Origin of the sequence: Guptibacillus hwajinpoensis (genome assembly GCF_005144865.1) — a bacterium.
GTDB lineage: Bacteria > Bacillota > Bacilli > Bacillales > Guptibacillaceae > Guptibacillus > Guptibacillus hwajinpoensis_A.
Genome location: NZ_SWFM01000010.1, coordinates 1 through 56,050, shown reverse-complemented (window position 1 = coordinate 56,050; position 56,050 = coordinate 1). Strand labels below are relative to the sequence as shown.

At 41.9% G+C, this 56,050-nt stretch carries 71 protein-coding genes, 2 rRNA genes and 2 other annotated features (1 of these 75 cut by a window edge); all 73 genes read right to left on the bottom strand.

What is annotated here, in order from left to right; translation table 11 throughout:
* A protein-coding gene (locus FBF83_RS19640) for a P-loop NTPase (protein ID WP_136948795.1) crosses the window boundary here: on the bottom strand, positions 1-564 show its 5' portion. It extends 468 nt beyond the left edge of the window; the window shows 564 of its 1,032 coding nt (coding positions 1-564); it begins with the start codon at positions 562-564; its stop codon lies off the left edge, out of view.
* Positions 565-678: 114 nt separating this feature from the next.
* A complete protein-coding gene (cwlD, locus tag FBF83_RS19635; protein ID WP_136948794.1) occupies positions 679-1,392 on the bottom strand; it encodes an N-acetylmuramoyl-L-alanine amidase CwlD in 714 nt (237 codons plus the stop codon).
* 78 nt (positions 1,393-1,470) lie between these two features.
* Positions 1,471-1,908: a DUF2521 family protein gene (locus tag FBF83_RS19630; RefSeq protein WP_169525646.1), complete on the bottom strand. Its 438-nt coding sequence runs from the start codon at positions 1,906-1,908 to the stop codon at positions 1,471-1,473.
* A 152-nt stretch (positions 1,909-2,060) separates the two neighbouring features.
* On the bottom strand, positions 2,061-2,453 hold the full coding sequence (gene rpsI, locus FBF83_RS19625) for a 30S ribosomal protein S9 (RefSeq protein WP_048313356.1): 393 nt from the start codon (positions 2,451-2,453) through the stop codon (positions 2,061-2,063).
* A 19-nt stretch (positions 2,454-2,472) separates the two neighbouring features.
* Entirely contained in the window at positions 2,473-2,910 is a 438-nt protein-coding gene (gene rplM / locus FBF83_RS19620; protein WP_048313355.1) for a 50S ribosomal protein L13, read from the bottom strand.
* A 170-nt stretch (positions 2,911-3,080) separates the two neighbouring features.
* On the bottom strand, positions 3,081-3,821 hold the full coding sequence (truA, locus tag FBF83_RS19615; protein ID WP_136948792.1) for a tRNA pseudouridine(38-40) synthase TruA: 741 nt from the start codon (positions 3,819-3,821) through the stop codon (positions 3,081-3,083).
* Positions 3,822-3,831: 10 nt separating this feature from the next.
* Positions 3,832-4,629, bottom strand: a complete 798-nt coding sequence (locus FBF83_RS19610) for an energy-coupling factor transporter transmembrane component T family protein (protein WP_136948791.1) — start codon at positions 4,627-4,629, stop codon at positions 3,832-3,834.
* The gene (locus tag FBF83_RS19605) at positions 4,626-5,495 is read right to left on the bottom strand and encodes an energy-coupling factor ABC transporter ATP-binding protein (RefSeq protein ID WP_136948790.1); all 870 of its coding nucleotides are present in this window, start codon (positions 5,493-5,495) and stop codon (positions 4,626-4,628) included. Before FBF83_RS19605 ends, FBF83_RS19610 begins: the two co-directional genes overlap by 4 nt.
* Positions 5,471-6,310 (bottom strand): energy-coupling factor ABC transporter ATP-binding protein, encoded by an 840-nt coding sequence (locus FBF83_RS19600; protein ID WP_136948789.1) that lies wholly within the window; start codon positions 6,308-6,310, stop codon positions 5,471-5,473. The genes FBF83_RS19605 and FBF83_RS19600 overlap by 25 nt, the downstream gene beginning before the upstream one ends.
* A gap of 318 nt (positions 6,311-6,628) precedes the next feature.
* Complete coding sequence (gene rplQ / locus FBF83_RS19595; protein WP_048313350.1) at positions 6,629-6,991, bottom strand: 50S ribosomal protein L17; 363 nt, start codon at positions 6,989-6,991, stop codon at positions 6,629-6,631.
* A gap of 46 nt (positions 6,992-7,037) precedes the next feature.
* Complete coding sequence (locus tag FBF83_RS19590) at positions 7,038-7,982, bottom strand: DNA-directed RNA polymerase subunit alpha (protein ID WP_048313349.1); 945 nt, start codon at positions 7,980-7,982, stop codon at positions 7,038-7,040.
* 244 nt (positions 7,983-8,226) lie between these two features.
* The gene (rpsK, locus tag FBF83_RS19585; protein ID WP_048313348.1) at positions 8,227-8,622 is read right to left on the bottom strand and encodes a 30S ribosomal protein S11; all 396 of its coding nucleotides are present in this window, start codon (positions 8,620-8,622) and stop codon (positions 8,227-8,229) included.
* A 16-nt stretch (positions 8,623-8,638) separates the two neighbouring features.
* Positions 8,639-9,004, bottom strand: a complete 366-nt coding sequence (gene rpsM, locus FBF83_RS19580) for a 30S ribosomal protein S13 (RefSeq protein WP_048313347.1) — start codon at positions 9,002-9,004, stop codon at positions 8,639-8,641.
* A 21-nt stretch (positions 9,005-9,025) separates the two neighbouring features.
* Entirely contained in the window at positions 9,026-9,139 is a 114-nt protein-coding gene (gene rpmJ, locus FBF83_RS19575) for a 50S ribosomal protein L36 (RefSeq protein ID WP_003720928.1), read from the bottom strand.
* A 35-nt stretch (positions 9,140-9,174) separates the two neighbouring features.
* On the bottom strand, positions 9,175-9,393 hold the full coding sequence (gene infA, locus FBF83_RS19570) for a translation initiation factor IF-1 (protein ID WP_048313346.1): 219 nt from the start codon (positions 9,391-9,393) through the stop codon (positions 9,175-9,177).
* Complete coding sequence (locus FBF83_RS19565) at positions 9,386-9,706, bottom strand: KOW domain-containing RNA-binding protein (RefSeq protein WP_136948788.1); 321 nt, start codon at positions 9,704-9,706, stop codon at positions 9,386-9,388. Before FBF83_RS19565 ends, infA begins: the two co-directional genes overlap by 8 nt.
* 16 nt (positions 9,707-9,722) lie before the next feature.
* On the bottom strand, positions 9,723-10,469 hold the full coding sequence (gene map / locus FBF83_RS19560; RefSeq protein WP_136948787.1) for a type I methionyl aminopeptidase: 747 nt from the start codon (positions 10,467-10,469) through the stop codon (positions 9,723-9,725).
* A complete protein-coding gene (locus FBF83_RS19555) occupies positions 10,469-11,119 on the bottom strand; it encodes an adenylate kinase (protein WP_136948786.1) in 651 nt (216 codons plus the stop codon). Before FBF83_RS19555 ends, map begins: the two co-directional genes overlap by 1 nt.
* A 66-nt stretch (positions 11,120-11,185) precedes the next feature.
* The gene (gene secY / locus FBF83_RS19550; protein WP_136948785.1) at positions 11,186-12,481 is read right to left on the bottom strand and encodes a preprotein translocase subunit SecY; all 1,296 of its coding nucleotides are present in this window, start codon (positions 12,479-12,481) and stop codon (positions 11,186-11,188) included.
* On the bottom strand, positions 12,481-12,921 hold the full coding sequence (gene rplO / locus FBF83_RS19545; protein ID WP_048313341.1) for a 50S ribosomal protein L15: 441 nt from the start codon (positions 12,919-12,921) through the stop codon (positions 12,481-12,483). The genes secY and rplO overlap by 1 nt, the downstream gene beginning before the upstream one ends.
* A gap of 29 nt (positions 12,922-12,950) precedes the next feature.
* Complete coding sequence (gene rpmD / locus FBF83_RS19540) at positions 12,951-13,139, bottom strand: 50S ribosomal protein L30 (protein WP_048313340.1); 189 nt, start codon at positions 13,137-13,139, stop codon at positions 12,951-12,953.
* A 14-nt stretch (positions 13,140-13,153) separates the two neighbouring features.
* Positions 13,154-13,654 (bottom strand): 30S ribosomal protein S5, encoded by a 501-nt coding sequence (gene rpsE / locus FBF83_RS19535; RefSeq protein ID WP_048313339.1) that lies wholly within the window; start codon positions 13,652-13,654, stop codon positions 13,154-13,156.
* 18 nt (positions 13,655-13,672) lie between these two features.
* A complete protein-coding gene (gene rplR / locus FBF83_RS19530) occupies positions 13,673-14,035 on the bottom strand; it encodes a 50S ribosomal protein L18 (protein WP_136948784.1) in 363 nt (120 codons plus the stop codon).
* Between the two features lie 31 nt (positions 14,036-14,066).
* Complete coding sequence (gene rplF, locus FBF83_RS19525; RefSeq protein WP_136948783.1) at positions 14,067-14,603, bottom strand: 50S ribosomal protein L6; 537 nt, start codon at positions 14,601-14,603, stop codon at positions 14,067-14,069.
* A gap of 27 nt (positions 14,604-14,630) precedes the next feature.
* Positions 14,631-15,029 (bottom strand): 30S ribosomal protein S8, encoded by a 399-nt coding sequence (gene rpsH, locus FBF83_RS19520; RefSeq protein WP_136948782.1) that lies wholly within the window; start codon positions 15,027-15,029, stop codon positions 14,631-14,633.
* A 29-nt stretch (positions 15,030-15,058) separates the two neighbouring features.
* Positions 15,059-15,244 carry a type Z 30S ribosomal protein S14 gene (locus FBF83_RS19515; protein WP_048313335.1) on the bottom strand — a complete coding sequence of 62 codons (186 nt, stop codon included), beginning with the start codon at positions 15,242-15,244 and terminating at the stop codon, positions 15,059-15,061.
* A gap of 16 nt (positions 15,245-15,260) precedes the next feature.
* Entirely contained in the window at positions 15,261-15,800 is a 540-nt protein-coding gene (gene rplE / locus FBF83_RS19510) for a 50S ribosomal protein L5 (RefSeq protein ID WP_048313334.1), read from the bottom strand.
* Between the two features lie 25 nt (positions 15,801-15,825).
* Complete coding sequence (gene rplX, locus FBF83_RS19505; protein WP_048313333.1) at positions 15,826-16,137, bottom strand: 50S ribosomal protein L24; 312 nt, start codon at positions 16,135-16,137, stop codon at positions 15,826-15,828.
* A gap of 41 nt (positions 16,138-16,178) precedes the next feature.
* A complete protein-coding gene (gene rplN / locus FBF83_RS19500; RefSeq protein WP_048313332.1) occupies positions 16,179-16,547 on the bottom strand; it encodes a 50S ribosomal protein L14 in 369 nt (122 codons plus the stop codon).
* A gap of 45 nt (positions 16,548-16,592) precedes the next feature.
* Positions 16,593-16,856: a 30S ribosomal protein S17 gene (gene rpsQ / locus FBF83_RS19495; RefSeq protein WP_048313331.1), complete on the bottom strand. Its 264-nt coding sequence runs from the start codon at positions 16,854-16,856 to the stop codon at positions 16,593-16,595.
* A gap of 21 nt (positions 16,857-16,877) precedes the next feature.
* Positions 16,878-17,081, bottom strand: a complete 204-nt coding sequence (gene rpmC, locus FBF83_RS19490) for a 50S ribosomal protein L29 (RefSeq protein ID WP_048313330.1) — start codon at positions 17,079-17,081, stop codon at positions 16,878-16,880.
* On the bottom strand, positions 17,071-17,505 hold the full coding sequence (gene rplP / locus FBF83_RS19485) for a 50S ribosomal protein L16 (RefSeq protein WP_048313329.1): 435 nt from the start codon (positions 17,503-17,505) through the stop codon (positions 17,071-17,073). The genes rpmC and rplP overlap by 11 nt, the downstream gene beginning before the upstream one ends.
* Positions 17,506-17,508: 3 nt before the next feature.
* Complete coding sequence (gene rpsC, locus FBF83_RS19480; RefSeq protein ID WP_048313328.1) at positions 17,509-18,168, bottom strand: 30S ribosomal protein S3; 660 nt, start codon at positions 18,166-18,168, stop codon at positions 17,509-17,511.
* A gap of 3 nt (positions 18,169-18,171) precedes the next feature.
* Positions 18,172-18,513, bottom strand: coding sequence for a 50S ribosomal protein L22 (gene rplV, locus FBF83_RS19475; RefSeq protein WP_136948781.1), 342 nt, complete (start codon positions 18,511-18,513; stop codon positions 18,172-18,174).
* A 20-nt stretch (positions 18,514-18,533) separates the two neighbouring features.
* A complete protein-coding gene (gene rpsS, locus FBF83_RS19470) occupies positions 18,534-18,812 on the bottom strand; it encodes a 30S ribosomal protein S19 (RefSeq protein ID WP_048313326.1) in 279 nt (92 codons plus the stop codon).
* A gap of 58 nt (positions 18,813-18,870) precedes the next feature.
* Entirely contained in the window at positions 18,871-19,701 is an 831-nt protein-coding gene (rplB, locus tag FBF83_RS19465) for a 50S ribosomal protein L2 (protein ID WP_136948780.1), read from the bottom strand.
* 28 nt (positions 19,702-19,729) lie between these two features.
* Positions 19,730-20,017: a 50S ribosomal protein L23 gene (rplW, locus tag FBF83_RS19460; protein WP_098445976.1), complete on the bottom strand. Its 288-nt coding sequence runs from the start codon at positions 20,015-20,017 to the stop codon at positions 19,730-19,732.
* The gene (gene rplD / locus FBF83_RS19455; RefSeq protein WP_048313323.1) at positions 20,017-20,640 is read right to left on the bottom strand and encodes a 50S ribosomal protein L4; all 624 of its coding nucleotides are present in this window, start codon (positions 20,638-20,640) and stop codon (positions 20,017-20,019) included. The genes rplW and rplD overlap by 1 nt, the downstream gene beginning before the upstream one ends.
* 17 nt (positions 20,641-20,657) lie before the next feature.
* Positions 20,658-21,293: a 50S ribosomal protein L3 gene (gene rplC / locus FBF83_RS19450; RefSeq protein ID WP_048313322.1), complete on the bottom strand. Its 636-nt coding sequence runs from the start codon at positions 21,291-21,293 to the stop codon at positions 20,658-20,660.
* Positions 21,294-21,339: 46 nt separating this feature from the next.
* Positions 21,340-21,648 (bottom strand): 30S ribosomal protein S10, encoded by a 309-nt coding sequence (gene rpsJ, locus FBF83_RS19445; RefSeq protein ID WP_048313321.1) that lies wholly within the window; start codon positions 21,646-21,648, stop codon positions 21,340-21,342.
* A gap of 375 nt (positions 21,649-22,023) precedes the next feature.
* Positions 22,024-23,214, bottom strand: a complete 1,191-nt coding sequence (tuf, locus tag FBF83_RS19440) for an elongation factor Tu (RefSeq protein ID WP_136948779.1) — start codon at positions 23,212-23,214, stop codon at positions 22,024-22,026.
* A 106-nt stretch (positions 23,215-23,320) separates the two neighbouring features.
* A complete protein-coding gene (gene fusA / locus FBF83_RS19435; RefSeq protein WP_136948778.1) occupies positions 23,321-25,399 on the bottom strand; it encodes an elongation factor G in 2,079 nt (692 codons plus the stop codon).
* A 46-nt stretch (positions 25,400-25,445) separates the two neighbouring features.
* The gene (rpsG, locus tag FBF83_RS19430) at positions 25,446-25,916 is read right to left on the bottom strand and encodes a 30S ribosomal protein S7 (protein ID WP_136948777.1); all 471 of its coding nucleotides are present in this window, start codon (positions 25,914-25,916) and stop codon (positions 25,446-25,448) included.
* A 40-nt stretch (positions 25,917-25,956) separates the two neighbouring features.
* Complete coding sequence (gene rpsL, locus FBF83_RS19425; RefSeq protein WP_048313317.1) at positions 25,957-26,379, bottom strand: 30S ribosomal protein S12; 423 nt, start codon at positions 26,377-26,379, stop codon at positions 25,957-25,959.
* A 113-nt stretch (positions 26,380-26,492) separates the two neighbouring features.
* Positions 26,493-26,741, bottom strand: a complete 249-nt coding sequence (locus tag FBF83_RS19420; RefSeq protein WP_048313316.1) for a 50S ribosomal protein L7ae-like protein — start codon at positions 26,739-26,741, stop codon at positions 26,493-26,495.
* Between the two features lie 85 nt (positions 26,742-26,826).
* Positions 26,827-30,447, bottom strand: coding sequence for a DNA-directed RNA polymerase subunit beta' (rpoC, locus tag FBF83_RS19415; RefSeq protein WP_136948776.1), 3,621 nt, complete (start codon positions 30,445-30,447; stop codon positions 26,827-26,829).
* A 35-nt stretch (positions 30,448-30,482) separates the two neighbouring features.
* Positions 30,483-34,025 (bottom strand): DNA-directed RNA polymerase subunit beta, encoded by a 3,543-nt coding sequence (rpoB, locus tag FBF83_RS19410; protein WP_136948775.1) that lies wholly within the window; start codon positions 34,023-34,025, stop codon positions 30,483-30,485.
* Between the two features lie 258 nt (positions 34,026-34,283).
* Complete coding sequence (locus tag FBF83_RS19405) at positions 34,284-34,883, bottom strand: class I SAM-dependent methyltransferase (RefSeq protein ID WP_136948774.1); 600 nt, start codon at positions 34,881-34,883, stop codon at positions 34,284-34,286.
* 128 nt (positions 34,884-35,011) lie between these two features.
* Positions 35,012-35,374 carry a 50S ribosomal protein L7/L12 gene (gene rplL, locus FBF83_RS19400; RefSeq protein ID WP_136948773.1) on the bottom strand — a complete coding sequence of 121 codons (363 nt, stop codon included), beginning with the start codon at positions 35,372-35,374 and terminating at the stop codon, positions 35,012-35,014.
* A 54-nt stretch (positions 35,375-35,428) separates the two neighbouring features.
* Positions 35,429-35,929: a 50S ribosomal protein L10 gene (rplJ, locus tag FBF83_RS19395; RefSeq protein WP_048313311.1), complete on the bottom strand. Its 501-nt coding sequence runs from the start codon at positions 35,927-35,929 to the stop codon at positions 35,429-35,431.
* A gap of 44 nt (positions 35,930-35,973) precedes the next feature.
* Positions 35,974-36,109: a sequence feature (ribosomal protein L10 leader region), on the bottom strand.
* A 58-nt stretch (positions 36,110-36,167) separates the two neighbouring features.
* Positions 36,168-36,860 carry a 50S ribosomal protein L1 gene (gene rplA, locus FBF83_RS19390; RefSeq protein WP_136948772.1) on the bottom strand — a complete coding sequence of 231 codons (693 nt, stop codon included), beginning with the start codon at positions 36,858-36,860 and terminating at the stop codon, positions 36,168-36,170.
* A 139-nt stretch (positions 36,861-36,999) separates the two neighbouring features.
* Complete coding sequence (gene rplK / locus FBF83_RS19385) at positions 37,000-37,425, bottom strand: 50S ribosomal protein L11 (protein ID WP_048313309.1); 426 nt, start codon at positions 37,423-37,425, stop codon at positions 37,000-37,002.
* A 147-nt stretch (positions 37,426-37,572) separates the two neighbouring features.
* Entirely contained in the window at positions 37,573-38,106 is a 534-nt protein-coding gene (gene nusG, locus FBF83_RS19380; protein ID WP_048313308.1) for a transcription termination/antitermination protein NusG, read from the bottom strand.
* A 79-nt stretch (positions 38,107-38,185) separates the two neighbouring features.
* Positions 38,186-38,380 carry a preprotein translocase subunit SecE gene (gene secE, locus FBF83_RS19375; RefSeq protein WP_136948771.1) on the bottom strand — a complete coding sequence of 65 codons (195 nt, stop codon included), beginning with the start codon at positions 38,378-38,380 and terminating at the stop codon, positions 38,186-38,188.
* A gap of 94 nt (positions 38,381-38,474) precedes the next feature.
* Positions 38,475-38,624 carry a 50S ribosomal protein L33 gene (gene rpmG / locus FBF83_RS19370; RefSeq protein ID WP_098445960.1) on the bottom strand — a complete coding sequence of 50 codons (150 nt, stop codon included), beginning with the start codon at positions 38,622-38,624 and terminating at the stop codon, positions 38,475-38,477.
* A 256-nt stretch (positions 38,625-38,880) separates the two neighbouring features.
* On the bottom strand, positions 38,881-39,531 hold the full coding sequence (sigH, locus tag FBF83_RS19365; RefSeq protein WP_136948800.1) for an RNA polymerase sporulation sigma factor SigH: 651 nt from the start codon (positions 39,529-39,531) through the stop codon (positions 38,881-38,883).
* A 115-nt stretch (positions 39,532-39,646) separates the two neighbouring features.
* Positions 39,647-40,156, bottom strand: coding sequence for an NYN domain-containing protein (locus FBF83_RS19360; RefSeq protein ID WP_136948770.1), 510 nt, complete (start codon positions 40,154-40,156; stop codon positions 39,647-39,649).
* 3 nt (positions 40,157-40,159) lie between these two features.
* Complete coding sequence (gene rlmB, locus FBF83_RS19355) at positions 40,160-40,906, bottom strand: 23S rRNA (guanosine(2251)-2'-O)-methyltransferase RlmB (protein ID WP_136948769.1); 747 nt, start codon at positions 40,904-40,906, stop codon at positions 40,160-40,162.
* Positions 40,899-41,318 carry a Mini-ribonuclease 3 gene (locus FBF83_RS19350; RefSeq protein WP_136948768.1) on the bottom strand — a complete coding sequence of 140 codons (420 nt, stop codon included), beginning with the start codon at positions 41,316-41,318 and terminating at the stop codon, positions 40,899-40,901. The genes rlmB and FBF83_RS19350 overlap by 8 nt, the downstream gene beginning before the upstream one ends.
* Positions 41,319-41,321: 3 nt before the next feature.
* Positions 41,322-42,722 (bottom strand): cysteine--tRNA ligase, encoded by a 1,401-nt coding sequence (gene cysS / locus FBF83_RS19345; protein ID WP_136948767.1) that lies wholly within the window; start codon positions 42,720-42,722, stop codon positions 41,322-41,324.
* A complete protein-coding gene (cysE, locus tag FBF83_RS19340; RefSeq protein WP_136948766.1) occupies positions 42,712-43,368 on the bottom strand; it encodes a serine O-acetyltransferase in 657 nt (218 codons plus the stop codon). The genes cysS and cysE overlap by 11 nt, the downstream gene beginning before the upstream one ends.
* A 140-nt stretch (positions 43,369-43,508) precedes the next feature.
* Positions 43,509-43,735, bottom strand: a binding site (T-box leader).
* A gap of 12 nt (positions 43,736-43,747) precedes the next feature.
* Entirely contained in the window at positions 43,748-45,217 is a 1,470-nt protein-coding gene (gene gltX, locus FBF83_RS19335; protein WP_136948765.1) for a glutamate--tRNA ligase, read from the bottom strand.
* Between the two features lie 68 nt (positions 45,218-45,285).
* Positions 45,286-45,759: a 2-C-methyl-D-erythritol 2,4-cyclodiphosphate synthase gene (ispF, locus tag FBF83_RS19330; RefSeq protein WP_136948764.1), complete on the bottom strand. Its 474-nt coding sequence runs from the start codon at positions 45,757-45,759 to the stop codon at positions 45,286-45,288.
* Positions 45,759-46,451, bottom strand: a complete 693-nt coding sequence (ispD, locus tag FBF83_RS19325; RefSeq protein ID WP_136948763.1) for a 2-C-methyl-D-erythritol 4-phosphate cytidylyltransferase — start codon at positions 46,449-46,451, stop codon at positions 45,759-45,761. The genes ispF and ispD overlap by 1 nt, the downstream gene beginning before the upstream one ends.
* Positions 46,452-46,476: 25 nt before the next feature.
* The gene (locus tag FBF83_RS19320) at positions 46,477-47,574 is read right to left on the bottom strand and encodes a PIN/TRAM domain-containing protein (RefSeq protein WP_136948762.1); all 1,098 of its coding nucleotides are present in this window, start codon (positions 47,572-47,574) and stop codon (positions 46,477-46,479) included.
* Between the two features lie 160 nt (positions 47,575-47,734).
* Positions 47,735-48,796, bottom strand: a complete 1,062-nt coding sequence (gene disA / locus FBF83_RS19315) for a DNA integrity scanning diadenylate cyclase DisA (RefSeq protein WP_136948761.1) — start codon at positions 48,794-48,796, stop codon at positions 47,735-47,737.
* Complete coding sequence (radA, locus tag FBF83_RS19310; RefSeq protein WP_048313292.1) at positions 48,797-50,173, bottom strand: DNA repair protein RadA; 1,377 nt, start codon at positions 50,171-50,173, stop codon at positions 48,797-48,799.
* Between the two features lie 218 nt (positions 50,174-50,391).
* Positions 50,392-52,833 carry an ATP-dependent protease ATP-binding subunit ClpC gene (gene clpC, locus FBF83_RS19305; protein ID WP_136948760.1) on the bottom strand — a complete coding sequence of 814 codons (2,442 nt, stop codon included), beginning with the start codon at positions 52,831-52,833 and terminating at the stop codon, positions 50,392-50,394.
* Complete coding sequence (locus tag FBF83_RS19300; RefSeq protein WP_136948759.1) at positions 52,830-53,927, bottom strand: protein arginine kinase; 1,098 nt, start codon at positions 53,925-53,927, stop codon at positions 52,830-52,832. The genes clpC and FBF83_RS19300 overlap by 4 nt, the downstream gene beginning before the upstream one ends.
* A complete protein-coding gene (locus tag FBF83_RS19295) occupies positions 53,927-54,463 on the bottom strand; it encodes a UvrB/UvrC motif-containing protein (protein WP_136948758.1) in 537 nt (178 codons plus the stop codon). Before FBF83_RS19295 ends, FBF83_RS19300 begins: the two co-directional genes overlap by 1 nt.
* Before the next feature lie 36 nt (positions 54,464-54,499).
* Complete coding sequence (locus FBF83_RS19290; protein ID WP_136948757.1) at positions 54,500-54,961, bottom strand: CtsR family transcriptional regulator; 462 nt, start codon at positions 54,959-54,961, stop codon at positions 54,500-54,502.
* 792 nt (positions 54,962-55,753) lie between these two features.
* Positions 55,754-55,870 (bottom strand): 5S ribosomal RNA (gene rrf, locus FBF83_RS19285).
* A 56-nt stretch (positions 55,871-55,926) separates the two neighbouring features.
* Positions 55,927-56,050: ribosomal RNA gene (locus FBF83_RS19280) — 23S ribosomal RNA — on the bottom strand; the annotation flags it as partial.

The window sequence follows — 56,050 nt, the reverse complement described above, 5'->3', positions numbered from 1 at the left end:
ACCACGCCAGATTACTGGAGCGTTATCTTCTACAAAAAATGCCATAGACATAACTTTTACATCAAAACGTTCAACAGGATAGATTTTACCATCTACCACTTTCGGTCTACTTTCAATCCCCATCATATCTGGAACACTAAATCCATAAATGTCAGCATCAATTATGCCAACTTTTTTACCTAATCGAGCAAGCGAAGTTGCTAAGTTTACTGTTACAGTAGATTTTCCTACTCCACCTTTACCACTCGCAACGGCAATAAACTGCGTCTTGCTCTCTGGTGATAACAATGGCGGTAGATTAGGATTCGCTGAAGTCCCTTGGGGAAGCTCTTCATCAGCAAGCTGTTCAAACCGTAGCCCTACTGATTCCGCTCCAGCACCCTTCAAGATATTTACGATTTCCTGTTGTACTTTCATCTGCTCAGCAGATTCTGTTTGTGCAAGGGCAGCTTTTACACTAACATAGCCTTCCTTTGTCTTCACATCACGAATGGTGATACTTTTATGTATAATAGGATCTTGCACTTTTTGTAATAATTCAACGACCTGATCTTTCGTTAACATGGAGGCACCACCTTCTCTGAATTCGATTACATTGTTAGTATAACACATCATTCAGATAACTTTGACTCTCCTGTTTATTGGATGTTTTATTGATTAGTAAGCTAAAACCAGTGCCTATTCTTCAGGCACTGGTTCGTTAGTGGAATAGCGAATAATTCCCTGGTATATGGAAGCGGCTATTTTATTCTGATATGCTTCTGTATTTAATAACTCACGCTCCGTGGGATTTGAGAGAAACCCTACTTCTACAAGCGCCCCCGGAATTTCCGCTTGCTTCAATAAATAGACACTATCCAAATTCTTTGCAAGACGATTAGTATTCTCAAGGTTTCGTTTGATCTCAGATTGTATGAACCGCGATAATGCTTGGCTCTGTTCATTTGTTGGATTATAAAACGTTTGGGCACCGCTCCACTTTGATGAAGGTATGGCATTCAAGTGAATGCTGATAAACAAATCATTACTTGAATCATTAACAAGTCTAACACGTTCTCTTAGATCTTCGGATTTACGATTGCTAAGACCCTTCGTATTTTCTGATGCTAAGTCAGTATCAGTCTCACGAGTCATGATAACAAGTGCCCCTGCTTCTTGAAGGTAATCACGCAATTTAAGTGATACCTTTAAAGCAATATCCTTCTCTACTACATTGTTACCTACTGCACCTCCATCCGGACCACCATGACCTGGATCAATCACAATAATTTGCCCGGATAAGGGAAGATGCCAGGCATCCCAGGAAGAATCAATGGCAAATTTGTAATTAATAATAAATAACAGCACAAGTACTCCAGACGCAACGCCCAATCGCTTTGACCACTTTTTCATAGCAACACCGCCCTCTATTCTGTGTCCTATAGTATCTATATGGGACAAGTGAGGGAAATAGTCTTGGAACCTGATCGTTTATTGAAGACGAAGACGACGTCTCATGATTCCTTTTTCACACCCTGCTTTCCACCAGTTCGAAACAAACACATCACAAGTTAGGTGAAGGGATTCTTCATACCCAACAGAAGTCTTCCAGAAGAGCCAATAATCGAACAAAGCATCAATAAGGGCTTTTTCAAGTTTAAAACAACGTCGGTGCACCGCTTCCATTGATTCTCCATTGCATGAGAATTTACTATACTCTGCTCCTAATAAATAGGCTTCGATTGCAATGTCCATACAAACATTCTCAACATCGCCTTTATACAGAATCGCATCAGAGAAGAAAGGAGAAAACATTTCTGTAATATTATCTGATAAATCTTTAAGTGATATTTCAATTAGTATTCTCCGCTCGAATTCAAGGCGCTTATGACGCTGGCGTTCTTTAAAGACAGTAATAACGTTGTCCATGTCACCCATCCTCTCGACTTATTATGCTTTAGTCTCTTTCGAGCGTCATAGAGTATGCGGTAATTGAACTGGTAATTCATTCAGTTCAATCCATGAATAGACAACAAAAAAACCCCCGGCTATTGAAAGCCAGAGGTTTTGAAATAATAAAATTAACGCTTCGAGAACTGAGGTGCACGACGTGCTGCTTTAAGACCGTATTTCTTACGTTCTTTCATACGAGCATCACGAGTTAGGAAGCCAGCGCTCTTAAGTGTAGCGCGTGATTCCGGGTCAGCTTGAAGTAGTGCACGAGCGATACCGTGACGGATTGCGCCCGCTTGTCCAGTGAATCCACCACCGTTAACATTTACGAAGATATCGTAAGTGCCTTCAGTACCAGTTTCAACTAGTGGTTGCTTAGAGATAAGCTTTAGTGTTTCAAGATCGAAATAGTCATCGATTTCACGGTTGTTAATAACCATACGTCCGTTACCAGGAAGTAAACGTACGCGTGCTACAGAGTTTTTACGTCGGCCAGTGCCGTTGTATTGTACTTGTGCCAAGTTGATTCCCTCCTTTTAATTAACCTCTTAGTTCGTATTTTTCAGGCTGTTGAGCCTGGTGATTGTGCTCGCTACCAGCGAATACATGAAGCTTCTTAATCATTTGGCGACCAAGGCTGTTCTTTGGAAGCATACCTTTGATTGCAAGTTCAAGCATTTGCTCAGAACGGTTAGTACGCATTTCTAGAGCGTTTCTTGATTTCAAACCACCTGGGTGTCCACTATGACGGTAGTACATCTTGTCATTAAGTTTGTTACCAGTTAGTTCAATTTTCTCAGCGTTAAGGATGATCACATGATCACCAGTGTCAACGTGAGGTGTGAAAGTTACTTTATTTTTACCGCGTAGGATCGCTGCTACTTCACTTGCAAGACGGCCAAGTGTTTGACCTTCAGCGTCAACGATATACCATTTACGTTCTACTTCGTGGCCTTTAGCCATAAATGTTGTACGCATGAGTTTCCCTCCTAAAATCAATCCAATTTATTTTAAAACTAGCACAGAATATTCATTGTCAGTTGTCAGTCAGATTTCTAAATCCGGGGCAAGTGGATGTAGAAATACCAAAGAATATCTTATAATACGTGGGCGGAAATGTCAAGTGTTTGATAACTTTCTATTCCTTTTTAAGAATAAGAGACTTCCCATAAATAGAGTCCGTGGGGAGGCGCAGTCTTTCCAGCCCTACTACGATCTTGAGCTTCCAGGATAGAAGGCAATTCATCCGCTTGACGATCTCCTCTACCAACCTCTAGGAACGTCCCCATCAAAATGCGAACCATATTATATAGAAATCCACTACCTTCAAATGTGAAAATGAGTTCATCATTTTCTTTTTCAATATCAATCCGGTAGATCGTGCGAACTTTATCTTTCACATCTGTTTTGGCAGAGCAAAATGATGTGAAATCATGCTCTCCAATAAGGTGTGCTGCAGCCCTTCTCATATCGCCTATATTCAATTCACGAGCCTCATGAACTGCATAGTTTCTTCGAAAGACATCAGAGGCGTCACGGTTATTCACACGGTAGTGATACGTTTTTCGAACAACATGATACCTGGCGTGGAAATCTTCAGGTACAGCTTCCGCTCGTAATACGCGCACATCGGCTGGTAACTGCGCATTTAATGCTCTCACCCATTTATCCAACGGGATAGAAAGCGGCGTGTCAAAATGTATGACCTGTCCTAAAGCGTGCACACGAGCATCAGTCCTACCTGAGCCAGTCACATGAATCAATTTACCTTTGTGCATCTGTTTCAACGCACGCTGTAGCTCTTCTTGAACTGTACGGCCATTAGGCTGTACTTGATAGCCATTGAACGCAGTACCATCATACGATATCGTCATTTTAATCCTTTGCATGATGTCCCCCTTAACTTCTCAACAGAAGTAAACCAACACTTAGCATTAGAAGGATAATAAATAATGTTGTATCCTTTCCGGACCATTTCAGTAGTCGGATGCTCGTTCTGCCTTCTCCACCACGATATCCCCTAGCTTCCATTGCCATCGCTAGATCTTCTGCACGTTTAAATGCACTTACAAAGAGTGGAACGAGAAGAGGCACGATGCTTTTTAGACGCTCTTTGATTGGCCCACTAGAGAACTGCGCTCCCCGTGCAGACTGTGCTTTCATGATTTTCTCGGTTTCCTCGAGAAGCGTAGGAATAAACCGTAGTGCAATAGACATCATCAATGCAAATTCATGAACGGGAAGGCCGATTTTCTTCATGGGTCCAAGTAAGCTTTCGATTCCAACCGTAATATCAATTGGTGTAGTCGTTAAAGTCAATAGAGAAGTAATCATAATTAAGAATAGAAGACGTAATGATATAAATACCCCTTGCTTTACACCGCCTTCATATACTTCAAGAAACCCAAAATCGAACAGTAACGGACCTTCTTTCGTTAAAAATACATGTAGTAGGAATGTGAGTATAATAACGAGAAGAATAGGCTTTAACCCGTTGTAAATGTATCGTAACGGTAGTCTAGATACAAACACAGCAATTAAAGTAAACGCTCCGAGTAACGCATACGTTAACCAATTGTTAGCTAGAAATACAATAATAACGAATAGAAAAGCAGTTAAAAGCTTCGCTCTTGGGTCAAGTTTATGAATAAATGACTGCCCAGGAACGTACTGCCCAATAATAATGTTTTGCATCAGGATTTCTCCTCCTTTTGCAAAATGGTTAACGCTGCATCTACAGCTGCATCCAATGAAAACACACTGTGAGGTAGCTTTCGATCGAAACGCTCTTCGAGACGATGGATGAATTGCACTGTTTCAGGGACATCCAAACTTAATGCCTTCAAAGCATCTGAATCAGCAAAAATATGTTCTGCATTTCCCTGCAGAGCAATTCCGCCCTTTTCCATAATCACGATATTATCAGAATAATGCGCTGCATCCTCCATACTGTGGGTAACCAATATTGTAGTTAGCCCCTCTTCTTGATGCAGGCGATAAAATAGCCCCATAATCTCTCGCCTTCCACGTGGATCAAGTCCAGCAGTCGGTTCATCGAGAATTAGGATTGATGGCTTCATTGCAAGAACACCAGCAATAGCTACACGCCTCATCTGACCACCACTTAAATCAAAAGGCGATCGTTCAAGATAGGACTCATCCAATCCTACCTGATGAATGAGCTTTGCAGCGCGCTGCTTCGCTTCTTCTAGAGGAACGCCGAAGTTAAGAGGACCAAATATAATGTCCTTCTCAATTGTTTCCTCAAACAATTGATGTTCAGGATATTGGAACACTATGCCTACATGCTTCCTTAAAGCCTTTAATCTCTTCTCCTTCTCACCCGCTCGAATAAGAAAATCACCAATTTGAATACTTCCTGCAGACGGTTTAAGAAGTCCATTTAGATGCTGAATCAAAGTAGACTTCCCAGAGCCTGTATGTCCTATAATGGTTTGAAATGTTCCAGATGGAATGGAAAGATTAATGTTTTTAAGTGCATTTCGTTCAAATGGTGTTCCTCGATTATATGAATGCTCTAACTCTTTGACTGTAATGTCCATAGCTCGTTTACCAGCTCCTCCTGTGATAAAGTAAGCTTCGAGAAATCATACCCTTTTTCACGAAGAGCTCGTTGCACCTGCAATGGAAACGGCAGATCAAGTCCAATCTTCTCAAGCATGTCACCTTTTTCGAAAACATCTACAGGAACACCCTCATCAATTACTTCGCCAGCGTTCATGACTATCATTCGATCAGCACGTGCCGCCTCTTCAAGATCATGAGTAATCGATATTACTGTCATACCTTCTTCTTCTTTTAACTCACGCATCGTTTGTAAAACTTCTTTACGTCCTGCAGGATCAAGCATGGACGTAGCCTCGTCTAGGATAACGATGGAAGGTCTTAACGCAATAATTCCTGCTATAGCTACGCGCTGCTTCTGACCACCAGATAAGCGATGTGGTTCTTGATCAAGGAAGTCTTCCATCCTTACTTTTTTAACACTCTCAGCGATACGCTTCAGCATCTTCTCACGTGGCATTCCACTGTTCTCAAGACCAAAAGCTACATCATCCTGAACAGACGTTCCAACAAATTGGTTGTCGGGATTCTGAAAGACAATTCCTACTCTTCTTCTAATTTCCCAGATACTTTCCTCGTCTCTACTATTAAACCCCTCAACAAGAACATCACCCTTCTCAGGTAGAAGCAGTCCATTAAGAAGTCTTGCAAGCGTAGATTTACCAGAACCATTATGTCCTACAATCGCAAGCCATTCACCTTTCTGAACAGATAGGCCAACATCTTTTAAGACGTAAGGATGCTCTTCCTGATATCGAAATGATACATTTTGAACGGAGATCAGTTCTTCCATACTCTTTCCTCCTGCCTCTGCTAGTTTCATACTGTATCTGCAGTACTAGTATGCTGGTGCGAAAAAATGGCGGGGCAGTACATGCCGCCACTTTTTCCTATCAGCATACGCTTAAATTTTGACCGCTGCTGTATGGGAAATCCATCACTTAGTTTATTTCGCAAAAAAAGCCTGGCATCTGCCAGGCTTTCAGTAATGGCAAGCAGCATGCTATCACTTGGAACATGCGCTTTATTTCACAAAAAAACGCACGAAAAAAGGGCATAGAATCAGTATCCAATATCGAGATCCTGTCCCGCCCTTTTAATCAAGTGCGTCTTATACTAGCTCGATGATAACCATTTCAGCACCATCACCGCGGCGTGGTCCAAGTTTACGGATACGAGAGTAACCGCCTTGACGCTCAGCATAACGAGGAGCGATATCGCTGAATAGCTTTTGAACTGCATCTTGACCGCTTTCTGCATCCGCTACTTCGTTACGGATGAAAGAAGCTGCTTGACGACGTGCGTGAAGATCTCCGCGTTTACCAAGCGTAATCATTTTATCGATGAAAGAACGAAGCTCTTTCGCCTTTGATTCTGTCGTTTCAATACGTTCATTGATGATCAAATCTGTAACAAGGTCACGGAATAGCGCTTTACGCGTATCGCTTGTACGACCTAACTTTTGGTATGCCATGAAGTATTCCCTCCTTTGTTGTTTATAAAATCAACAACTACTATATCTATTCTTCGTTACGAAGCCCAAGTCCAAGCTCTTCAAGCTTTTCTTGTACTTCTTCAAGTGACTTACGTCCAAGATTACGAACTTTCATCATGTCTTCCTCAGACTTGTGAGTTAGCTCTTGAACTGTATTAATTCCAGCACGTTTCAGGCAATTATATGAACGAACTGAGAGATCGAGCTCTTCAATTGTCATCTCAAGCACTTTCTCTTTTTGGTCCTCTTCTTTTTCGACCATGATTTCAGCATTTTGAGCCTGATCTGTTAAGCCAACAAAAATGTTTAAATGTTCATTTAAAATCTTTGCGCCTAACGATACCGCTTCTTCAGGTCGAATGCTGCCATCTGTCCAAACGTCAAGGGTTAGTTTATCATAGTTTGTTACCTGGCCAACGCGTGTGTTTTCAACTTGGTAGTTAACACGGGAAACAGGAGTAAAGATTGAGTCAACCGGAATTACACCGATTGGCTGTTCATCATTCTTGTTTCCTTCCGCTTGTACATAACCTCTTCCACGAATTGCAGTAACTCGCATTTGGAATCGTGCACTTGCAGATAGGGTAGCAATATGAAGGTCAGGGTTTAAGATCTCCACGTCGCTGTCATGAGTAATATCACCAGCTGTTACTGTTCCAGGTCCCTGAACATCTACTACTAGTGTCTTCTCTTCCTCAGAGTAAACTTTCATAGCTAACTTCTTAAGATTGAGAATAATAGTTGTTACATCCTCGTGTACACCTTCAACTGTAGAGAACTCATGGAGAACTCCTTCAATTTGGACAGATGTAACAGCAGCACCAGGTAGTGAAGATAACAGTATACGACGTAGGGAGTTACCCAAAGTAGTTCCATAACCACGCTCTAGTGGTTCGACAACAAACTTTCCGTATTTAGCATCCTCGTTGATAGCTACCGCTTCAATTTTTGGCTTTTCGATTTCGATCATCCAACAAACCCTCCTTCAAAACGTCGAACTTCGGTTAGACATGAAGTCTAACCGAATAATCCCTTTAGGTGGTCTAAATACCAACAACCTAATTATGATTCGTCAACCGTCAACAATTTATACATTATCATTATTGACATGTTCATCAATTGTATACCGATAGATTGAATCTTTCCATAAGAGATTGTTCAAAACCAGGCATTCACCCGAAGGGAACATCTACGTTTTTGAACTCTCTACTAAATTAGACTCTACGACGTTTTGGCGGACGGCAGCCGTTATGAGGTACTGGAGTTACATCACGGATCGCAGTAACCTCTAGACCTACAGCTTGAAGTGCACGAATAGCAGCTTCACGACCAGCTCCAGGGCCTTTAACAGAAACTTCTACAGTTTTCATGCCATGCTCCTGTGCAGTTTTACCTGCAGTTTCGGCAGCCATTTGAGCAGCGAATGGAGTCGACTTACGAGAACCTTTAAAGCCCATGTTTCCGGAAGTTGCCCAAGAAATCGCATTTCCGTGAGTATCAGTAATCGTAATGATTGTATTGTTAAAAGTGGAACGGATATGAGCTACTCCACTCTCAACATTCTTTTTCACGCGCTTTTTGCGCGTATTTGCTTTACGTTGCTTAGCCATTTGTTAATTACCTCCCTTACTTCTTCTTGTTAGCTACTGTACGGCGAGGGCCTTTACGAGTACGAGAGTTGTTCTTCGTATGTTGACCTCGGACAGGAAGACCACGACGGTGGCGGATACCACGATAAGAACCGATTTCGATTAGACGCTTAATGTTAAGTGAGATTTCACGACGAAGATCACCCTCAACTTTAATTTTGTCTACTACTTCACGGATTTTTCCGAGCTCTTCTTCAGTTAAGTCGCGCACGCGAGTGTCTTCAGAAACACCAGCGTCAACTAGAACTTGTTTCGCAGTTGTTTTACCGATTCCATAAACGTAAGTTAACGCGATTACGATGCGCTTTTCGCGTGGAACATCAATACCAGCAATACGTGCCATTACGTTGCACCTCCTTATATATTAGCCTTGTTTTTGCTTATGCTTTGGATTTTCACAGATAACCATGACTTTACCTTTACGGCGGATAACTTTACATTTTTCACACATTGGTTTTACTGATGGTCTTACTTTCATTGTTTTAACCCTCCTTGTATACGGAGATTAACTGCTTATTTATATCGATACGTGATTCGACCACGTGATAAGTCATATGGAGAAAGCTCAACGGTTACTTTGTCACCTGGTAGAATACGAATGTAATGCATGCGTATCTTTCCGGATACGTGAGCAAGAATCTTATGACCGTTTTCGAGTTCTACTCGAAACATTGCATTCGGCAGAGGTTCGATAACCTTGCCTTCCATTTCAATCACTTCTTCTTTAGCCATCTACTTGCTCTCCCTCCTTTAAATCAATGACATATTCATTCACATATTTTGAGATCGCGAAACGCAGCTTGCCATTTGTGACACGGCCGGTTTCCTCAAGACTTCGCTTTACCTCAGGGGATACATAATCTATCAGCTCAAGGTGCGCGAGGTTCTTCCGCTTTGGTCGATCAAACTTACGCTTGTCACCATCTGCTAAGAAAACATAACGTTTATCAACGATTCCTACAATCACGCTATATTGTTCAGCGTCTCTTCCCCGTCTATTCCGAACGATCTGACCGATCTCGGGAACGGTATCCGACTCTTTCACGAACCATCACCTTCACTTAGGCCTTTGTTAGAATTTCATATCCTTCTTCCGTAACAGCAAATGTGTGCTCAAAGTGAGCGCAGTTTTTGCCGTCAGTTGTTACTACAGTCCAATTATCCGAAAGTGTTCGAACATAGCGAGAGCCCAGATTCACCATCGGCTCTACTGCAAGGACCATCCCCTGCTTTAGCCTCGGCCCTTTTCCTGGAGGACCATAATGGGGAATTTGAGGATCTTCATGAAGGTCTTGACCTACACCATGACCAACATATTCTCGTACAATCGAAAAACCTTCAGCTTCGGCATATGCTTGAATTGCATGAGAGATATCTGAAAGCCTCTTACCAGCTTTCGCTTCATCCAATCCTTTATATAACGATTCCTCGGTAACTTTTAACAACCGTTCGTCTTCTTCTGAGATAGTGCCAACAGGATAGGTCCAGGCAGAATCGCCATGATAACCTTTATACTTAGCACCAATATCGATGCTAATTATATCTCCCTCCGCCAACACGCGATCTCCTGGAATACCATGTACAAGCTCTTCATTAACTGAAGCGCATATACTTCCAGTAAATCCATTGTAACCCTTAAAGGAAGGAATTGCACCAAGCTGACGAATAAACCGATCGGCAATCGTATCCAGCTCTTTTGTCGTAATTCCAGGCTTGATGTGCTTCTGTAGCTCTTGATGAGTTAATGCGACAATCTTGCCTGCCTCTCGCATGATATCAAGTTCGCGAGGTGTCTTGCAAATAATCATTACGACAACCCTTTGAGGAGTTGATCTACATCTTCAAACACCTCATTGATGTCTTTATTGCCATCAATTGTTTTAAGATAGCCTTTGCCTTCATAAAAGGTCAACAATGGTTGCTGTTGTTGCTTGTTGACTTCGAGGCGAGTGCGTACAGTTTCTTCTTTATCATCATCTCGTTGATAAAGTTCTCCACCGCACTTATCACAAACTCCTTCTTCCTTAGGAGGATTGAAGATTACGTGATAGGTTGCTCCACAGTTACGGCAAACACGACGTCCAGTCAAACGCTGCATGAGTTGATCTTCCTCAACTGCAATATTAATTACATAGTCGAGTTTTTTCTCCAAGTCGGATAAGATCTCTTCTAGCGCATCAGCTTGTGCGACGGTTCTTGGGAAACCATCTAAGAGAAAACCTTTTTCGCAATCATCTTTTCCTAAACGCTCTCGTACTATACCGATTGTTACTTCGTCAGGTACGAGATTTCCGGAATCCATGAACTCTTTTGCTTTAAGACCAAGAGGCGTTCCTTCTTTAATCGCTGCTCGGAACATATCTCCAGTAGAGATATGAGGGATGCCATACTTTTCGACAATCTTTTCTGCCTGGGTTCCTTTTCCGACACCCGGAAGCCCCATTAATACTAGATTCATCTAATCCCTCCGCACGTCACCCAATCGAGGATGAAGGAGGGGAAGAAAGTTCTTCCCGATTTATCCTCAAGATTTAATAAAGCCTTTATAATGACGTTTAATTAATTGACTTTCAATTTGCTTCATCGTATCAAGCGCTACCCCAACAACGATCAGCAAGCTTGTTCCGCCGATTTGCAGCGTTTGCGGCAGTCCTGCTACGGTTGTGAAAAATACCGGAATAATCGATATAACAGCAAGGAAAAGTGCTCCTACAAATGTTAAGCGGTAGAGAATGCGAGTAATGTACGTTTCCGTTGCATTACCCGGACGAATACCAGGAATGTATCCACCCTGCTTTTTAAGATTCTCAGCCATCTTCTCCGGATTAACCTGGACAAACGTATAGAAATACGTAAATCCAATGATGAGTAACGCATACACGACCATACCAATAGGTTGTGTATAATCAAATACCCTTACGATCCACTCCGTTACCGTATTATCTCCGAACAACCTGGCGATTGTTGGTGGAGTAATAATCAGTGATATTGCAAAGATAACTGGAATAACACCTGCTGCATTGACCTTAATTGGTAAGTGTGTGGATTGTCCACCAACTTGTCTGCGGTTTACAGTACGCTTGGCATATTGAATTGGGATTTTTCTAAGACCTTGTTGAACAAAGATAACAGCTACAACAATTGCGAGTGCTGCAAGTGCTAGAATCACAAGTGTAACAATGTTAAGGAACAACTCATCTTGAGAACCTTCAAACATCTGTGCATAGAGCTGATTAAGCCCTGGTGGAATTGCAGCAACAATACCAGCAAAGATGATGATTGAAATTCCATTTCCTACGCCTTTTGCTGTGATCTGTTCGCCTAACCACATCAAAAAAGCCGTTCCGGCTGTTAAAACAAGAGAAATATTAAGATACGTTAGTACGCCTGGATTACTAATCAACTGTCCACCAACAATATTGTTGAACCCGATTGAAAGACCAATACCTTGGACAAGTCCAAGTACGATCGTTCCATAACGAGTAACCTGCGTTAGCTTCTTGCGTCCGGCTTCCCCTTGTTTAGACCATTCGGTAAACTTAGGAACAACGTCCATTTGCAATAGCTGTACAATAATAGAAGCAGTGATGTAAGGCATAATTCCCATGGCAAAGATGGAGAAGTTTTGCAACGCTCCACCGCCAAAGGTGTTGAGTACTCCGAAGAGACTCATTTGATCTTGAAATTGTAGTACGTCTCTGTTCACACCTGGAACCGGTATGAATGTTCCGATTCGGAACACGACAAGCATGAGTAGGGTAAATATTACTTTATTTCTAATATCACCTACGCGCATAATGTTGGAGATTGCCTGGAACATTAGATCACCTCAGTGTTTCCGCCTGCCGCTTCAATAGCCTCTTTTGCAGAAGCAGAGAACTTGTGGGCTTTGACGGTAAGCTTTTTCTCAAGCTTACCACTACCTAGAATCTTAATTCCAGCTTTTTCTTTGCTTACTACGCCAGTTTCCAAAAGAAGCTCTGGAGAAACTTCAGTTCCATCTTCGAAACGGTTAAGCGAATCAAGATTAACAATCGCGAACTCTTTACGGTTCATGTTTGTAAATCCACGCTTAGGTAGACGTTTGAAGATTGGAAGTTGTCCTCCTTCGAAACCGACGCGTACTCCGCCGCCAGAACGAGCTTTTTGACCTTTTTGACCGCGACCAGATGTCTTACCGTTACCAGTAGCAATACCGCGACCAAGTCTGTTGCGCTCTTTACGAGAACCTTCAGATGGTTTTAGTTCGTGTAGTTTCATTGTGGGCACCTCCTCAATGTATAGATTTTTTACGCATCAATTTCGTTAACAGTTACAAGGTGAGATACCTTGTTGATCATACCGCGAATCGCAGGATTGTCGTTATGAACAACCGTGTGATGCATCTTGTTTAGTCCAAGTGTTTTTACCGTCACGCGTTGGTCTTGAGGGCGACCAATCACACTACGTGTGAGGGTGATTTCTAATTGCTTAGCCATCTATTTTCCCTCCCTTAACCTAGTAGCTCTTCTACAGATTTTCCACGAAGCTTTGCAACGTCTTCCGCACGCTTAAGGTTCTCAAGGCCATTAAGAGTTGCACGCACCATGTTAATCGGATTGTTAGATCCAAGAGACTTAGATAGAATGTCACCTACACCAGCAAGTTCTAGTACCGCACGAACAGGTCCACCAGCAATAACTCCTGTACCTTCAGAAGCAGGCTTCAATAGTACGTTACCAGCTCCGAAATGACCTGTAATTTGGTGAGGGATTGTTGTTCCTACAACAGGAACAGTAATTAAGTTCTTCTTCGCATCTTCGATAGCTTTACGAATTGCTTCAGGAACTTCCTGCGCTTTACCAGTTCCGAATCCAACGTGACCGTTTTTGTCTCCGACAACTACGATTGCTGCAAAGCGGAAACGACGTCCACCTTTAACAACTTTCGCTACGCGGTTAACGGTAACAACGCGTTCTTCAAGTTCTAGTTTGTTAGCATCAATGCTACGCATGGGTCAACCTCCTTTTTATTAAAATTTCAGTCCTGCTTCACGCGCTGCGTCTGCAAGAGCTTGCACACGTCCGTGATAAAGATATCCTCCGCGGTCGAAAACCACTACAGAATAACCTGCTTCAACAGCACGCTTTGCGATTGTTTCTCCGACTTTCACAGCAGCTTCTGTGTTACCGCCGTGCTCAACGTTAATTCCTTGTTCCATGCTAGAAGCTGATACGATAGTAACACCTTTAGTGTCATCGATAAGCTGTGCATAGATGTTCTTGTTAGAACGGAATACGTTTAGACGCGGACGTTCAGTAGTACCGGTAACTGTGCGGCGAACGCGAGCGTGTCTTTTTTGACGCGCTTTGTTTTTATCGGCTTTAGTGATCATTAAACGTCACTCCTTTCCGCTAGGTTTTTACCTATTTGCCTGTTTTACCTTCTTTACGACGTACATATTCGCCTTCGTAGCGAATTCCTTTACCTTTGTAAGGTTCTGGAGTACGGACAGCGCGGATGTTTGCTGCAACAGCTCCAACGCGTTCTTTGTCAATTCCTTTTACAACCACTTTTGTGTTTGCAGGAACTTCAATATCAATACCTTGTTCAGGTACCATCTCAACTGGGTGAGAGTACCCTACGTTAAGAATAAGTTTTTCACCAGATTTGCTTGCACGATAACCAACCCCGATGATTTCAAGACCTTTTTCAAAGCCTTTAGTCACACCTTCAACCATGTTAGCGATCAGGCTGCGAGTTGTACCGTGAAGTGCACGGTGCTCTTTATGATCAGAAGGACGAGCTACTGTTAGCACGTTCTCTTCAATGTTTACTTTGATATCAGGGCTGAATGAACGAGAAAGTTCCCCTTTAGGTCCTTTAACCGTTACAACGTCTCCTTTGATATCGATTGTTACACCACTTGGGATTTCAATCGGTTTAAGTCCGACACGTGACATAATTACACCTCCATTCTGCTTTAAGAATTACCAAACGTACGCTAGAACTTCTCCGCCTACTTGCTGTTGACGAGCTTCTTTGTCCGTCATAATTCCTTTAGAAGTAGAAACAAGAGCGATTCCTAGACCGCCAAGTACACGTGGTACTTCGTCTGCTTTAGCGTATACGCGAAGACCAGGTTTACTGATTCGCTTTAATCCAGTGATAACGCGCTCGTTATTTGAACCGTACTTTAAGAAGATACGGATGATTCCTTGTTTGCTGTCTTCGATCATTTCAACATCACGTACAAAACCTTCACGTTTGAGGATTTCAGCGATGCTTTTTTTCGAATTAGATGCAGGAAACTCAAGCTTTTCGTGACGAACAGTGTTCGCATTACGAATTCTTGTAAGCATATCTGCGATTGGATCAGTCATGACCATTAGTAATTACCTCCTTCCCTATTTCGGGTTTACCAGCTAGCCTTTTTAACGCCTGGGATTTGACCTTTGTGTGCAAGCTCCCGGAAACAAATACGGCAAAGTTTAAATTTGCGAATAACTGAGTGTGGACGTCCGCAACGCTCACAACGAGTATACTCTTGTACTTTAAACTTAGCTTGACGCTTTTGTTTCGCGATCATAGATTTTTTCGCCACAATTTTCCCTCCTTACTTACTTTTGAAATGGCATACCTAGGTTAGTCAACATTTCACGGCTTTCTTCGTCCGTATTTGCTGTCGTTACGATAACGATGTCCATTCCGCGTACTTTGTTAACTTTATCGTAATCAATTTCAGGGAAAATCAACTGTTCTTTAACACCAAGTGTGTAGTTACCACGACCATCGAATGATTTCTTAGAAATACCTCTGAAGTCACGTACACGTGGTAGTGAAACAGAAATAAGCTTGTCTAAGAATTCGAACATACGAGTTCCGCGCAATGTAACTTTTGCACCGATTGGCATATCTTCACGAAGCTTAAAGCCAGCGATTGACTTTTTCGCACGTGTGATTATTGGTTTTTGACCTGAGATTAACTGAAGCTCCTCAACTGCTGTATCTAGAGCTTTAGGATTCTGAACAGCGTCACCAACACCCATGTTGATTACAATCTTTTCAAGCTTTGGAACTTCCATAACAGAGGAATAATTAAATTTCTCCATTAGTGCAGGTTTAGTTTCATTTTGATACTTTTCTTGGAAACGATTCATCGGATTGACCTCCTTTCGCTACGAACTACTTATCGAGTACTTCACCGGATTTTTTTGAGATACGAACTTTCTTACCGTTGTCTACTTTGTATCCAACGCGAGTAGGTTCACCAGACTTCGGATCTAGCGCCATTACGTTAGAAACGTGGATCGCTGCTTCCTGCTCGATAATTCCACCTTGAGGATTAGCCTGTGATGGTTTCGAGTGTTTCTTAACAAGGTTGACACCTTCAACGATAACTCTATCTTTTTTCGGGTAAGCTTCAAGGATCACACCTTGTTTACCTTTGTCCTTACCAGAAATAACTTTTACTTTATCTCCCTTTTTTACGTGCATAAGGTCGCGCACCTCCTTACAAGGCATCTATTTTCAAATGATTAAAGAACTTCTGGAGCAAGAGAAACGATTTTCATGAACTGGCTGTCGCGTAATTCACGAGCAACTGGTCCGAAAATACGTGTTCCGCGCGGTCCTTTGTCATCACGGATAACAACCGCTGCGTTTTCGTCAAATTTGATGTATGAACCATCTTGACGACGAACGCCACTTTTACTGCGTACAATAACAGCTCTAACGACTTCACCTTTCTTAACAACGCCGCCAGGTGTTGCTTGTTTCACAGAACAAACAATTACATCACCGATATTAGCAGTTTTACGACCCGAGCCGCCAAGTACTTTGATACAAAGTAATTCACGTGCACCAGAGTTGTCTGCTGTTTTCAAACGAGATTCCTGTTGAATCATCTAGAAAGACCTCCCTTCGGACATTAGTAAATGATCCGAGTTCATTTAGATAATAACTGCTTCTACAACTACTTCTACAAGACGGAAACGTTTGTCTTTAGATACAGGACGAGTTTCCATGATTGTTACAACGTCGTTGATTTTTGCAGTGTTGTTTTCATCATGCGCTTTGAACTTCTTAGAGTACTTAACGCGTTTACCGTATAACGGGTGCATCTTATAAGTCTCAACCATAACAGTAATTGTCTTATCCATTTTGTCAGAGACTACACGCCCAGTGTATTCTTTGCGATTATTGCGTTCGCTCATTTTCGCAAACCTCCCCTCATATTAACCGTTTGTGATTCCTAACTCTCTTTCACGCAAAACAGTGTTTGCGCGAGCGATTGATTTACGGACTTCACGAATGCGGGCTGGGTTTTCCAGTTGACCTGTAGCAAGTTGAAAGCGAAGATTGAAAAGTTCTTCTTTAAAAGATTTCGCTTTCTGCTCAATTTCGGCAGTGGTCAAGTTACGAATTTCCTCAGCTTTCATTTGTGTCACCACCCACTTCTTCGCGTTTTACGAACTTAGTTTTAATAGGTAATTTGTGAGAAGCAAGGCGAAGAGCTTCGCGCGCAACTTCCTCAGAAACACCTGCAATTTCGAAACAGATTTTCCCTGGCTTTACTACAGCTACCCAACCTTCAGGAGCACCTTTACCGGAACCCATTCGTACTTCAAGTGGTTTAGCAGTGTAAGGCTTTGATGGGAAAATTTTAATCCAGACTTTACCGCCACGTTTCATGTAACGAGTCATAGCAATACGAGCTGCCTCGATTTGACGGTTTGTGATCCAACTAGCTTCAAGAGCTTGTAGACCGTATTCACCGAATGCTACTTCAGTGCCACCTTTAGCACGTCCGCGCATTTTTCCGCGATGTTCTCTACGGTATTTAACACGTTTAGGTAACAACATGATTTATTTTCCCCCTTCCTCTTTTTGCGTTCCTTTCGTTGGAAGGACTTCACCACGATAGATCCAAATCTTCACACCAAGCTTACCGTAAGTAGTATCTGCTTCTGCAGTACCATAATCGATGTCAGCACGAAGTGTATGAAGAGGTACAGTACCTTCACTGTATGATTCAGAACGAGCAATATCAGCACCGTTTAGACGGCCAGATACTTGCGTTTTAATTCCTTTTGCGCCTGATCTCATCGCACGCTGAATAGTTTGCTTCATAGCGCGACGGAAAGAAACGCGGTTTTCAAGTTGGCGAGCGATGTTATCTGCAACTAGTGTTGCATCAACGTCAGCTTGCTTAATTTCAAAGATGTTAACGTGAACTTTCTTGCCTGTTAGTTCCGCGAGAGACTTACGAAGAGACTCAACTTCAGAACCACCTTTACCGATCACCATACCAGGCTTAGCAGTTTTCACTGTTACATTCACTCGGTTTGCTGCACGTTCGATTTCAACAGCTGATACAGATGCATCCTTCAAACGTTTTTCAATATATTCACGAATTTTGATATCTTCGTGTAATAGGTTAGCGTAATCTTTGTCTGCGTACCATTTAGACTCCCAATCACGAATAACGCCAATTCGAAGTCCTACCGGATTAATTTTCTGACCCACTCGTTATCCCTCCTTCTTTTCTGATACCACGACTGTGATATGGCTAGTTCGCTTGTTGATGCGGCTAGCTCTACCCATAGCACGTGGGCGGAAACGTTTCATTGTTACTCCTTCGTCCACAAACACTTGAGAAACCGTAAGATTGTTCGGTTCTAGCTCAAGATTGTGCTCTGCATTAGCGATCGCAGAGTTAAGCACTTTCTCAACTACTGGAGAAGCAACTTTGTTTGTGTTGCGCAAAATCGCAATAGCTTCACCGACTTGCTTTCCTCGAATGAGATCTACGACTAAGCGTGCTTTACGAGGAGCAATACGCACGTGTTTTGCAACAGCTTTAGCTTGCATTCGTTGTACCTCCCCTCAAATTAACGTCTAGTTTTTTTGTCATCTGCAGCATGCCCGCGATATGTGCGAGTTGGAGCAAATTCGCCAAGCTTGTGTCCGACCATGTCTTCTGTAACATAAACCGGTACGTGCTTGCGTCCATCATATACTGCAAAAGTGTGTCCAATAAATTCTGGGAATACTGTTGAACGACGAGACCAAGTTTTGATAACTTTTTTGTCGCTCTTTTCATTTAAGTCTTCGACCTTTTTCATTAAATGATCGTCGACAAAAGGTCCTTTTTTCAAACTACGACCCATTTGTGAACCTCCCTTTTGTGATTAAGCTACGGTCCCTTGGAACCGTAGGTTAATCCCATTATTTTTTGCGACGACGTACGATGTACTTGTCGGAGTCTTTGTTCTTCTTACGAGTCTTAAATCCAAGGGTTGGTTTGCCCCATGGTGACATTGGTGATTTACGTCCGATCGGCGCACGACCTTCACCACCACCGTGTGGGTGATCGACAGGGTTCATTACTGAACCACGAACTGTAGGGCGGATACCCAACCAACGAGAACGTCCAGCTTTACCAATATTGATAAGCTCGTGCTCAAGGTTACCAACCTGACCAACTGTGGCGCGGCAAGTAGAAAGAATCATACGAGTTTCTCCTGAACGAAGACGTACTAGTACGTATCTACCTTCTTTACCTAGAAGCTGAGCTTCTGCACCAGCAGAACGAACTAGTTGTCCGCCGCGGCCTGGCTTAAGTTCAATGTTGTGAATTGTTGTACCAACTGGAATGTTGATTAGTGGAAGCGTGTTTCCTACTTTAATGTCAGCGTCAACGCCAGACATAATTTCAGTTCCTACTTTAATTCCTTTTGGAGCAAGAATGTAACGCTTCTCTCCATCAGCATAGTTGATAAGAGCGATGTTTGCAGAGCGGTTTGGATCGTATTCGATCGTAGCAACGCGTCCTGGTATTCCATCTTTATCTCGTTTAAAGTCAATGATACGATATTTACGCTTATGACCGCCACCTTGGTGACGAACAGTCAAGCGACCTTGGTTGTTACGTCCACCTTTTCTGTGAATAGGTGCAAGCAACGACTTTTCCGGCTGGTCTGTAGTGATTTCAGCAAAGTCAGATACTGACATACCACGACGACCGTTTGTGGTCGGTTTATACTTTTTAATCGCCATTCTAATTTCCCTCCTTATCTATTATTTTTTAGACGCCTTCAAAGAAATCTAATTCTTTGCTCTCTGGTGTAAGCGTCACGATAGCTTTTTTGCGACGTGGTGTGAATCCGCTATGACGGCCAACACGTTTCTTTTTACCCATATAGTTTTGAGTGTTTACTCCAGCAACTTTAACTCCGAAGATTTCTTCAAGAGCACTCTTGATTTGAGTTTTGTTAGCACGAGTATCAACTTCGAACGTATACTTTTTGTCTGCCATTACGTCAGTAGTAGCTTCAGTAATAACGGGGCGCTTGATAATATCACGAGCGTTCATTACGCTAGCACCTCCTCTACTTTTTCCACAGCGTCTTTTGTCATAACCAATTTATCAGCTTTAAGGACATCAAGAATATTAAGTCCAGCTGAAGTTACAACAGTAACACCAGGGATATTGCGTGCAGATAATGCAACAGCTTCGTTATAGTCGCCTGTAACGATAAGCGCCTTGCTTTCTGCTGAAAGGCTTGATAGTACAGATTTCATTTCCTTTGTTTTTGGTGCATCAAAAGAAATGCTGTCGACGATGACCATATCCTCTGTTTGTACTTTAGAAGACAAAGCAGATCTGATAGCCAAACGGCGAACTTTTTTAGGTAGCTTGTAAGAATAGCTTCTTGGTGTCGGACCAAATACTACTCCACCGCCAACCCATTGTGGTGAACGGATTGAGCCCTGACGAGCACGACCTGTTCCTTTTTGGCGCCATGGTTTAGCTCCACCACCGCGTACTTCTGAACGATTTTTCACGTCGTGGTTACCTTGACGCAAAGATGCTTGCTGCATGATAACCGCATCATACATAACACTTTCGTTTGGTTCGATCCCGAAGATTGCTTCAGCGAGTTCGATGTCGCCAACTTGTGCTCCGGTTTGGTTAAACATTGTTACTTTAGGCACTTGGATATCCTCCCTTCTTACTTAGCTTCTTTTGCTTTAACCGCGCTTTGTATAGTTACGTAGCTTTTCTTAGCTCCAGGTACGTTACCTTTTACTAGAAGTACATTACGTTCTACATCAACTTTAACGATTTCTAGGTTTTGTACAGTTGTACGTTCGCCACCCATGCGACCAGGTAGAAGTTTACCTTTCATTACGCGCATTGGATCGATAGGTCCCATTGAACCTGGACGACGGTGATAACGAGAACCGTGAGTCATTGGTCCGCGAGATTGGTTATGGCGCTTGATCGCACCTTGGAAACCTTTCCCTTTAGACGTACCAGTTACATCAACTACGTCACCTTCGTTAAAGATATCTACCTTGACTTCCTGACCAATTTCGTAACTACCTTCTGCGTTACGAATTTCTTTCACGAAGCGCTTAGGTGTTGTGCTCGCTTTTGTAGCATGGCCTTCTTCAGGTTTGTTGAAACGAGATTTCTTCTTGTCAGCAAATCCAACTTGAATTGCTTCGTATCCATCTGTATCAACAACTTTCTTTTGAAGGACAACGTTAGGTTCTGCTTCAATAACAGTTACCGGGATAATATCTCCGTTGTCAGCAAAGACTTGTGTCATGCCTACTTTTCTTCCTAAGATTCCTTTGGTCATTCGTCACACCTCCTAATTGTTTTTAAATGATTTATTTAGCGTTATATTAAAGTTTAATTTCGATGTCAACGCCAGACGGTAGGTCTAAACGCATTAACGAGTCAACCGTTTGTGGTGTAGGCTCGATGATGTCAATTAGACGCTTATGCGTACGCATTTCAAACTGCTCACGAGCATCTTTGTACTTGTGTACCGCACGTAGAATTGTGTAAACAGATTTTTCCGTCGGCAACGGGATTGGTCCGGATACTTGTGCACCTGAACGTTTTGCTGTTTCTACAATTTTCTCAGCAGACTGATCTAGAATACGGTGATCATATGCTTTTAAACGAATACGAATCTTTTGCTTTGCCATTATTTCCCCTCCTTTATCGCCCATATTGTTATAGACAGTTCTCCGTGAAAATAAACCCAACACACTCGCCATGGCAAAGGGGCCGGGTGTGTCAGCAACCTTCCACATCATCGCTGTTTATGACCAACATTCTTATTATACTAAAACCAGAGCCTAATTGCAAGACTTGGTCCAACTAAAAAGTATGTCGATCGCACACTTTTAATAGTATAACGGCCTGAGCCATAAAATGCAAGGCCTAAAAGCAATTTCAGACTATTCACTAATCCGTTGGTGGTTACGATCGAACTGATTCGAACTCATTTAACTAATTTAACATAAACTCCAAATAAAAAACACCCGGAAAAATCCGGGTGTTTTGGTTAATCATAGAGATTACTCAGTGATTGTTGCTACAACGCCTGCGCCTACAGTACGTCCACCTTCACGGATAGAGAACTTCGTTCCATCTTCGATTGCGATCGGAGCGATTAGTTCAACTGTCATTTCGATGTTGTCTCCAGGCATAACCATTTCAACGCCTTCTGGAAGTGCAATTGTACCAGTTACGTCAGTTGTACGGAAGTAGAACTGAGGACGGTAGTTAGCGAAGAATGGAGTGTGACGTCCACCCTCTTCTTTAGAAAGAACGTAAACTTCAGCTTGGAATTTAGTGTGAGCTTTTACAGTTCCTGGCTTAACAAGAACTTGTCCACGCTGGATGTCATCACGAGAAACCCCGCGAAGAAGTGCGCCGATGTTGTCGCCTGCTTCAGCATAGTCAAGAAGCTTACGGAACATTTCAACACCAGTAACAGTTGTTTTCTTGTTCTCTTCAGCAAGACCAAGAATTTCAACTTCGTCACCAACTTTGATTTGTCCACGCTCAACACGTCCAGTTGCTACTGTACCACGACCAGTGATTGAGAATACATCCTCAACTGGCATCATGAATGGCTTGTCAGTGTCACGTGTTGGAGTTGGGATGAACTCATCAACAGCGTCCATAAGTTCAAAGATTTTAGCTTCGTACTCTTCGTCGCCTTCAAGAGCTTTAAGAGCAGAACCTTTAATTACTGGAACTTCGTCGCCATCGAAGTCGTATTCAGAAAGTAGATCACGAACTTCCATTTCAACTAGTTCAAGTAGTTCTTCGTCGTCAACCATGTCACACTTGTTCAAGAATACAACAAGAGTAGGTACACCAACTTGACGAGAAAGAAGGATGTGCTCACGAGTTTGTGGCATTGGACCGTCAGCAGCAGAAACTACTAGGATTCCTCCGTCCATTTGTGCAGCACCAGTGATCATGTTTTTAACATAGTCAGCGTGACCTGGGCAGTCAACGTGTGCATAGTGACGGTTTTCAGTTTCATACTCAACGTGTGCAGTTGAGATTGTGATTCCACGTTCGCGCTCTTCAGGAGCACCATCGATTTGGTCGTATGCCATAGCAGTACCGCTACCTGAACGCTTGTGAAGCACTGAAGTGATCGCAGCTGTTAGAGTAGTTTTACCATGGTCAACGTGTCCAACTGTACCAATGTTAACGTGGGGCTTGGAGCGGTCGAATTTTTCTTTAGACATTAGTGTTTCCTCCTTTAATTACGTTGAAATTATCTATGCTAAGATAGGCGCATGAGCAAATCAATCTCACCTATCTTAGATTACAACAAAAGTTACTTGGCGACAATTATTCGCCTGTAGCTTTTTTAATGATTTCTTCAGAGATTGATTTAGGAACCTGCTCGTAGTGATCAAAGCTCATAGTATAAGTACCACGGCCTTGAGTACGCGAGCGAAGTGTAGTCGCATAACCAAACATTTCTGATAGTGGAACAAATGCATTGACAACCTGAGCGTTACCGCGAGCAGTCATACCTTCAACACGTCCACGACGGCTAGTTACATCACCCATGATGTCGCCCATGTATTCTTCTGGCACTACAACTTCAACTTTCATCATAGGCTCAAGAAGAGCAGGGTCACATACTGTTTTAGCTTTTTTCAAAGCCATAGATGCAGCGATCTTAAATGCCATTTCGTTTGAGTCAACGTCATGGTAAGATCCATCAACAAGGCGAGCTTTTACGTCGATTAGTGGATAGCCTGCAAGCAGACCATTAGCCATTGAATCACGTAGTCCAGCTTCAACTGCAGGGATGTATTCACGTGGAACTACACCACCAACAATTTTGTTTTCAAATTCGAATCCAGCGCCTTCTTCGTTCGGCTCGAATTCAACCCATACGTGTCCGAATTGTCCACGACCACCAGACTGACGTACGAATTTACCTTCAACCTTACCAGCTTTACGGATCGATTCGCGGTATGCAACCTGAGGTGCACCAACAGTAGCTTCTACTTTAAACTCACGACGCAGGCGGTCTACGATGATATCAAGGTGAAGTTCACCCATTCCTGAGATAATCGTTTGACCAGTCTCTTCGTTTGTTTCAGTTTTGAATGTTGGATCCTCTTCAGCAAGCTTAGCTAGAGCTACAGACATCTTGTCCTGGTCACTCTTAGTTTTAGGCTCGATTGCTACTGAGATAACCGGATCTGGGAAGTCCATAGATTCAAGGATAACAGTATCCTTTTCATCACATAGAGTGTCACCAGTCGATGTATCTTTCAAACCAACTGCCGCTGCGATATCCCCTGCATATACAGTAGAGATTTCTTCACGAGAGTTAGCGTGCATCTGAAGAATACGTCCTACACGTTCACGCTTATCTTTAGTTGAGTTCTTAACATAAGAACCAGCAGAAAGCGTTCCTGAGTAAACACGGAAGAATGTAAGCTTACCAACGTAAGGGTCTGTCATTACTTTAAATGCAAGTGCAGAGAAAGGACCATTATCGTCAGCAGTACGAATTACTTCTTCTTCAGAATCTTTAAGATGACCTTTAATTGCAGGTACATCTAGTGGAGAAGGTAGGTAGTCTAGTACAGCATCAAGAACTAGCTGAACGCCTTTGTTCTTAAATGCAGAACCACATAGTACAGGATAGAATTCAACGTTACAAGTACCTTTACGGATTGCAGCTTTGATTTCTTCTTCTGTAAGTTCTTCACCTTCAAGGTATTTCATCATAAGATCTTCTTCAAGCTCTGCTACTGCTTCAACTAACTTAGTACGGTACTCTTCAGCTTGTTCCTTGTATTCAGCAGGAATTTCGCGTGATTCAGTACGAGAACCAAGATCATCAAGGTAATAGAAAGCTTCCATTGTGATTAGATCAATGATTCCTTCAAAGTCATCTTCAGCACCGATTGGAAGCTGAATAGGGTGCGCATTAGCTTGTAAACGATCAGTTAGTGTACCTGTGGAGTAAATGAAGTCTGCTCCGAGCTTATCCATTTTGTTAATGAATACGATACGAGGCACTCCGTAGTTTGTAGCCTGACGCCAAACAGTTTCTGTTTGCGGCTCAACACCAGATTGTGCATCAAGTACCGCAACTGCTCCATCCAATACACGCAATGAACGTTCAACTTCTACTGTGAAGTCTACGTGACCAGGCGTGTCAATGATGTTAACACGGTGGTCTTTCCACTGGGCAGTGGTAGCAGCAGAAGTAATCGTGATTCCACGCTCCTGCTCCTGTTCCATCCAGTCCATCTGTGAACCACCTTCGTGAGTTTCACCGATCTTGTGGATACGCCCTGAATAGAAAAGAATACGCTCAGTAGTTGTTGTTTTACCAGCATCGATGTGAGCCATGATACCGATATTACGTGTATCTCTTAAGGAGAATTCTCTTGCCATTAGTATTTCTCCTTCCTTTTATAAAGGGATTTGGGTTGTTTGTTGATTACCAGCGATAGTGAGCAAACGCTTTGTTTGCTTCAGCCATTTTGTGCTGTTCTTCACGCTTCTTAACAGAAGCACCTGTGTTGTTAGCTGCATCCATAATTTCGTTAGCAAGTCTTTCTACCATAGTCTTTTCACCGCGAAGACGGGAATAGTTTACAAGGTAGCGAAGACCTAGAGTTGTACGACGTTCTGGACGAACTTCAACCGGCACCTGGTAGTTAGCACCACCAACACGACGAGCGCGTACTTCAAGTACTGGCATAACGTTTTTCAACGCTTGGTCAAATACTTCCATAGCCTCTGTGTTTGTGCGTTCTTGTACAAGATCAAATGCTTTGTATAGCACTTGCTGAGCTTTACCTTTCTGACCGTGTACCATAAGGCGGTTGATCAGGCGAGTAACTAGCTTGGATTTGTAAATTGGATCTGGTAATACGTCACGACGTTCTACTGGACCTTTACGTGGCATGGGTTAACCCCCTTTCATATTTTAGTTAAATTGTAAGCTATTATTTCTTAGCTTCTTTCGGTCTCTTAGTACCGTATTTAGAGCGACCTTGTCTACGGTCGTTAACCCCTGCAGTATCAAGCGCACCACGAACGATGTGGTAGCGTACACCCGGTAAATCCTTAACACGTCCTCCGCGGATAAGAACAACACTGTGCTCTTGAAGGTTGTGCCCGATACCAGGAATATAAGCAGTTACTTCAATTCCGTTAGTAAGACGAACACGTGCGTATTTACGCAATGCGGAGTTCGGCTTCTTAGGAGTCATCGTACCTACACGAGTACATACACCACGTTTTTGTGGAGATGAAAGGTCTGTATGAGACTTTTTGAAGCTATTATATCCTTTGTTCAATGCTGGAGAATCGGATTTCTTTGTTTTAGAAACACGTCCCTTGCGAACAAGTTGGTTAATAGTTGGCATTTTGTTTTCCTCCCTTCTTTCATTAATAAGCAAGCCCACACATCCAGGTGGTTCATGTATAGATAAAAGGAAAGTTTTTGCCTGGCAGGGCATGCCTCACCCGGCAAAAACGGTTATGCTTTTATCGTAACTGTTGCTGCGCCTACTTCGATACCGCAAGCCTTACCCAGTTTCTTCATAGAATCAACTCGGTGTACAGGAATGCTTTTTTCTTCGGCGAGTGCAACAACTTTAGAAGTTACCCTGCGATCAGCATCGTCAGCGATGAAAACTTCCTTCGCTTCCCCAATCTGGAGGGCCTTTAGAGTTTGTTTCGTCCCGATAATTAATTCTTCTGCCTGTGATACTTTTTCATAAGACAAGAACATATCCTCCAAAGTAACAGGATTATCGGGAGCACCTTGGATATAATATCACCCTGCACTCCCGATGTCAACACTTCCCTGTTTATTCTTGACTAACCAAAGCACTTTCTTCTTCTTCTAAAAGCTGTTCTGCCTCTTGCGCTTCACCTGCTACATTGATCCTGCGGTAACGCTGCATACCAGTACCTGCCGGAACAAGTTTACCAATAATTACGTTCTCCTTAAGACCAAGTAGTTCATCACGCTTACCTTTAATTGCTGCATCAGTTAGGACACGAGTCGTTTCCTGGAAGGATGCTGCAGATAGGAATGATTCAGTTTCAAGAGAAGCTTTAGTGATACCAAGAAGTACTGGACGTCCTGTAGCAGGAAGACCACCCTGTCTAAGAACTTTACGGTTAACTCCTTTAAACTGATGAATGTCGATAAGAGATCCTGGCAACACTTCAGTATCGCCCGCATCAATAACGCGGATTTTACGCATCATTTGACGGACCATAACCTCAACGTGCTTATCACCGATTTCAACACCCTGCATACGGTATACTTTTTGTACTTCAGCTAGGAGATACTCTTGTACACCGTCAATGCCACTAATTGTAAGCAATTGTTTAGGGTCAATCGAACCTTCTGTAAGGGCTTGACCAGCCTTAACTTCATCACCCACAACAATTTTAAGACGAGCGCCGTAAGGTACAGGATAGTTCCTTGTTTCAGTTTCACCCTGAACAACAATCTCTTTCTTTTCTTTAACTTCAGCTAAATCAATCACTTTACCGTCAAGTTCAGAAATAACAGCCTGGCCTTTAGGGTTACGTGCTTCAAATAGCTCCTGGATACGAGGAAGACCTTGAGTAATATCATCTCCGGCAACCCCACCAGTATGGAACGTACGCATTGTTAACTGAGTACCAGGTTCACCGATCGATTGAGCAGCGATAATTCCAACTGCTTCACCAACTTCTACGCGAGTACCTGTAGCAAGGTTACGTCCGTAACATTTCTTACATACACCGTGACTCGTGCTACATGTAAATGCAGAACGGATATAAACATTCTCAATACCAGCTTCTACAATATCAGTAGCAATGTCTTCAGTGATTAAATTGTTTTTATCAACGAGAACTTCCTTTGTTTCAGGATGTCTAACCTTCTTGAATGCAACGCGGCCTACAAGACGGTCATACAGTCCTTCAATTAACTCATTACCGTTTTTAATTGCACTAACTTCAAGGCCTCTATCTGTTCCACAATCGTCTTCACGAACGATGACATCTTGTGCCACGTCAACAAGACGACGAGTAAGATAACCAGAGTCAGCTGTTTTAAGTGCAGTATCGGCAAGACCTTTACGAGCACCGTGAGTAGAAATAAAGTATTCAAGAACTGTTAGACCTTCACGGAAGCTGGACTTGATCGGAAGTTCGATGATCTGTCCAGATGGGTTAGCCATCAATCCACGCATACCAGCAAGTTGAGTAAAGTTAGATGCGTTACCTCGAGCACCTGAATCACTCATCATAAAGATTGGGTTATCTTTTTCTAGACGAGTCATTAGTTTTTCTTGGATACGATCTTTTGCGCTACTCCAAATTGCGATAACACGGTCATAACGTTCGTCATCCGTAATGAGACCACGACGGAATTGTTTTAGAACTTTTTCTACTTTTTCTTCAGCTTCTTGTACAATCTCTTGTTTCTCAGCAAGTACCACAACGTCAGCAACACCAACGGTAATACCAGCTTTAGTAGAGTACTTAAAGCCTAGATCCTTCATGCGGTCAAGCATTCTGGATGTTTCTGTAACTTTGAAACGCTTGAACACCTCTGCGATGATCTTACCAAGGATACCCTTCTTAAATGGTGAGATTAATTCACGCTGAGAAATTTCTTCTTTCACATTCACTCCGTGAGGAAGGAAGTAATTCTCTGGTGTCGCAATTTCAAGGTTAGTTGTTGTCGGCTCATTGATATAAGGGAACGACTCCGGAAGGATTTCGTTGAAAATCAACTTACCAACAGTTGTTACAAGCAATTGCTTGTTCTGCTCTTCAGTGAAAGCAGATTTATTTAATGAAGCTGCTGGAATCGCTACACGAGAATGGAGATGTGCATAACCATTCTGATATGCGATTAATGCTTCGTTAGTATCTTTAAATACAGAACCCTCACCAATTGCTCCTTCACGTTCCATAGTTAGATAGTAGTTACCTAAAACCATATCCTGTGATGGTGTAACAACTGGCTTACCATCTTTCGGGTTAAGAATATTCTGTGCTGCAAGCATTAAGATACGCGCTTCTGCTTGTGCTTCCGCAGAAAGCGGTACGTGAACGGCCATCTGGTCACCATCAAAGTCAGCGTTATATGCTGTACATACGAGTGGGTGAAGACGAATTGCGCGTCCTTCAACTAGAATCGGTTCAAATGCCTGAATACCAAGTCTGTGAAGTGTTGGTGCACGGTTAAGAAGAACTGGATGTTCTTTAATCACGTTTTCCAATACGTCCCAAACTTCAGGATGAACTTTTTCTACTTTACGTTTTGCACTCTTAATGTTGTGTGCAAGACCTTTTGAAACAAGCTCTTTCATTACGAAAGGTTTGAATAGTTCAAGCGCCATTTCTTTTGGAAGTCCACACTGATACATCTTAAGTGACGGTCCTACAACGATAACGGAACGACCTGAATAATCAACACGCTTACCTAGTAGGTTCTGACGGAAACGTCCTTGCTTCCCTTTCAACATGTGAGAAAGAGACTTCAATGGACGGTTACCCGGACCTGTTACAGGACGACCACGACGACCATTATCAATAAGAGCGTCGACAGCTTCCTGAAGCATGCGTTTTTCGTTTTGTACGATAATACTTGGCGCACCAAGGTCTAGAAGACGCTTAAGACGGTTGTTACGGTTGATTACACGACGATACAGATCGTTTAAATCTGATGTCGCAAATCGTCCACCATCAAGCTGCACCATTGGACGAAGCTCTGGAGGAATAACAGGAAGGACATCAAGGATCATCCATGACGGGTTGTTACCAGATCCACGGAATGCCTCTAGTACTTCAAGTCGCTTAATTGCACGAGTTCTACGTTGTCCTTGTGCTGTTTTAAGCTCTTCCTTCAGGATATCAACTTCTTTATCAAGGTCGATATCAAACAATAGTTTGCGGATTGCTTCCGCACCCATTTCTGCTGAGAAAGTTTTGCCGTACTTCTCACGGTATGCACGGTACTCTTTTTCAGAAAGAAGTTGTTTCTTCTCAAGCGGTGTATCACCAGCTTCAGTTACTACATAAGAAGCAAAATAAATCACTTCTTCAAGTGCCCGCGGTGACATGTCAAGAACAAGTCCCATACGGCTTGGAATGCCTTTAAAGTACCAGATGTGAGAGACAGGAGCAGCAAGTTCAATGTGCCCCATTCTCTCACGACGTACTTTCGCACGTGTTACTTCAACTCCACAGCGATCACAAACGACACCTTTATAACGGATACGTTTGTATTTCCCACAATGACATTCCCAGTCTTTTGTAGGTCCGAAGATACGCTCACAGAAAAGACCATCTTTCTCTGGCTTTAAGGTACGGTAGTTAATGGTTTCTGGCTTTTTAACTTCTCCTCTTGACCAAGAGCGGATTTTATCCGGTGACGCCAGACCGATTTTCATATACTCAAATTTATTGACATCTATCAAGGGGCCTACCTCCCTTTAGAATTCAGCTTTAACCCTTACTCACTCGCCTGATTTGACCCAACATTCAAGTTTAATTTCTCACTGGATTGGTCTTCTTCATCGTCTAACTCTTTCATTTCAATCTCTTGCTCATCACTAGCTAGCATTTTTACGTCCATACCGAGTGATTGCAACTCTTTGATTAGAACTTTAAACGATTCTGGAATACCAGGCTCAGGAACATTTTCACCTTTTACAATTGCTTCGTAAGTTTTAACACGTCCAACAACATCATCCGATTTTACAGTCAGAATCTCTTGTAGGGTGTATGCAGCACCATATGCTTCAAGTGCCCAAACTTCCATCTCACCGAAACGTTGTCCACCGAATTGTGCTTTACCACCAAGCGGTTGCTGAGTAACAAGTGAATATGGCCCAGTAGAACGTGCGTGAAGTTTGTCATCAACCATGTGAGCAAGCTTGATCATATACATAACACCGACAGAAATACGGTTGTCGAATGGTTCACCCGAACGACCATCGTAAAGAACAGTTTTACCATCACGTGGCATTCCTGCTTCTTCAAGCGTTTCCCACACATCTTCCTCACGTGCTCCATCAAATACTGGTGTTGCTACGTGAATACCGAGTGCGCGTGCAGCCATACCGATATGCAACTCTAGTACCTGTCCAATGTTCATACGAGAAGGAACACCAAGTGGGTTCAACATGATATCGATTGGCGTACCATCAGGTAAATATGGCATATCTTCTTCAGGAAGAATCCTTGAGATAACACCTTTGTTACCATGACGACCTGCCATCTTATCTCCTTCATGAATCTTACGCTTCTGTACGATATAAACCCGAACTAGTTGATTTACTCCCGGAGGAAGCTCATCGCCGTCTTCACGGTTAAAGATCTTCACATCAAGTACAATTCCATCGCCACCGTGTGGTACACGGAGAGATGTATCGCGAACTTCACGAGCTTTTTCTCCAAAGATCGCATGAAGTAGACGTTCTTCAGCCGTTAGTTCTGTTACACCTTTAGGAGTAACTTTACCAACAAGAATATCTCCATCTTTTACTTCAGCACCCATACGAATAATTCCGCGTTCATCGAGGTTACGAAGTGCGTCTTCCCCAACGTTTGGAATATCGCGAGTAATTTCTTCAGGTCCTAGCTTAGTGTCGCGAGCTTCTGATTCATACTCTTCAATATGAATTGAAGTATAAACGTCATCTTTTACGAGACGTTCGCTCATAATAATAGCATCCTCGTAGTTGTAACCTTCCCATGTCATAAAGCCGACAAGAACGTTACGTCCGAGTGCCATTTCACCTTTTTCCATTGAAGGACCGTCACCAAGGATTTCTCCTTTTACAACGCGGTCGCCTTCAACGACAATTGGCTTCTGGTTATAACACGTTCCTTGGTTGGAACGAATAAATTTAAGCAATTTATAGCGATCAAGGTCGCCTTTAACTTCCTCACCATCAATAACAGATACACGGCGCACACGAATTTCTGCAGCAGATGCAAATTCAACAATTCCTTCGTGCTTACAAATAACAGCAGCTCCGGAATCTTTTCCGTTAACGTGTTCCATACCTGTACCAACAATTGGTGCTTCAGGAACCATCAAAGGTACAGCTTGACGCTGCATGTTCGCTCCCATTAGCGCACGGTTGGAGTCATCATTCTCAAGGAACGGGATACAAGCCGTCGCAGCCGAAACTACCTGTTTCGGGGATACGTCCATGTAATCGATCTTTTCACGAGCAATGATAATGTTTTCATCACGGAAACGAGCAACAATATCTTCGTCCTGGAATGAACCATCATCGTTTAGCTTCGCGTTTGCCTGTGCCACAACGTAGTTATCCTGTTCATCGGCAGTTAGGTAGTCAATAAACTCCGTTACTTTACCTGTTTCAGGGTCTACTCTGCGGTAAGGTGTTTCAATAAAGCCAAATATATTAACTCGTGCATAAGAAGAAAGCGAGTTAATTAGTCCGATGTTTGGACCCTCTGGTGTTTCGATCGGACACATTCTTCCATAGTGAGAGTAATGTACGTCACGAACTTCAAATCCAGCACGTTCTCGTGTCAAACCACCTGGTCCAAGTGCAGATAGACGACGCTTGTGTGTTAATTCAGCAAGCGGGTTCGTCTGATCCATGAACTGAGACAACTGAGAGCTTCCGAAAAACTCTTTGATGGATGCTATAACAGGACGAATGTTAATTAGCGCCTGTGGCGTAATTACGTTCGTATCCTGGATAGACATACGTTCGCGAACCACACGTTCCATACGGGAAAGACCGATACGGAATTGGTTCTGAAGTAGTTCACCAACCGAACGAAGTCGACGGTTACCAAGGTGATCAATATCATCGGTGTTTCCAACCTGATGAAGTAGGTTAAAGAAGTAGTTAATAGATGAAATAATGTCGCCAGGCGTGATGTTCTTCACTCCTGTTTCAACTCCACCATTTCCAATCACATTAATTACACGTTCACCTTCTGGATCATCAGGTGCGTAAACTTTAATTGATTGCAAGCCTATTGATTCGTCTTCAATCACTCCACCGTGAGGTTCTACGTCTTTAAAGCCAACGTTTGTCTCAAGAGCAGGAAGAATACGATCAAGTAGACGGCGGTCAAGAATCGCGCCCTCTTCTGCAATCACTTCGCCTGTTTCAGGATCAACGAGCGTTTCAGCAAGACGTTGATTGAATAGACGGTTTTTAATATGAAGCTTCTTGTTAATCTTGTAACGTCCTACGTTTGCAAGATCATAGCGCTTCGGATCAAAAAAGCGGGAATCAAGTAAGCTTTTAGCGTTGTCGACAGTCGGAGGCTCACCAGGACGTAAGCGTTCATAGATTTCTAGAAGCGCTTTTTCTGTGCCGTCCGTGTTGTCTTTTTCCAGGGTATTGCGAAGATATTCATCTTCACCTAGGAGATCTATGATTTCTTGATCAGACCCAAACCCTAACGCTCTGAGCAGTACCGTAATCGGTAGCTTTCTAGTACGATCAATTCGTACATAGACAATATCTTTGGCATCAGTTTCAAATTCCAGCCATGCTCCTCGGTTTGGAATGACAGTAGCTGTATATCCTTTTTTGCCGTTCTTATCGATCTTTTCACTATAGTAGACACTTGGAGAACGCACGAGCTGAGAAACGATAACGCGTTCTGCCCCATTAATAATAAAGGTACCTGTTTCAGTCATTAATGGGAAGTCACCCATGAACACTTCTTGTTCCTTTACTTCACCTGTTTCTTTGTTAATCAGGCGTACTTTCACACGTAAAGGTGCAGAATATGTTACATCTCGCTCTTTGGTCTCTTCCACGGGATACTTAGGCTCACCAAGGCTGTAATCAATAAATTCCAGCACAAGATTACCTGTGAAATCTTCGATTGGAGAAATATCTTGGAACATTTCTCGTAAACCCTCATCAAGAAACCATTGATAAGAAGCCGTTTGAATCTCAATTAGATTTGGCAAATCCAACACTTCTTTGATTCGCGCGTAGCTTCTTCTTTGGCGGTGGCGTCCATACTGAACTAGTTGGCCTGTCAAATGATTCACCCCTCAAATCCAGCGTATTTATTTTCTTCATCCAGAGAGTTCTGGTAAACAGAATCTATCGTTGGACAAAAAAAGAAAAAGGGCATAAATAAATTTCCCCTTAACTATAAGCGATTATATTAGTTTTTCCAGACGACGGTATTTTATACCTCTCTCCATAGCAATAGGAAAAAGGCCTGGAAAATCCATCATTGGCATTATATTATATTAGCATAGCCCGTCTATGAAGTCAAAGGATAATTTAATAATTTACTTGACTGCTTTAAGAATATAGTATCCTTTCTTTTTCACAACGGTTTCAACATGTTTAAACATTTCTTCTAGCTTATTAATGGCAGATGGTGCCCCTTGTTTCTTTTGAATAACAACCCATAGCGTTCCATCTTTTTTCAGAACTTCATGGGCTTCTTCTAGAATCCCATGAACAACCTGCTTACCTGCCCGTATAGGGGGATTTGTAATGACTGAGGCAAAAGTTTTGTCTTTCACCGCACTCAATTGATCACTTTCCATAACAGTAACATTATTCACACTACTCTTAATCGCGTTGTTCATCGCAAGCTCAGTCGCACGCTCATTAACATCTAGCAAATAAAAACGGCGGTTTGAAAATTCAGAAGCAAGCGATATGCCGATTGGGCCATAGCCACATCCAACATCTACAATATCCCCTTCAATTTCAGGTTCTTCAAATGTATCGATTAGGAGCTTACTCCCAAAATCGACTTCTTTCTTTGAAAAAACACCAGAATCAGTCGTGAATTGAAAACGTCGTCCGCGAAGCTCTTCAGCGATACGAATCCGATCACTTTTCACACTTGGATTCTTCGTATAATAATGTTCTCCCATTGCTTTCCCTCTTTCCATCGCCATTTCTATAAGCCTACCCATTCCAGCTTTTCATCATAACCGAAAATAGTAGGGCCCAATAACAAAAAGCCCGCTTTTAAAAGCGAGCTTTTGTTTCAGGCAATTAATTACTTAACTTCGATTACTGCGCCAACTTCTTCAAGCTTAGCTTTAAGCTCTTCAGCTTCTTCTTTAGCAACGCCTTCTTTGATAGAGCTTGGAGCGCCGTCAACTAGTTCTTTAGCTTCTTTCAAGCCAAGACCAGTGATTTCGCGAACTACTTTGATAACCTTGATCTTGCTGCTTCCAGCACTTTCAAGAACTACATCAAATTCAGTTTGCTCTTCAGCAGCACCTTCTGCTGCGCCACCTGCTGCTGCTACTGGAGCTGCTGCAGTTACACCAAATTCTTCTTCGATAGCTTTAACTAGGTCGTTAAGCTCAAGAACTGTCATTTCTTTGATTGCTTCAATGATTTGCTCGTTACCCATGAGTAAATCCTCCTTAATTTTTGTTTTATTTATACCAATTGATAGGCCGTGTATTTACGCGCCTTGTTCTTCCTTTTGATCAGCCACAGCTTTTGTAGCAAGTGCCATATTGCGCATAGGTGCTTGTAGCACAGATAGCAACATAGAAAGTAGTCCTTCGCGGTTTGGTAGGTCCGCAAGTTCTTTGATCTTTTCTACTGAAACAACGCCGCCTTCGATTACGCCAGTCTTGATTTCAAGAGCTTCGTGATTTTTAGCGAAGTTGTTCAAGATTTTAGCAGGAGCAACAACATCTTCATTGCTGAACGCGATTGCCGTAGGTCCGACAAGGTGTTCATTCAAATCAGTAAGTTCAAGCTCTTCTGCTGCGCGACGAGTCATTGTGTTCTTGTAAACACGGAACTCAACGTTTGCATCACGCAATTGCTTACGAAGCTCAGTTACTTCAGAAACATCAAGTCCACGATAATCAACAAAGATTGTCGATTGGCTATCACGTAGTTTGTCTGCAATTTCCGTAACTAGTTGCTTCTTCTGTTCAACTATACTGCTCATAGTTCCACCTCCTAAAGAAATGTATCTATACCGCCCTGGAATATGAGGTCATATAAAAAGCCTTCACATCCGAAGACATGAAGGCTTAACGATTACATACGTATCGAATCACTTCACACCTCGGCAGGATATTAAGTGCAAAAGCACCCCTGCTGTCTACGGTACAGAAAGTATTAATTTATCAAACAACATTTACAAGTATATTTAATAGCTACGCAAATGTCAACAGCTAATTTAATTAGCGGTAAGTTGATGCGTTAACTTTAACACCAGGTCCCATTGTAGATGTAACCGAAATGTTTTTAAGGTACGTGCCTTTCGCAGCTGCAGGCTTAACTTTCACAAGTGTTTCTACAAGTGTGTTCAAGTTTTCTACAAGCTTGTCAGCTTCGAAAGAAACTTTACCGATCGGTGCATGGACGTTACCAGCACGGTCAACACGGTATTCTACTTTACCAGCTTTGATTTCGTTAACAGCTTTTTCAACGTCGAAAGTAACTGTTCCAGTTTTCGGGTTTGGCATTAAGCCTTTTGGTCCAAGTACACGACCAAGCTTACCAACTTCGCCCATCATATCTGGAGTTGCAACGATCACATCAAAGTCAAACCAACCACCGTTGATTTTCTGGATGTATTCAGCTTCTCCAACATAGTCAGCGCCAGCTGCTTCAGCTTCTTTTGCTTTTTCGCCTTTTGCGAAAACAAGAACGCGTTGAGTTTTACCAGTTCCGTTTGGAAGTACAACCGCGCCACGAACCTGCTGGTCGTTTTTCTTAGGGTCTACTCCAAGACGAATTGCTGCTTCAACAGTTCCATCAAAGTTTCCTACAGAAGTCTTTTTAACAAGATCAACTGCTTCTTGAGGCTCATAGAAAGTTGTACGTTCAACTAGCTTTGCAGCCTCTTGGTATTTCTTACCTCTTTTAGCCATTTTGTGTTCCTCCTTGAATGTGGTTTAGCGGATTAACCTCCCACTATTTATGACGCCAAATTGTTGACATCATAATAAAAGTTGCGAACCTGTAAAATACAGGCAGGAATCCCTTTTAATCGCAACGGCTTGTGTAACATTAGTCTTCGATCGTAATTCCCATGCTACGTGCAGTACCTTCAACCATACGCATTGCAGAATCTACATTCGCTGCGTTAAGGTCTGGCATTTTTGTTTCAGCGATTTCACGCACTTTATCACGCTTCACAGTCGCAACTTTGTTGCGGTTTGGTTCACCAGAACCTGACTCGATACCTGCTGCTTTCTTAAGAAGAACTGCAGCTGGTGGAGTTTTAGTGATAAATGTAAATGAACGGTCTTCAAAAACCGTAATTTCTACTGGGATGATCATACCAGCCTGGTCAGAAGTACGAGCATTAAACTCTTTACAGAATCCCATAATGTTAACTCCAGCTTGACCTAGTGCAGGTCCTACTGGTGGTGCAGGATTTGCCTTCCCAGCTGGGATTTGCAATTTAACAACCTTGATTACCTTTTTAGCCACGCGACACACCTCCTTAAGTCCGTGATGTGGTATTTGGGTGTTTACACCCTCCCACCTTATATATCAATAGAATGTCTCGATTAGTATGAGACTCATGAAACATTAAAATTCTATCATTAATCGAAAAGTTAAGCAAGGACTTTTCTATTAGAACTTCTCAACCTGCCCGAAATTAAGCTCAACAGGAGTTTCTCTGCCGAACATATTAACGTGCACTTTCACTTTGCCTTTGTCTGTATCAATGCCTTCAACGGAACCTACGAAATCTGCGAATGGTCCTTCTTTAACTTTAACTTTCTCTTTCAATTCGAAGTCCACATCAGCTTTTGGTTGCTCCATTCCCATTTGCTTAAGAAGTGATTCTACTTCTTCTGGAAGCAAAGCAGTAGGTTTAGACCCAGCACCACTAGATCCTACGAAACCAGTTACGCCAGGCGTGTTGCGCACAACATACCAAGAATCGTCTGTCATGACCATCTCTGTAATAACATAGCCAGGAAAGACTTTTTTCATAACTGTCTTCTTCTTACCATTCTTGATCTCTGTTTCTTCTTCTACCGGGACGAGTACACGAAAGATCTTATCCGTCATGCCCATTGTTTCAACCCTTTTTTCAAGGTTGGTTTTTACTTTGTTTTCATACCCCGAGTACGTATGAACAACATACCATCTTTTTTCCATATATGCAGGACTGCTGTCCTTCCCTCCCCAGCTCATTTACTCTCTCATTCTAACCTTGAGAATGAAATTTTATAACGAATTATCCTAAAATGAGGCGGATTAACGAGGAAATACCCTGGTCAATTAGCGCAAAGAACACTGCTATAATGATAACCGTCGTAACAGTAACGATGGTATAGCGAGTTAATTCTTTACGTGTAGGCCAGCTCACCCGCTTCATTTCACTTGCGACATTACGAAAGAACTTACCAGAACGTTGAACAATACTTGCCATTACTTGCTACCCCCAATTAATCTGGCGGAAAACTCCCCCGAGAATCTATTTTGATGCTGTTTGCCTCTAGATGGCAAACGACCCCTTTGAGGCATTACTTTGTTTCACGATGCACAGTATGAGCATCGCAGTATTTGCAATACTTTTTAACTTCAATGCGGGCCGGGCTTGTCTGTGAGTTTTTCATAGTTGTATAGTTTCGGCTGTTGCATTGAACACATGCTAGCACTGCTTTTTTACGCATAATGACACCTTCCTAAGCCGCGCAGTTGTGAAGTTTGTATTTAAATAAGCTCTCTTAAACTAAAAAAGACCAAAATAAAAAAACGTTCAGCGATACTGTGACGTTCCTACAAACCTTACAAAAAGTTGACATTCTTACTTTTATCACTTTATCACAGCGCGTTTCAGCGTGTCAATAAAGCCTCAAAAGGCAGTGCAAAGAAAAAAACAGGGGAAATCCCCTGCCTTATTCATAACTTATTATAAGCTTGTCCCTATCAAAGGCTGACTTCACGGAGCTCAAGATATCTCTCAAGCTTTCGCTTCACACGCTGCAAAGCATTATCAATCGACTTTACATGACGGTTTAAATCAACCGAAATTTCCTGATAAGAACGGCCATCAAGGTAAAGCATAAGAACTTTTCTCTCTAAATCGCTTAAAATTTCAGACATTTTAAGTTCGATATCATCAAATTCTTCCTGATTAATGATTAATTCTTCAGGATCAGTGACTTTTGTGCCGCAAATGACGTCTAGTAGTGTCCGGTCTGACTCTTCATCGTATATAGGCTTATCAAGCGATACGTAAGAATTCAACGGAATATGCTTTTGTCTTGTTGCGGTTTTGATAGCTGTAATCATCTGCCGGGTGATACACAGTTCGGCAAACGCTTTAAAAGATGAGAACTTGTCTCCTCTAAAATCACGAATAGCTTTGTAGAGACCAATCATCCCTTCTTGAATGATATCTTCACGGTCTGCTCCAATAAGAAAATACGACCTCGCTTTAGCGCGTACGAAATTTTTATACTTCGTAATCAAATGTTCCAACGCTCTGCTGTGACCTTCATGTACCATGATGACGAGCAATTCATCATCAAGTTGATCGAATGCTACGTGTTCCAGGTTTCTTTGGTCTACTGACAGTTGTTCTTGATCTACCGTGCTTTCTTTGAGGTCTACTGTGCTCAATATGCGTTCCCCCCGACCAGTACGCTATATAGAAATATTATACAGCACGTGTCGAAAAATCGTCAACCTACTATTTTCCACCTCTTCGCCATTTTTCGAATATTTCGCTGACTTCTTCTGATAAATACAGGCCTGATGAACGATTCTTTCGATTCTCGGTATTTACGCTTTTTTCGATTCCCTTTTCAATCCGCTGCATTTCGTTATACAACTCTCGGGCAGATTTTCTTAACGCTCCCTGCCCAAAAATCGCCCATTGCTCTGTATAATCAGAAGTGGCTACATGGATTTGAGTTCGAATGCCCTTAAGTTCTCTAGCCATTTTTTCAATACGCTCATCCGCTGTTTCATTTTCTCTTGTATAAATGACTTCCACCCGATACTGGCTATGCCGCTTCTCTATACCATGTGAGAGGTGAGCGTCAAAAACGACGATCACCTGATATCCTGTATATGCCTGGTACTCAGCCATCTTTTCAATTAGGAGCTCTCGGGCTTTACTGAAGTCTTTTTCTTTTAGTGACCTTAACTCAGGCCAAGCGCCTATGATGTTATACCCGTCAACTAACAGCACGTCCATGATTTACTCCCCCAGAGGATGACGTTGGCGATAGACCTCATACATCATTAACCCTGCAGCTACAGAGGCATTAAGTGAAGTAACTTTTCCAGCCATTGGAAGGCTAACAAGAAAGTCGCATTTATCTTTAATTAGTCGACCCATTCCTTTTCCTTCGCTACCAATAACAAGACCTATTCCCATATCATAGTCAGCTTCTCGGTAATCCTGACCGCCTTTTGCATCCGTACCTACGAACCAGATACCTCGCTCTTTCAGTTCATCCATTGTTCGGGCAAGATTCGTTACACGCGCAACAGGAATGTATTCAATAGCACCAGTAGAAGATTTAGCAACAGTAGATGTTAACCCTACCGCTCTTCGCTTTGGAATAATAACACCGTGTGCACCAGCTGAGTCAGCTGTTCTTAGAATAGATCCTAAATTATGAGGATCTTCAATTTCATCAAGGATCAGGAATAATGGAGGTTGCCCTGACTCTTCTGCTTTTTTAAACAAGTCCTCTAGATCAGCATATTCATATGCAGCAATTGAGGCAACGACTCCCTGGTGGTTACTTTCACCTGACAATTGTTCAAGCTTTCGTTTTGGCACGAACTGTACGAGAACATTTTGTTCTTTCGCTTTTTGAATCAGATTCTGCAGCGGCCCTTTCTGTGAACCTTCGTTAATCCAAATCTTATTAATTTCATGTCCTGAGCGTAACGCTTCAAGCACTGCATTACGCCCAACAATAAATTCTTTATCCATCAGACTTCACTTCTTTCTTTGGTTCTTCTACGAATTTGTATAGATCTTTCAATAACTCATCTACTCTTTCTTCATTTCCCTGTAAGTAATGATAACCAAACAAGGCTTCAAGAGCTGTTGAATATTTGTACGTACTAACGCTCGTATTCTTCGGCACGGTACCTGATTTTGCGTTACGCCCTCTCCGCACGACGCCCGCTTCTTCTTCAGATAGACCCCCTTGATCAAGCACTTGATGAAGGAATGCTGCCTGTGCTTTTGCAGAAACGTATTTCGTTGCTGTACGATGTAGCTGGTTCGGTCGAATATGGCCCAGGTAAAGAAGTCGTTTCCTAACATTGATCTCAATGACTGAATCCCCCATATAAGCAAGTGCCAGAGAATTTAGTTGTTTAACATCCAATTCCTTCATTCCTTACATCCTCTTCCAGCGAACGCCCTGAGGTGTATCCTCAAGAAGAATGCCCTGTTCTTTTAACTCTTCTCGAATTTCATCTGCCCTAGAGAAATTACGCTCTTTTCTTGCCTTATTTCGTTCTTCAATAAGTTGGTCAATGTCTTCATCTAGAAGGGCTTTTTCTTCTCTGAAAGAAACACCAAGTACTGAACCAAAATCATTAAATCGTTCAATAAACAGTTCAAGCACTTCTTTTGAAGTATTGGAGCCTTGAAGGTAAAGGTTCGCCTCTTTTGATAACTCAAAAAGGATAGATATAGCATTTGCCGTGTTAAAATCATCATCCATCTCTGATACAAACCGCTCGCGATACCCTTCAACCTTTTCTTTCCAAGCTGGCACATCCTCAGCAAGATCCGCACTGTTTTCTAATCGATGTTCAAGATTTTCTACAGTATCTTTAATTCTATCCAACCCTGTTTTTGCACTTTCAAGCAACTCATGATTAAAGTTAATCGGGTTACGATAGTGTACGGATAACATGAAAAAGCGAATAGCTTCTGGATCATGCTGTTTAATTAAGTCATGCACTAGAACGAAGTTGCCAAGTGATTTTGACATTTTTTCATTGTTAATATTTATATACCCGTTATGAAGCCAGTAATTCGCAAAAGTGTGCCCAGTTAAAGCTTCCGTTTGAGCAACCTCATTCTCATGGTGGGGAAATGCCAGGTCTTTTCCTCCAGCATGAATATCAATTGTATCTCCAAGATACTTCTGTGCCATAGCGGAGCATTCAATATGCCAACCAGGGCGACCTTCTCCCCAGGAACTTGACCATGAGATTTCGCCTTCTTTAGCTGCCTTCCATAGTGTGAAATCAAGTGGGTCTTCCTTCTTTTCACCTACGCCAATACGTGAACCAAGCTTCAGTTCATCGATTGATTGATGAGATAGTTTACCATACCCTTCGAATTTCTTTGTTCTGAAATAAACATCACCATCAGATTCGTAAGCGAAGTCTTTCTCTATAAGAGCTTCGATAAATGCAATGATTTCATCCATATTCTCTGTTACTCTTGGATGCTCATTAGCTCTTTTAACACCAAGTGCACCTGTATCTTCATGATAAGCTTCAATAAACCGTTCAGCGACATCCGGAACTTCTTCACCTAGTTCTTTAGCAGCTCGAATCAATTTATCATCTACATCGGTAAAGTTGGATATATATCGCACATCATATCCACGATACTCAAGATAACGACGAACAACATCAAAAACGATGGCAGGACGAGCGTTTCCAATATGAATGTAGTTGTAAACGGTTGGCCCACATACATACATCTTCACTTTTCCCTCTTCAATCGGTTGAAAAGATTCCTTTTTCTGCGTCAATGTATTGTATAACTTAATCGCCATGACTTTCACTCCTTTTTCTTAGTTCTCGAACTTCCTCTGTTAAAGTAAGTAGCTCTAGCTCCATTTGTTTAAATTTATCTGAAACCGGATCCGGCATTTTATGATGATCAAGGTTATGAGGGACTTTAACCCCATTTTGAATAACGACACGTCCTGGTATACCTACTACAGTCGAATTCTCTGGCACATCTCGCAGGACAACTGACCCCGCTCCTACTTTTGAATTCTGTCCAATCGTAATAGATCCAAGCACTTTAGCACCGGTGGCGACGAGTGTATTGTCTTCAAGTGTCGGATGGCGTTTTCCTTTTTCTTTTCCTGTTCCACCAAGGGTAACACCCTGAAATATCGTGACATTATTTCCAATCTCACATGTCTCCCCGATCACAACACCCATCCCGTGGTCAATGAAAAAACATTCACCAATTGTAGCGCCCGGGTGTATTTCAATCCCTGTGAAAAACCGACTAACTTGCGAAACGGCTCTTGCGAGAAAAAAGAATTTTTTCTTCCAGAACCAATGAGCAATGCGATGGGACCAGATGGCATGGAGTCCAGCATAGGTCAAGATTACTTCAAAGTAACTTCTTGCAGCGGGGTCCTGATCAAAGACAACATCAATATCTTTTTTCAATGTTTTCCACAAATGTGCCACTCCTCTCTTCTCATGATTCCACTAGATACGTTTGAAATTGCGTTCATGATCTTCTTTTATTTTTTATGCTTTACCCATAGAAGAACGTTCCTACCTCATAAAAAAAGCGTCTCTGTGTGATCGTTCCATCACACAGAGACGCTTATTGCGTGGTTCCACTCTGCTTCGAATTCTCTTATAGCAAGAAAATCCCTTTCACCGATAACGGCGGCGCCGCTCCTACATAATGACCATTATGGCTTTCTGCAGGAGACTCAGAGGTGCATTTCAATGCGCGAATTCTTAAGTCACTTTCAGCCAGGGTGACTCTCTCTAAAAAGAACTCAACTCATTTACTTCTCCTCATCAACGATTGTATTTAATCAAACCCTTATGCTTTACTCATCGAAATGACTTGGTTCAAGCGAGCATTTACAGCTTCTCTTCCAAGAAGGGAAATAGCCTGTGGAAGCTCTGGTCCATGTGTTTCACCAGTAGTTGCTACACGAATTGGCATAAATAGTTTCTTACCTTTGTGGCCTGTTGCCTTCTGAGTTGCTTTAATAGCAGACTTGATTGCAGCTGGCTCAAACTCCTCTACATTTTCAAGCTGATCAAGAAACCCTTGCATAACTTCAGGTACCTGTTCTTCGTTTAGAACGGTCATTGCCCCTTCATTATACTGAATTTCCTGCTTAAAGAACAACTCAGTAAGCTCGACAATCTCACGTCCGTAGTGAAGCTGCTCCTGATAAAGGGCAATAAGCTCTTTCGCCCATTCCATTTGTTCAGGTGTCATCTCAAGCGGGAACCTACCAGCTTCGATCAAATGCGGTAGGGCAAGCTCAACTACACGCTCGATACTCGCTTCTTTAATATATTGGTTATTCATCCAGTATAACTTTTGTGAATCAAATACGGCTGGCGACGTTGATAGTCGCTCAGGATCAAAGATCTCAATAAGTTGATCTTTTGTAAATAGTTCTTCTTCCCCTTTAGGTGACCAGCCAAGTAGGGTTACAAAGTTAAACAACGCTTCAGGAAGAAAACCTAGATCATGATACTGCTCAATGTATTGAACAATCGACTTATCACGCTTACTAAGCTTCTTCTTCTGGTCATTAACAATTAAAGTCATGTGACCAAACTTAGGTGGCTCAAAACCGAATGCTTCATAAATCATAAGTTGTTTTGGCGTATTTGAAATGTGATCATCTCCACGTAGAACATGAGAAATCTTCATGTGGTGATCATCAAGTGCAACAGCATAGTTGTAAGTAGGGATTCCGTTTTTCTTCACAATAACAAAATCACCGATTCCATTTGATTCAAAAGATACACGGTCTTTTACAACATCATCAAAAGCATATTCCTTGTCACGTGGAACGGCAAAGCGAATGCTCGGCTCTCTACCTTCACTTTCCATTTTCTCACGCTGATCTTCTGTAAGGTGACGACACTTCCCAGAATAACGAGGCATCTCACCACGCGCGCGCTGGGCTTCACGTTCTGCTTCAAGCTCGTCCTCTGTGCAATAGCACTTATATGCTAATTCTTTTTCTAGAAGCTCTTTTGTATGTTCTGTATAAATATCAAGACGTTCCATCTGACTATAGGGACCGTACTCTCCCTCTTTATCAACGCTTTCGTCCCAATCCATTCCAAGCCACTTTAAGTAATCAAGCTGGTTCTCTACTCCGCCTTCAACATTACGCGACTGGTCTGTATCTTCAATACGAATGATAAATTTGCCATTCTGACTTCTTGCAAATAAATAATTAAATAAAGCAGTTCGTGCATTCCCAATATGTAAATATCCTGTTGGGCTTGGGGCATAGCGCACCCTAACTTCGTTTTCCATTCTATCCACCACCATTAGTTTTTATCTTTAACTGTCTTATTATTTTACCATTAGAGTCAAATTATCGGTCAAGCCTTTTGAAGCAAGACAACAACCTCAGCAGCAATTCCTTCGCCTCTACCTGTAAACCCTAATTGTTCGGAAGTCGTTGCTTTTACATTTACTTGACTGAGCTCAGCTTCTAGAAGATTTGCGATCACTTCACGCATAGCTGTAATATGAGGAGCCATTTTTGGAAGCTGTGCGATAATTGTACAATCCACATTCCCAAGAGTGTAGCCTTTTTCTTTCACAATTTGGAAGACCTGATGAAGAAGTTCCTTCGAATCTGCATCTTTAAAAGCTTCATCTGTATCAGGAAAGTGTTTTCCGATGTCACCCTCACCTACAGCACCAAGACACGCATCTGCAACAGCGTGAAGTAGCACATCCGCATCCGAATGCCCTAATAGTCCTTTTTCAAAAGGAATCGTTACTCCACCAATAATACAAGGACGGTCCTCAACTAACTTGTGTACATCAAATCCATGACCAATTCGCATTACACTCCACTCTCCTTCTTCTCTTGCAAAATCGCTCTCGCAAAGATTAAATCCTCGGGCGTCGTTAATTTAACATTCCAATAGTCTCCAAGGATCACATGCACAGAACGACCGTTCATTTCTACAAGACTAGCATCATCTGTACCGACAACTTGATTTTCTTCAGCCCAGCGATGAATGTCTTTAATAACAGACAGACGAAAAGCCTGCGGAGTCTGCACTGCCCACAAGCTCGATCGATCAATGGTTTGCTGGACCTCTAATTCGTCTACCTGTTTAATTGTATCTTTAACAGGTACAGCTACTATTGCACCATCATAATATTCTGCTGCTTCTGCTGCTTTTCTTGCAATACGGTGTGTAAAAAATGGACGGGCGCCATCATGGATTAAAACTATTTTGTCTCCATCCAGTGCTTTAAGTCCTTCGTAAACACTTTGTTGTCGTTCTTTACCACCTGTTACAATCTGCGTTACTTTAGTCAGTCCATGAGCCTGAATAAGCGAACGAAATTCCTCATGTTCCCGCTCATTCACAGCCAACACGATCTCCTCACAATACTCATCACTTTGAAAAACCGATATCGTATGAACGATAATCGGTTTTTCTTCTAGCATAATAAATTGCTTATTTTTTCCTGCGTTCATCCGCTTTCCCTGACCAGCCGCAGGAATAACAACTGAATACTTCAAACCTAGAACCCCCGTCGCCTATCGCTTAAAGTGCTTTTTCAAGAAGTTTGGGCTTAGCAAAAATCATCCGCCCTGCTGACGTTTGCAACACACTCGTTACAAGCACATCTATTGTTTTACCAATATAGTTTCTTCCTTCTTCTACTACAATCATTGTACCATCATCTAGATAAGCAACGCCCTGGTTATATTCTTTCCCATCCTTAATGACTTGAACGTTAAGCTCTTCACCAGGAAGAACAACTGGTTTCACAGCATTTGCTAAATCGTTAATGTTTAACACTTGAACTTTTTGTAGTTCACAGACTTTGTTCAAATTAAAATCATTTGTAACAACCATACCATTAACAAGTTTTGCGAGTTTAACAAGCTTGCTGTCTACTTCTTGTATTTCTTCGAAGTCACCTTCATAAATTTCAACGTTGACTTCAAGCTCTTTCTGTATCTTGTTCAGGATATCAAGTCCACGTCGACCACGATTTCGCTTTAACACATCAGATGAATCAGCAATATGCTGTAATTCTTCAAGTACAAACTGAGGAATGACAAGAGTTCCTTCTAGAAAACCAGTCTGGCAAATGTCTGCAATTCTACCATCAATTATGACACTTGTATCAAGAATTTTAAGCTTAGAAGAACCAGAATCAATCTCGTCTTCATCAGAATCTTTCTTCTTATCCTTGCCTTTGTTATTGATGAACAGATTAATCAGTTCATCACGTTTTTTGAAACCTACCTGGAAGCCAAAGTAACCGCAAAGGACAGAAATAAAGATTGGCAGAACATTACTAACTACCGGGAGGTTAATTTCAGCCAGAGATACGTTTATTAAAAATGCAACTATAAGTCCAATAATCAGTCCAATTGACCCAAATAGCACGTCTCCAACCGGTGCTTTCACAACCTTTTCTTCAATCAGTCGAATAAAGTCAACAATATAATCTGTCACCCAAAAAGTTGCTAGAAAGAAGAGTACAGCTCCAATTACAGCACCTGCATAAGAGTTGCTAAATACCGAAGGAAGATCCCCTATATTGAGTAATTGTATTAAGTCTGGTAAATATACTAAGCCCAGCGCTCCGCCTAAAATGATAAAAAACAACTGCACAATCCACTTTATCATTGACGTTTTCACCTCCTTTTAACATTATTAACAAATTCTCAAAATTGAAACGTAAATCCTTGAATTTTGCGAAATTTATAGTATGATTGTATGTTAACTTTCATTACTCTAAATTAATTATAGATTAGCACAGCCCCAATTGAATGTCTATTTGATCGCACTAGATATGGCGATCTACAAACAACTGTTCTTGAATTCGCTTCAATCCATCTTTGATTTTCTTCGCTCGTATAGCGCCAATTCCATCTACATGATCTAGTTCCTCTATGGAGGCTTTTGAAATAGCATTCAGGGTTTCAAAGCTATCCACTAGATTCTCAATGATATTTGAAGGCAAACGCGGAATCTTATGTAGAATACGATAGCCTCTTGGCGTTACATTCACATTCTGGTCAGTATAGCCGAGTATTCTCATAATGGAATTGTCCTCAAGAAGATCATCACTCGTTAGTTTCTTCAGCCGCTTCATCACGTCTGCAGGTGACTCATCTACTTCTTTCACATAATCCCCAATTAACCACTTAGCTTCTGCTTCAAGATTGGAAACAAGTTCCTCCATTTGCATGCTGATTAGTCGACCTTCTGTTCCCAGTTCATTTATATAATTTAATATCTCTTTTTTGATCCGAAGAACCATCTCAATACGGTGGATAACCTGTGCTACCTCTTGAAGAGTAACAAGTTCCTCAAATTCTAGGGCTCCAAGATCTGTTATTCCTTGATCCAGTACCGACTTATATTTCTCAAGCGTCTGCATTGCTTGATTTGCTTTTGTAAGAATAACACCAATTTCTTTTAGAGAATATCGGATATTACCTTGATAGAGTGTAATAACGTTACGCCTTTGAGAAATTGAAATCACTAGATTACCTGTTTGCTTGGCAACCCGTTCTGCTGTTCGATGACGAATTCCAGTCTCCGTAGAAGAGATTGAGGTTTCGGGAATGAGTTGTGTATTCGCATATAGAATTCGAGAAGCATCCTTATTTAAAATAATGGCTCCGTCCATTTTGGCAAGTTCATATAAGTATGCTGGTGTGAACCGGCATTCAATTGAAAATCCACCATCGACAAGGTCTTGGACTTTCCCATCATATCCAACCACGATTAATCCTCCAGTCTTAGCTCGGAGAATATTATCAATGCCGTGCCTCAGCTGTGTACCTGGTGCTACTATTTTCAAGATTTCATTTATTACTTCTTGCTGCTTTTCTATCTCCATTTACTGCCCTCCTAACGCCTCGTTTAATGCTTCATCTACTGTTTGGACACCAATCACTTGAATCCCTTCTGGGAAAGTCCATCCACCTATATTTTTCTTTGGAATGATTGCACGTTCAAATCCGAGCTTGGCCGCTTCAATCACTCGTTGTTCAATTCGAGAAACACGTCTGATCTCTCCAGTAAGACCAATTTCTCCGACTACAATATCTGATGGCCGTGTTGGCTTATCCCTAAAACTTGATGCAATTGAGACTGCAATAGCAAGATCGATAGCCGGTTCATCAAGCCTTACCCCACCTGCAACATTTAAATAAGCATCCTGGTTCTGCAGAAGAAGACCTACCCGTTTCTCTAGAACAGCCATTAATAGTGATACACGATTATGATCAATCCCAGTAGCCGTTCTACGTGGGTTTCCAAAACTAGTTGGAGAAATAAGCGCTTGAATTTCTACAAGAACTGTTCGAGTTCCTTCCATCGAAGCAACAACAGTTGAGCCAGCTGCCCCTGAAGAGCGTTCTTCCAGAAAGATTTCTGAAGGATTGAGCACTTCTTCGAGTCCTTCTTCCTTCATCTCAAAAACACCGATTTCATTTGTTGAACCGAAACGATTCTTAACTCCACGGAGAATCCGAAACGTGTGATGACGTTCTCCTTCAAAATAAAGAACAGCATCAACCATATGTTCAAGAAGTCGCGGTCCTGCGATCGAGCCTTCTTTAGTAACGTGACCAACAATGAAAATAGCAATGCCTCTGGTCTTAGCAATTCTCATAAGTTGCGATGTACATTCTCGTACTTGAGAAACACTCCCAGGAGCTGAAGTGACTTCTGATCTAAAAATCGTCTGGATCGAGTCAATAATGACAAGTTGGGGGTTTATTTCTTCAATCGCTTTACTAATATACTCAAGATCCGTCTCCGCTAATACAAATAATTTTTCTGCATCGACTCCTAAACGGTCTGCACGTATCTTCGTTTGCTTAACTGACTCCTCACCAGATATATATAAAACTGGATGATCCTGATCAGCAAGTTTTGATGATGTTTGAAGCAAAAGCGTTGATTTACCAATACCCGGGTCCCCTCCAACAAGCACAAGTGAACCTGGAACAACTCCTCCACCGAGCACACGATCGAGCTCCGTAATTTGTGTGAATATTCTCGGCTCCATTTCTTTTTGTATGCTTCGAATTGACGTCGCTTTGCTCATCGTTCCTTCGTCTGATGTGACAAATCTTCTACGATCATTATCAGATGGTAGAAATTCCTCAACCATCGTATTCCATTGATGGCATCCTGGACATTTCCCCATCCATTTTGGAGATTCATAGCCACAATCCTGACACATAAATTTCGTCTTTTTCTTTGCCATCTGTCTTCCTCACTTTCGGTTTTGCCGCACATGATGTTTAAATTAAGTTTATCACAAATTATAAGTTCTAATGAACTTAAGCAAGTGGCTATAATGAGTGGGATTTTTCAAACGTTATCGGAATGTAGTAGTACTTTTATACCCATTCCCTTAAATGAGGGCAACCACTCTTCAAAAATTAGAAAACCGGAAGACAATTGCCTTCCGGTTTGTTTCTTCTAGGATGAGGTTGCTTCAGAAAGTGTTTCTACTAAAAAGTTTTCATTTTGATAATCGATTTTGACTCTCTGACCTTTTTCAATGTTGCCTTTTAATAACTCTTCAGAAAGACGATCTTCAATATTTCGCTGAAGCGATCTTCTAAGTGGACGTGCTCCGTAATCTGGATCGTAACCTTCCTCAGAAATTTTCTCAAGTGCAGAATCAGTTAGTTCAAAATCAATACCATGATCAGAAAGACGCGCTTTAAGACTATTGACCATTAAGACAATGATTTCTTTCAAATGCTTCTTCTCAAGAGAGTGGAACACAATCGTCTCATCAATTCGGTTCAAGAATTCTGGACGGAAGGTCTTCTTTAAGTCATCCATAACTTTGCCTTTCATATCACTATATTCCTGACCTTCAGAACCTGTTGTAAAGCCAACGTATTTATTACGTTTTAGCGTGCTTGCTCCAACGTTCGAAGTCATAATGACAACAGTGTTACGGAAGTCAACTACTCGACCTTTGGAATCTGTTAAACGGCCATCTTCAAGAACTTGTAGCAAGATGTTAAACACATCTGGATGTGCTTTTTCAATCTCATCTAGAAGGATAACAGAATATGGTTTGCGACGTACTTTTTCAGTTAATTGTCCGCCCTCTTCATATCCAACATATCCTGGAGGGGAACCTACTAGACGTGATGTGGAGTGCTTCTCCATATACTCAGACATATCAATTCGGATAACAGAATCTTCTTCACCGAATAACGTTTCTGCAACTGCACGAGCTAGTTCCGTTTTACCGACACCAGTTGGCCCTAGGAAGATAAACGATCCGATTGGACGCTTTGGATCTTTTAATCCAGCACGTGCTCGGCGAACCGCTTTTGAGATCGACTTAACAGCTTCTTCTTGACCAATCAATCGATTATGAAGAATTTCCTCCATTCTCAGAAGGCGATCAGTTTCCTGTTCTTCTAGCTTAGAAACAGGGATTCCGGTCCAGTTTGCAACGACAATCGCAATGTCTTCTGGAGTAACTTCTTGATTCTCTTTCCCTTGCTTTTCTTTCCATTCCTTCTTCGTTTGTTCAAGTTGTTCACGTAGGCGTTGCTCCGAATCACGTAGTGAAGCTGCTTTTTCAAATTCCTGACTTTGAACAGAAGCATCTTTTTCTTTACGTACTTCTTCTAGCTTTTTATCAAGCTCTTTCAAATTTGGTGGTGCTGTATAAGAACGAAGACGAACTTTCGAAGCTGCTTCGTCAATTAAATCAATAGCTTTATCAGGTAAGAAGCGATCCGAAATATATCGATCTGAAAGCTTAACTGCCGCTTCAATCGCTTCATCAGTAATTGTTACACGGTGATGGGCTTCATAACGATCACGAAGACCTTTCAAAATTAAAGCTGATTCATCACTTGTAGGTTCGTTAACCTGAATCGGCTGGAAACGACGCTCAAGTGCTGCGTCTTTTTCAATATACTTACGATACTCATCAAGCGTAGTTGCTCCAATACATTGTAGCTCTCCACGAGCTAGAGCCGGTTTAAGAATATTCGATGCATCAATTGCACCTTCTGCACCACCAGCACCAATTAGTGTGTGAAGCTCATCAATGAATAGAATGATGTTACCTGCTTGACGAATTTCGTCCATCACTTTCTTCAATCGATCTTCAAATTCACCGCGGTATTTCGTACCCGCAACAACGGTTCCCATATCCAGTGTCATAACGCGCTTGTCACGAAGGGTTTCTGGTACTTCGTTATTAATAATTTGTTGAGCAAGACCTTCTGCTATGGCTGTTTTACCGACACCAGGTTCACCAATAAGAACCGGGTTGTTTTTCGTACGGCGACTAAGCACCTCGATAACACGTTCAATCTCTTTACTTCGACCAATTACAGGATCGAGACCATTATCACGGGCGATAACAGTTAAATCCCTTGCTAGACTGTCTAGTGTTGGAGTATTTGCACTCGCACCTCCAGCTTGATGGCTTGAAGAAGAACTTTCGTTGCTTCCTAACAATTGCAATACTTGTTGACGTGCTTTATTTAAGCTTACTCCAAGATTGTTAAGCACACGTGCAGCTACACCTTCACCTTCACGGATAAGTCCAAGAAGGATGTGCTCTGTACCAACGTAGGAATGACTTAATTTACGAGCTTCGTCCATTGATAGCTCAATTACTTTCTTAGCCCTTGGGGTATAGTGAATGGATTGAACGGAATCCTGACCGCGTCCAATTAACTTCTCTACTTCCTTCTGAATCTTTTCTGAACCAAGTCCTAGTGCTGTCAACGCTTTTGCAGCGATTCCTTCACCTTCGCGAATCAAACCTAGAAGAATGTGTTCTGTACCTACATTGTTATGACCGAGGCGAATCGCTTCTTCTTGTGCTAAGGCAAGTACTTTCTGGGCACGTTCTGTAAATCGTCCAAACATCATTGTTCATCACCCTCCGATTTCTTCGATAGTTGATATTCTAGTTCAAGTCGTTCTCTTATTAAAGTAGCTCGTTTAATATCCCGTTCTGTCGGGGTTAAGCTTGCGCCAGCAAACTGCTGTAGAAAGCCTGGCTGAGTTAAAATGAGCAACTCAGTCAGAATCGATTTGGATAACCCATTTACAAGTCCTATATCTATCCCTAATCGAACATCTGAAAGACACTTAGCTGCTTCTTTCGATTGTATAATTCTGCTGTTCTCAAGGATACCAAGTGAACGATAAATACGATCCTCAAGCTCGATTCTAGAGTTATCTAGTAATGCACGTCTCGCGGCTCTTTCTTTCTCGATGACTTGCATTACGACTCCTTGGAGATCTTCGATAATATCAGTCTCTGTTTTTCCAAGTGTAATTTGATTTGAAATTTGAAAAATATTACCCAGCGCCTCACTTCCTTCTCCATAGCTTCCTCTTACAACGAGGCCAAGCTGATTTATAGCAGGAATAATGTGATTTAGCTGTTGCGTTAGAACTAATGCTGGCAAGTGCAACATAACAGAAGCTCTCATACCAGTTCCAACATTAGTTGGGCAACTTGTTAAGTAGCCTTTTCTTTCATCAAAAGCGTAATCAACCTTACTCTCAATCCAGTCGTCAAGAGAGTTTGCTAAAGTAAATGCTTTCTTGAGTTCGAATCCAGCTACTAGACATTGAATGCGAAAATGATCTTCCTCATTAACCATGATGCTAACCGTTTCATTCTCACTGAGGAGAACAGCGCCGTTTTTTGATTGCTCTATCAGATTACGACTGATAAGATGCTTCTCCACAAGTACTCTTTTTTCAATAGGTTTTAAGCTTTCCATTTCAAGTAGTTCCAGTTCACCAATATGTTCATCTGGCACGTCATTAAATTCACTTCGAACTTCTTTAATAACCTCTAAATTCTGTTCCCGATCGGAAAGTATCGGAAAAACATAATTTTTTAAGTTTCGAGCAAATCTAACCCTACTACTCATTACAATGTCAGAATCAGGACCTTCATCCTTCATCCACGGGCTTACAGCTTCACTAATAAATCGCTCAAGTGACATTATTCTCCTCCTTCCCATGACGATCGGTGTTCAAGGGAACGAATGATATCTCTTGTTTCAGCAGCTTTTTCGAACTCTTCATGTTCGATATATTCTTTCATCTTACTTCGAAGGTTCTGTACTTTACGCTCAATTTCAATAGCAGCCCCAGCTCGTACAGGTACCTTTCCAGCGTGAGCCGTATTGCCGCCATGTACTTTTTTAAGTATCGGATCAAGTTTGTCTGCGAACGTCTTATAACACACTGAGCAACCAAACCGACCAATCTTAGTGAACTGCTGGTAAGTTAAACCACATTTAGGACAATTGGTCTGCTCTTGTTTGTAAAAAGACTGCGTCGGACTCTCCCCAATAGGTGTTTCAAAATTAAGTAATCCCGATAATAAGTTATGGATAGAAAAATGGTTAGTGCCTGGCTCAGCCTCACCTTTTTCTTTAGCGCATTTTTCACAAATGTGAAATTCTGTTTTTTCACCGTTTATTATTTTGGTGAAATGAAGCGTAGCTGGGCGCTCACCACATTCCTGGCATGTCATCCGGCAACCCTCCTCTTCTATCCTTAAAGGTAGTTATTATTTATATTTTAATGCTATAAGCATTGCACGCAACATATTAGCTCGCAAATGATCTCGTAACGGTAGTTCTATTGTAATCACTGTACGATCAAGTACGCTTAACATTAACTTCGCTTCTCGTTCCGAAATTACCTCTTCTTCTAGCAAACGAAGAATAATATTTTCTGATACTACCTGTGGAACTTGATTTTTAACGAGATGTAACATCTCATCAACTAAATCAGCATGGGTTTCAGGTTTAACCTTTACTATCCTTATATAACCCCCTCCACCTCTCTTACTTTCCACAATGTAGCCTTTTTCAATCGTAAAGCGAGTATTGATTACATAATTAATCTGAGAAGGAACACATTGAAATTTATCCGCAATTTCACTTCGTTTAATTTCAACAGCATCCCTGCCATCCACCATTAATATTTTCTTTAAATAAGCTTCGATAATATCGGAAACATTCCTCACTTATTTCCCTCCTCTCCGTCTCCATACTGACTTTGACTATATTTGACGTTGAGTATATTATAACGCGTTTATTTAGGATTGCAAAGAGACAAGGCTTCTGCATCTGTCCTATTCAAGCATTACCAATTTAAATAAAATAAAAACTCTTATTGCTTCTCTTTTTTCTGTATTTTTATGACATATCTATTGTTAACCAATAAATCTGAGGAGAGGATGTTCTTTAATATGTTGTCTTATTCTACTAGAACGACCTATCCTATTACCATTCTATCTCGTTATAATACCCTTTTGATCTACTTGATTAACTCCTATTTCGTTTTTTATTTTATGATCAGTTGTTTTTGGATAATGTAGTATAGATTAACCTATTAACTAAAGTTTGTTTCAATATATAAGGATGTTTCTACTTGAACTGAATGTTCTCCAATTAATAGAGATGATAGAGGTATATATGTGTTTTATATAAGTAGCATTTATGCTATTTATAGTAAAAAACACAAAAAAGTCAGAGACCATTTGATCTCTGACTTCTCATAATTGCCCTGCGACGTCCTACTCTTGCAGGGGGAGATCCCCCAACTACCATCGGCGCGATAAGCGGGGAACTTCTTCGTCAGCTGCGCAATGCCAGATCCTCATGGATCTCCCGAATAATCACTTGCTTCCTCGAATATCTTGCTTCTCCCACCCCTACGTAGCTTTCGAAGATGTTTCTCTTTTTTATTCTTGAAGCAAAAGAACTTTAAACCATACAAAAAAGTCAGAGATCATTGATCTCTGACTTCCTTAATTGCCTGGCAACGTCCTACTCTTGCAGGGGGAGATCCCCCAACTACCATCGGCGCTGAAGAGCTTAACTTCCGTGTTCGGCATGGGAACGGGTGTGACCTCTTCGCCATCATTACCAGACTAACAGGGTATTCCCTGAAAACTAGATAACACTTCCAACGATTCCAATAATGTTTTAGGTTAAGCCCTCGATCGATTAGTATTCGTCAGCTCCACGTGTTGCCACGCTTCCACCCCGAACCTATCTACCTCATCATCTCTAAGGGATCTTACCAGCTTAATGCTGTGGGAAATCTCATC

What these genes read in the sequence shown, in the direction of transcription:
- cwlD (WP_136948794.1), bottom strand. Translation starts at nt 1,392, where the DNA reads ATGAAAAAGTGGTCAAAGCGATTGGGCGTTGCGTCTGGAGTACTTGTG.
- FBF83_RS19630 (WP_169525646.1), bottom strand. Translation starts at nt 1,908, where the DNA reads ATGGACAACGTTATTACTGTCTTTAAAGAACGCCAGCGTCATAAGCGC.
- rplM (WP_048313355.1), bottom strand. Translation starts at nt 2,910, where the DNA reads ATGCGTACAACATTTATGGCTAAAGGCCACGAAGTAGAACGTAAATGG.
- truA (WP_136948792.1), bottom strand. Translation starts at nt 3,821, where the DNA reads ATGCAAAGGATTAAAATGACGATATCGTATGATGGTACTGCGTTCAAT.
- FBF83_RS19605 (WP_136948790.1), bottom strand. Translation starts at nt 5,495, where the DNA reads ATGGACATTACAGTCAAAGAGTTAGAGCATTCATATAATCGAGGAACA.
- FBF83_RS19600 (WP_136948789.1), bottom strand. Translation starts at nt 6,310, where the DNA reads ATGGAAGAACTGATCTCCGTTCAAAATGTATCATTTCGATATCAGGAA.
- rplQ (WP_048313350.1), bottom strand. Translation starts at nt 6,991, where the DNA reads ATGGCATACCAAAAGTTAGGTCGTACAAGCGATACGCGTAAAGCGCTA.
- FBF83_RS19590 (WP_048313349.1), bottom strand. Translation starts at nt 7,982, where the DNA reads ATGATCGAAATCGAAAAGCCAAAAATTGAAGCGGTAGCTATCAACGAG.
- rpsK (WP_048313348.1), bottom strand. Translation starts at nt 8,622, where the DNA reads ATGGCTAAGCAACGTAAAGCAAATACGCGCAAAAAGCGCGTGAAAAAG.
- rpsM (WP_048313347.1), bottom strand. Translation starts at nt 9,004, where the DNA reads ATGGCACGTATTGCTGGTATTGATGTTCCACGCGAAAAGCGCATCGTA.
- rpmJ (WP_003720928.1), bottom strand. Translation starts at nt 9,139, where the DNA reads ATGAAAGTAAGACCATCAGTAAAACCAATGTGTGAAAAATGTAAAGTT.
- infA (WP_048313346.1), bottom strand. Translation starts at nt 9,393, where the DNA reads ATGGCTAAAGAAGAAGTGATTGAAATGGAAGGCAAGGTTATCGAACCT.
- map (WP_136948787.1), bottom strand. Translation starts at nt 10,469, where the DNA reads ATGATTATTTGCAAGACACCTCGCGAACTTGATATCATGCGAGAGGCA.
- FBF83_RS19555 (WP_136948786.1), bottom strand. Translation starts at nt 11,119, where the DNA reads ATGAATCTAGTATTAATGGGGCTTCCGGGTGTCGGAAAAGGAACCCAG.
- secY (WP_136948785.1), bottom strand. Translation starts at nt 12,481, where the DNA reads ATGTTCCAGGCAATCTCCAACATTATGCGCGTAGGTGATATTAGAAAT.
- rplO (WP_048313341.1), bottom strand. Translation starts at nt 12,921, where the DNA reads ATGAAACTACACGAACTAAAACCATCTGAAGGTTCTCGTAAAGAGCGC.
- rpmD (WP_048313340.1), bottom strand. Translation starts at nt 13,139, where the DNA reads ATGGCTAAGCAATTAGAAATCACCCTCACACGTAGTGTGATTGGTCGC.
- rpsE (WP_048313339.1), bottom strand. Translation starts at nt 13,654, where the DNA reads ATGCGTAGCATTGATGCTAACAAACTAGAACTTGAAGAACGCGTTGTT.
- rplR (WP_136948784.1), bottom strand. Translation starts at nt 14,035, where the DNA reads ATGATCACTAAAGCCGATAAAAACAAAGCGCGTCAAAAAAGACACGCT.
- rplF (WP_136948783.1), bottom strand. Translation starts at nt 14,603, where the DNA reads ATGTCACGTGTCGGACTTAAACCGATTGAAATCCCAAGTGGTGTAACA.
- rpsH (WP_136948782.1), bottom strand. Translation starts at nt 15,029, where the DNA reads ATGGTCATGACTGATCCAATCGCAGATATGCTTACAAGAATTCGTAAT.
- rplE (WP_048313334.1), bottom strand. Translation starts at nt 15,800, where the DNA reads ATGAATCGTTTCCAAGAAAAGTATCAAAATGAAACTAAACCTGCACTA.
- rplX (WP_048313333.1), bottom strand. Translation starts at nt 16,137, where the DNA reads ATGCACGTAAAAAAGGGAGATAAAGTAAAAGTTATTTCTGGTAAGGAC.
- rplN (WP_048313332.1), bottom strand. Translation starts at nt 16,547, where the DNA reads ATGATTCAACAGGAATCTCGTTTGAAAACAGCAGACAACTCTGGTGCA.
- rpsQ (WP_048313331.1), bottom strand. Translation starts at nt 16,856, where the DNA reads ATGAGCGAACGCAATAATCGCAAAGAATACACTGGGCGTGTAGTCTCT.
- rpmC (WP_048313330.1), bottom strand. Translation starts at nt 17,081, where the DNA reads ATGAAAGCTGAGGAAATTCGTAACTTGACCACTGCCGAAATTGAGCAG.
- rplP (WP_048313329.1), bottom strand. Translation starts at nt 17,505, where the DNA reads ATGTTGTTACCTAAACGTGTTAAATACCGTAGAGAACATCGCGGAAAA.
- rplV (WP_136948781.1), bottom strand. Translation starts at nt 18,513, where the DNA reads ATGCAAGCTAAAGCTGTTGCAAAACACGTGCGTATTGCTCCTCGTAAA.
- rpsS (WP_048313326.1), bottom strand. Translation starts at nt 18,812, where the DNA reads ATGGGTCGTAGTTTGAAAAAAGGACCTTTTGTCGACGATCATTTAATG.
- rplB (WP_136948780.1), bottom strand. Translation starts at nt 19,701, where the DNA reads ATGGCGATTAAAAAGTATAAACCGACCACAAACGGTCGTCGTGGTATG.
- rplW (WP_098445976.1), bottom strand. Translation starts at nt 20,017, where the DNA reads ATGAACGCTCGTGATATTATCAAGCGCCCCGTTATTACTGAAGCTACT.
- rplC (WP_048313322.1), bottom strand. Translation starts at nt 21,293, where the DNA reads ATGACCAAAGGAATCTTAGGAAGAAAAGTAGGCATGACACAAGTCTTT.
- rpsJ (WP_048313321.1), bottom strand. Translation starts at nt 21,648, where the DNA reads ATGGCAAAGCAAAAGATTCGTATTCGTTTAAAAGCATATGATCACCGT.
- tuf (WP_136948779.1), bottom strand. Translation starts at nt 23,214, where the DNA reads ATGTCTAAAGAAAAATTCGACCGCTCCAAGCCCCACGTTAACATTGGT.
- fusA (WP_136948778.1), bottom strand. Translation starts at nt 25,399, where the DNA reads ATGGCAAGAGAATTCTCCTTAAGAGATACACGTAATATCGGTATCATG.
- rpsG (WP_136948777.1), bottom strand. Translation starts at nt 25,916, where the DNA reads ATGCCACGTAAAGGTCCAGTAGAACGTCGTGACGTATTACCAGATCCA.
- rpsL (WP_048313317.1), bottom strand. Translation starts at nt 26,379, where the DNA reads ATGCCAACTATTAACCAACTTGTTCGCAAGGGACGTGTTTCTAAAACA.
- FBF83_RS19405 (WP_136948774.1), bottom strand. Translation starts at nt 34,883, where the DNA reads ATGGGAGAACATTATTATACGAAGAATCCAAGTGTGAAAAGTGATCGG.
- rplL (WP_136948773.1), bottom strand. Translation starts at nt 35,374, where the DNA reads ATGGGTAACGAGCAAATCATTGAAGCAATCAAAGAAATGACAGTTCTT.
- rplJ (WP_048313311.1), bottom strand. Translation starts at nt 35,929, where the DNA reads ATGAGCAGTATAGTTGAACAGAAGAAGCAACTAGTTACGGAAATTGCA.
- rplA (WP_136948772.1), bottom strand. Translation starts at nt 36,860, where the DNA reads ATGGCTAAAAGAGGTAAGAAATACCAAGAGGCTGCAAAGCTAGTTGAA.
- nusG (WP_048313308.1), bottom strand. Translation starts at nt 38,106, where the DNA reads ATGGAAAAAAGATGGTATGTTGTTCATACGTACTCGGGGTATGAAAAC.
- secE (WP_136948771.1), bottom strand. Translation starts at nt 38,380, where the DNA reads ATGGCAAGTATTGTTCAACGTTCTGGTAAGTTCTTTCGTAATGTCGCA.
- rpmG (WP_098445960.1), bottom strand. Translation starts at nt 38,624, where the DNA reads ATGCGTAAAAAAGCAGTGCTAGCATGTGTTCAATGCAACAGCCGAAAC.
- FBF83_RS19360 (WP_136948770.1), bottom strand. Translation starts at nt 40,156, where the DNA reads ATGGACGTGCTGTTAGTTGACGGGTATAACATCATAGGCGCTTGGCCT.
- rlmB (WP_136948769.1), bottom strand. Translation starts at nt 40,906, where the DNA reads ATGGATAAAGAATTTATTGTTGGGCGTAATGCAGTGCTTGAAGCGTTA.
- FBF83_RS19350 (WP_136948768.1), bottom strand. Translation starts at nt 41,318, where the DNA reads ATGAAGGAATTGGATGTTAAACAACTAAATTCTCTGGCACTTGCTTAT.
- cysS (WP_136948767.1), bottom strand. Translation starts at nt 42,722, where the DNA reads ATGGCGATTAAGTTATACAATACATTGACGCAGAAAAAGGAATCTTTT.
- gltX (WP_136948765.1), bottom strand. Translation starts at nt 45,217, where the DNA reads ATGGAAAACGAAGTTAGGGTGCGCTATGCCCCAAGCCCAACAGGATAT.
- ispF (WP_136948764.1), bottom strand. Translation starts at nt 45,759, where the DNA reads ATGCGAATTGGTCATGGATTTGATGTACACAAGTTAGTTGAGGACCGT.
- FBF83_RS19320 (WP_136948762.1), bottom strand. Translation starts at nt 47,574, where the DNA reads ATGATAAAGTGGATTGTGCAGTTGTTTTTTATCATTTTAGGCGGAGCG.
- disA (WP_136948761.1), bottom strand. Translation starts at nt 48,796, where the DNA reads ATGGAGATAGAAAAGCAGCAAGAAGTAATAAATGAAATCTTGAAAATA.
- radA (WP_048313292.1), bottom strand. Translation starts at nt 50,173, where the DNA reads ATGGCAAAGAAAAAGACGAAATTTATGTGTCAGGATTGTGGCTATGAA.
- clpC (WP_136948760.1), bottom strand. Translation starts at nt 52,833, where the DNA reads ATGATGTTTGGACGATTTACAGAACGTGCCCAGAAAGTACTTGCCTTA.
- FBF83_RS19300 (WP_136948759.1), bottom strand. Translation starts at nt 53,927, where the DNA reads ATGTCACTTGAGCGATTTATTAGTGAAGCTGTAAGCCCGTGGATGAAG.
- FBF83_RS19295 (WP_136948758.1), bottom strand. Translation starts at nt 54,463, where the DNA reads ATGACATGCCAGGAATGTGGTGAGCGCCCAGCTACGCTTCATTTCACC.